At 55.2% G+C, this 57,671-nt stretch carries 49 protein-coding genes and 1 tRNA gene (1 of these 50 running past the window's edge); 19 read left to right on the forward strand and 31 right to left on the reverse strand.

What is annotated here, in order from left to right; translation table 11 throughout:
* Window positions 1–66: 66 nt before the first annotated feature.
* Entirely contained in the window at window positions 67–1,329 is a 1,263-nt protein-coding gene (gene rho / locus ACJO5Y_RS05735) for a transcription termination factor Rho (RefSeq protein ID WP_406985466.1), read from the reverse strand.
* Window positions 1,330–1,696: 367 nt separating this feature from the next.
* On the opposite strand from rho, the gene moaB reads away from it, so the two are divergent.
* The 4 genes from moaB to ACJO5Y_RS05755 are packed head-to-tail and all read left to right on the forward strand — an operon-like array spanning window position 1,697 to window position 4,212.
* Window positions 1,697–2,269 carry a molybdenum cofactor biosynthesis protein B gene (moaB, locus tag ACJO5Y_RS05740; protein ID WP_406985467.1) on the forward strand — a complete coding sequence of 191 codons (573 nt, stop codon included), beginning with the start codon at window positions 1,697–1,699 and terminating at the stop codon, window positions 2,267–2,269.
* A gap of 2 nt (window positions 2,270–2,271) precedes the next feature.
* On the forward strand, window positions 2,272–3,486 hold the full coding sequence (locus ACJO5Y_RS05745; RefSeq protein WP_406985468.1) for a molybdopterin molybdotransferase MoeA: 1,215 nt from the start codon (window positions 2,272–2,274) through the stop codon (window positions 3,484–3,486).
* 2 nt (window positions 3,487–3,488) lie between these two features.
* Window positions 3,489–3,752 carry a molybdopterin converting factor subunit 1 gene (gene moaD / locus ACJO5Y_RS05750; RefSeq protein ID WP_406985469.1) on the forward strand — a complete coding sequence of 88 codons (264 nt, stop codon included), beginning with the start codon at window positions 3,489–3,491 and terminating at the stop codon, window positions 3,750–3,752.
* A 1-nt stretch (window position 3,753) separates the two neighbouring features.
* Complete coding sequence (locus ACJO5Y_RS05755; protein WP_406985470.1) at window positions 3,754–4,212, forward strand: molybdenum cofactor biosynthesis protein MoaE; 459 nt, start codon at window positions 3,754–3,756, stop codon at window positions 4,210–4,212.
* A gap of 133 nt (window positions 4,213–4,345) precedes the next feature.
* Here the strand turns inward: ACJO5Y_RS05755 and trxA are convergent, their stop codons facing one another.
* Window positions 4,346–4,672 (reverse strand): thioredoxin TrxA, encoded by a 327-nt coding sequence (trxA, locus tag ACJO5Y_RS05760; protein ID WP_012139190.1) that lies wholly within the window; start codon window positions 4,670–4,672, stop codon window positions 4,346–4,348.
* 313 nt (window positions 4,673–4,985) lie between these two features.
* On the opposite strand from trxA, the gene ppx reads away from it, so the two are divergent.
* Window positions 4,986–6,515, forward strand: coding sequence for an exopolyphosphatase (gene ppx, locus ACJO5Y_RS05765; RefSeq protein ID WP_406985471.1), 1,530 nt, complete (start codon window positions 4,986–4,988; stop codon window positions 6,513–6,515).
* Between the two features lie 12 nt (window positions 6,516–6,527).
* Here ppx and ACJO5Y_RS05770 read toward each other — a convergent pair whose 3' ends face one another.
* A complete protein-coding gene (locus ACJO5Y_RS05770) occupies window positions 6,528–8,480 on the reverse strand; it encodes an ATP-binding cassette domain-containing protein (RefSeq protein ID WP_406985472.1) in 1,953 nt (650 codons plus the stop codon).
* A 48-nt stretch (window positions 8,481–8,528) separates the two neighbouring features.
* Between ACJO5Y_RS05770 and ACJO5Y_RS05775 the strand changes: the two genes are divergently transcribed.
* The 3 genes from ACJO5Y_RS05775 to bamJ all read left to right on the forward strand — a co-directional run bounded on the left by ACJO5Y_RS05775 (window position 8,529) and on the right by bamJ (window position 10,283).
* Window positions 8,529–9,056: a DUF2390 domain-containing protein gene (locus ACJO5Y_RS05775; protein WP_406985473.1), complete on the forward strand. Its 528-nt coding sequence runs from the start codon at window positions 8,529–8,531 to the stop codon at window positions 9,054–9,056.
* A complete protein-coding gene (locus ACJO5Y_RS05780) occupies window positions 9,053–9,448 on the forward strand; it encodes a DUF4124 domain-containing protein (RefSeq protein ID WP_406985474.1) in 396 nt (131 codons plus the stop codon). The genes ACJO5Y_RS05775 and ACJO5Y_RS05780 overlap by 4 nt, the downstream gene beginning before the upstream one ends.
* Before the next feature lie 127 nt (window positions 9,449–9,575).
* Window positions 9,576–10,283 (forward strand): BamJ family beta-barrel-assembly machinery protein, encoded by a 708-nt coding sequence (bamJ, locus tag ACJO5Y_RS05785; protein WP_406985475.1) that lies wholly within the window; start codon window positions 9,576–9,578, stop codon window positions 10,281–10,283.
* Between the two features lie 70 nt (window positions 10,284–10,353).
* Here bamJ and rsd read toward each other — a convergent pair whose 3' ends face one another.
* The gene (gene rsd / locus ACJO5Y_RS05790; protein ID WP_406985476.1) at window positions 10,354–10,836 is read right to left on the reverse strand and encodes a sigma D regulator; all 483 of its coding nucleotides are present in this window, start codon (window positions 10,834–10,836) and stop codon (window positions 10,354–10,356) included.
* Between the two features lie 101 nt (window positions 10,837–10,937).
* The gene (locus tag ACJO5Y_RS05795; RefSeq protein ID WP_406985477.1) at window positions 10,938–11,444 is read right to left on the reverse strand and encodes a disulfide bond formation protein B; all 507 of its coding nucleotides are present in this window, start codon (window positions 11,442–11,444) and stop codon (window positions 10,938–10,940) included.
* 165 nt (window positions 11,445–11,609) lie between these two features.
* Between ACJO5Y_RS05795 and ACJO5Y_RS05800 the strand changes: the two genes are divergently transcribed.
* Window positions 11,610–12,056, forward strand: coding sequence for a flagellar basal body-associated FliL family protein (locus ACJO5Y_RS05800; RefSeq protein ID WP_406985478.1), 447 nt, complete (start codon window positions 11,610–11,612; stop codon window positions 12,054–12,056).
* Window positions 12,057–12,076: 20 nt separating this feature from the next.
* On the opposite strand, the gene rmf is transcribed toward ACJO5Y_RS05800, so the two are convergent.
* The 4 genes from rmf to ACJO5Y_RS05820 all read right to left on the reverse strand — a co-directional run bounded on the left by rmf (window position 12,077) and on the right by ACJO5Y_RS05820 (window position 18,199).
* Window positions 12,077–12,292: a ribosome modulation factor gene (gene rmf, locus ACJO5Y_RS05805; RefSeq protein ID WP_406985479.1), complete on the reverse strand. Its 216-nt coding sequence runs from the start codon at window positions 12,290–12,292 to the stop codon at window positions 12,077–12,079.
* Between the two features lie 152 nt (window positions 12,293–12,444).
* The gene (gene gshA / locus ACJO5Y_RS05810) at window positions 12,445–13,998 is read right to left on the reverse strand and encodes a glutamate--cysteine ligase (protein WP_406985480.1); all 1,554 of its coding nucleotides are present in this window, start codon (window positions 13,996–13,998) and stop codon (window positions 12,445–12,447) included.
* Between the two features lie 74 nt (window positions 13,999–14,072).
* Window positions 14,073–16,415, reverse strand: coding sequence for a Tex family protein (locus ACJO5Y_RS05815; RefSeq protein WP_406985481.1), 2,343 nt, complete (start codon window positions 16,413–16,415; stop codon window positions 14,073–14,075).
* A 47-nt stretch (window positions 16,416–16,462) separates the two neighbouring features.
* Window positions 16,463–18,199, reverse strand: a complete 1,737-nt coding sequence (locus ACJO5Y_RS05820) for a putative bifunctional diguanylate cyclase/phosphodiesterase (RefSeq protein WP_406985482.1) — start codon at window positions 18,197–18,199, stop codon at window positions 16,463–16,465.
* A 99-nt stretch (window positions 18,200–18,298) separates the two neighbouring features.
* Here ACJO5Y_RS05820 and rep point away from each other — a divergent pair, with 99 nt between their 5' ends.
* On the forward strand, window positions 18,299–20,317 hold the full coding sequence (rep, locus tag ACJO5Y_RS05825) for a DNA helicase Rep (protein ID WP_406985483.1): 2,019 nt from the start codon (window positions 18,299–18,301) through the stop codon (window positions 20,315–20,317).
* Between the two features lie 109 nt (window positions 20,318–20,426).
* On the opposite strand, the gene ACJO5Y_RS05830 is transcribed toward rep, so the two are convergent.
* A complete protein-coding gene (locus tag ACJO5Y_RS05830; RefSeq protein ID WP_406985484.1) occupies window positions 20,427–20,840 on the reverse strand; it encodes a c-type cytochrome in 414 nt (137 codons plus the stop codon).
* Between the two features lie 197 nt (window positions 20,841–21,037).
* Between ACJO5Y_RS05830 and ACJO5Y_RS05835 the strand changes: the two genes are divergently transcribed.
* The gene (locus ACJO5Y_RS05835) at window positions 21,038–21,370 is read left to right on the forward strand and encodes a hypothetical protein (protein ID WP_406985485.1); all 333 of its coding nucleotides are present in this window, start codon (window positions 21,038–21,040) and stop codon (window positions 21,368–21,370) included.
* Window positions 21,371–21,385: 15 nt separating this feature from the next.
* Window positions 21,386–22,549, forward strand: a complete 1,164-nt coding sequence (locus tag ACJO5Y_RS05840; RefSeq protein ID WP_406985486.1) for a phospholipase A — start codon at window positions 21,386–21,388, stop codon at window positions 22,547–22,549.
* A gap of 191 nt (window positions 22,550–22,740) precedes the next feature.
* On the opposite strand, the gene ACJO5Y_RS05845 is transcribed toward ACJO5Y_RS05840, so the two are convergent.
* The 3 genes from ACJO5Y_RS05845 to ACJO5Y_RS05855 form a co-directional block, all read right to left on the reverse strand.
* Complete coding sequence (locus ACJO5Y_RS05845) at window positions 22,741–24,093, reverse strand: phosphohexomutase domain-containing protein (protein WP_406985487.1); 1,353 nt, start codon at window positions 24,091–24,093, stop codon at window positions 22,741–22,743.
* Between the two features lie 9 nt (window positions 24,094–24,102).
* Entirely contained in the window at window positions 24,103–24,579 is a 477-nt protein-coding gene (bfr, locus tag ACJO5Y_RS05850; RefSeq protein WP_406985488.1) for a bacterioferritin, read from the reverse strand.
* A gap of 98 nt (window positions 24,580–24,677) precedes the next feature.
* Window positions 24,678–24,884, reverse strand: a complete 207-nt coding sequence (locus ACJO5Y_RS05855; protein WP_406985489.1) for a bacterioferritin-associated ferredoxin — start codon at window positions 24,882–24,884, stop codon at window positions 24,678–24,680.
* Between the two features lie 177 nt (window positions 24,885–25,061).
* Here ACJO5Y_RS05855 and ACJO5Y_RS05860 point away from each other — a divergent pair, with 177 nt between their 5' ends.
* The 6 genes from ACJO5Y_RS05860 to ACJO5Y_RS05885 all read left to right on the forward strand — a co-directional run bounded on the left by ACJO5Y_RS05860 (window position 25,062) and on the right by ACJO5Y_RS05885 (window position 31,657).
* Window positions 25,062–25,604 (forward strand): YaeQ family protein, encoded by a 543-nt coding sequence (locus ACJO5Y_RS05860; protein ID WP_406985490.1) that lies wholly within the window; start codon window positions 25,062–25,064, stop codon window positions 25,602–25,604.
* A 216-nt stretch (window positions 25,605–25,820) separates the two neighbouring features.
* Window positions 25,821–27,005 (forward strand): thiamine pyrophosphate-dependent dehydrogenase E1 component subunit alpha, encoded by a 1,185-nt coding sequence (locus ACJO5Y_RS05865; protein WP_406985491.1) that lies wholly within the window; start codon window positions 25,821–25,823, stop codon window positions 27,003–27,005.
* A 1-nt stretch (window position 27,006) separates the two neighbouring features.
* Window positions 27,007–27,984: an alpha-ketoacid dehydrogenase subunit beta gene (locus ACJO5Y_RS05870; RefSeq protein WP_406985492.1), complete on the forward strand. Its 978-nt coding sequence runs from the start codon at window positions 27,007–27,009 to the stop codon at window positions 27,982–27,984.
* A gap of 26 nt (window positions 27,985–28,010) precedes the next feature.
* The gene (locus ACJO5Y_RS05875; RefSeq protein WP_406985493.1) at window positions 28,011–29,624 is read left to right on the forward strand and encodes a dihydrolipoyllysine-residue acetyltransferase; all 1,614 of its coding nucleotides are present in this window, start codon (window positions 28,011–28,013) and stop codon (window positions 29,622–29,624) included.
* Between the two features lie 9 nt (window positions 29,625–29,633).
* Window positions 29,634–31,559, forward strand: a complete 1,926-nt coding sequence (locus ACJO5Y_RS05880) for a protein kinase domain-containing protein (RefSeq protein ID WP_406985494.1) — start codon at window positions 29,634–29,636, stop codon at window positions 31,557–31,559.
* A 21-nt stretch (window positions 31,560–31,580) separates the two neighbouring features.
* Window positions 31,581–31,657 (forward strand) — tRNA-Arg (locus tag ACJO5Y_RS05885).
* A 935-nt stretch (window positions 31,658–32,592) separates the two neighbouring features.
* Here the strand turns inward: ACJO5Y_RS05885 and ACJO5Y_RS05890 are convergent.
* The 10 genes from ACJO5Y_RS05890 to ACJO5Y_RS05935 form a co-directional block, all read right to left on the reverse strand.
* Entirely contained in the window at window positions 32,593–33,306 is a 714-nt protein-coding gene (locus tag ACJO5Y_RS05890; RefSeq protein ID WP_406985495.1) for a helix-turn-helix transcriptional regulator, read from the reverse strand.
* 364 nt (window positions 33,307–33,670) lie between these two features.
* Window positions 33,671–34,438 (reverse strand): SDR family oxidoreductase, encoded by a 768-nt coding sequence (locus ACJO5Y_RS05895; protein WP_406985496.1) that lies wholly within the window; start codon window positions 34,436–34,438, stop codon window positions 33,671–33,673.
* Window positions 34,439–34,561: 123 nt separating this feature from the next.
* Window positions 34,562–35,386, reverse strand: a complete 825-nt coding sequence (locus tag ACJO5Y_RS05900) for an SDR family NAD(P)-dependent oxidoreductase (protein ID WP_406985497.1) — start codon at window positions 35,384–35,386, stop codon at window positions 34,562–34,564.
* A 58-nt stretch (window positions 35,387–35,444) separates the two neighbouring features.
* Window positions 35,445–36,257: a MoaF C-terminal domain-containing protein gene (locus ACJO5Y_RS05905; RefSeq protein WP_406985498.1), complete on the reverse strand. Its 813-nt coding sequence runs from the start codon at window positions 36,255–36,257 to the stop codon at window positions 35,445–35,447.
* Between the two features lie 335 nt (window positions 36,258–36,592).
* Complete coding sequence (locus tag ACJO5Y_RS05910) at window positions 36,593–38,005, reverse strand: aldehyde dehydrogenase family protein (RefSeq protein WP_406985499.1); 1,413 nt, start codon at window positions 38,003–38,005, stop codon at window positions 36,593–36,595.
* 73 nt (window positions 38,006–38,078) lie between these two features.
* On the reverse strand, window positions 38,079–39,404 hold the full coding sequence (locus ACJO5Y_RS05915; RefSeq protein WP_406985500.1) for an alginate export family protein: 1,326 nt from the start codon (window positions 39,402–39,404) through the stop codon (window positions 38,079–38,081).
* Between the two features lie 277 nt (window positions 39,405–39,681).
* Window positions 39,682–41,163 (reverse strand): tripartite tricarboxylate transporter permease, encoded by a 1,482-nt coding sequence (locus tag ACJO5Y_RS05920; RefSeq protein ID WP_406985501.1) that lies wholly within the window; start codon window positions 41,161–41,163, stop codon window positions 39,682–39,684.
* Window positions 41,164–41,177: 14 nt separating this feature from the next.
* On the reverse strand, window positions 41,178–41,723 hold the full coding sequence (locus ACJO5Y_RS05925) for a hypothetical protein (protein ID WP_406985502.1): 546 nt from the start codon (window positions 41,721–41,723) through the stop codon (window positions 41,178–41,180).
* Window positions 41,724–41,810: 87 nt separating this feature from the next.
* Window positions 41,811–42,758, reverse strand: coding sequence for a tripartite tricarboxylate transporter substrate binding protein (locus ACJO5Y_RS05930; RefSeq protein WP_406985503.1), 948 nt, complete (start codon window positions 42,756–42,758; stop codon window positions 41,811–41,813).
* Window positions 42,759–42,802: 44 nt separating this feature from the next.
* The gene (locus ACJO5Y_RS05935) at window positions 42,803–43,288 is read right to left on the reverse strand and encodes a universal stress protein (protein WP_406985504.1); all 486 of its coding nucleotides are present in this window, start codon (window positions 43,286–43,288) and stop codon (window positions 42,803–42,805) included.
* A 366-nt stretch (window positions 43,289–43,654) separates the two neighbouring features.
* Between ACJO5Y_RS05935 and ACJO5Y_RS05940 the strand changes: the two genes are divergently transcribed.
* Complete coding sequence (locus tag ACJO5Y_RS05940) at window positions 43,655–44,869, forward strand: MFS transporter (protein WP_406985505.1); 1,215 nt, start codon at window positions 43,655–43,657, stop codon at window positions 44,867–44,869.
* A gap of 328 nt (window positions 44,870–45,197) precedes the next feature.
* Here the strand turns inward: ACJO5Y_RS05940 and ACJO5Y_RS05945 are convergent, their stop codons facing one another.
* From ACJO5Y_RS05945 to ACJO5Y_RS05980, 8 genes are all read right to left on the reverse strand, one after another.
* Window positions 45,198–46,388, reverse strand: a complete 1,191-nt coding sequence (locus ACJO5Y_RS05945) for an MFS transporter (RefSeq protein WP_406985506.1) — start codon at window positions 46,386–46,388, stop codon at window positions 45,198–45,200.
* Window positions 46,389–47,267: 879 nt separating this feature from the next.
* Window positions 47,268–48,971, reverse strand: a complete 1,704-nt coding sequence (locus ACJO5Y_RS05950; RefSeq protein ID WP_406985507.1) for an arylsulfatase — start codon at window positions 48,969–48,971, stop codon at window positions 47,268–47,270.
* A complete protein-coding gene (locus ACJO5Y_RS05955; protein ID WP_406985508.1) occupies window positions 48,971–51,436 on the reverse strand; it encodes an efflux RND transporter permease subunit in 2,466 nt (821 codons plus the stop codon). The genes ACJO5Y_RS05950 and ACJO5Y_RS05955 overlap by 1 nt, the downstream gene beginning before the upstream one ends.
* A gap of 5 nt (window positions 51,437–51,441) precedes the next feature.
* Window positions 51,442–52,401, reverse strand: coding sequence for a WD40/YVTN/BNR-like repeat-containing protein (locus ACJO5Y_RS05960; RefSeq protein ID WP_406985509.1), 960 nt, complete (start codon window positions 52,399–52,401; stop codon window positions 51,442–51,444).
* Window positions 52,402–52,623: 222 nt separating this feature from the next.
* Window positions 52,624–53,976: a DUF1329 domain-containing protein gene (locus ACJO5Y_RS05965; protein ID WP_406985510.1), complete on the reverse strand. Its 1,353-nt coding sequence runs from the start codon at window positions 53,974–53,976 to the stop codon at window positions 52,624–52,626.
* A gap of 17 nt (window positions 53,977–53,993) precedes the next feature.
* Window positions 53,994–55,649: a DUF1302 domain-containing protein gene (locus tag ACJO5Y_RS05970; RefSeq protein ID WP_406985511.1), complete on the reverse strand. Its 1,656-nt coding sequence runs from the start codon at window positions 55,647–55,649 to the stop codon at window positions 53,994–53,996.
* Between the two features lie 429 nt (window positions 55,650–56,078).
* The gene (locus ACJO5Y_RS05975; RefSeq protein WP_406985512.1) at window positions 56,079–57,038 is read right to left on the reverse strand and encodes a helix-turn-helix domain-containing protein; all 960 of its coding nucleotides are present in this window, start codon (window positions 57,036–57,038) and stop codon (window positions 56,079–56,081) included.
* Window positions 57,039–57,204: 166 nt separating this feature from the next.
* Window positions 57,205–57,671 carry the 3' portion of a CobW family GTP-binding protein gene (locus ACJO5Y_RS05980; RefSeq protein ID WP_406985513.1) on the reverse strand. Its footprint extends 538 nt past the window's final position, so only the last 467 of its 1,005 coding nucleotides appear in the window; its start codon lies beyond the right edge, outside the window — the gene reads right to left on this strand; the stop codon is at window positions 57,205–57,207.

Consider the following 57,671-nt stretch of genomic DNA (forward strand, 5'->3'; position numbering starts at 1 on the left):
CCCACACCTCACCCCTCGAGCTTCAGGTACCTGCACCAGAAATCGGCAAGTACCTCAAAACCAGGATCAACGACGCTTCATGGACTGGAAGAATTCGTCGTTGGTCTTGGTGTCCTTGAGCTTGTCCAGCAGGAATTCGATGGCGGCGGTGTCATCCTCCATGGAATGCAGCAGCTTACGCAGAATCCAGACGCGCTGGATGTCAGCCTCGCTCATCAGCAGATCCTCGCGGCGGGTGCCGGAGCTGCGAATGTTGATGGCCGGATAAGTGCGCTTCTCGGCGATCTTGCGGTCCAGGTGCACTTCCATGTTACCGGTGCCCTTGAACTCCTCGTAGATCACCTCGTCCATCTTGGAGCCGGTGTTGACCAGGGCGGTGGCAAGGATGGTCAGGCTACCGCCTTCTTCCACGTTACGGGCCGCACCGAAGAAACGCTTGGGCTTCTCGAGGGCGTGGGCGTCCACACCACCGGTCAGAACCTTGCCTGAGGACGGAATCACAGTGTTGTAGGCACGGGCCAGACGGGTGATGGAATCCAGCAGGATCACCACGTCTTTCTTGTGCTCAACCAGGCGCTTGGCCTTTTCGATCACCATTTCCGCCACCTGAACGTGACGGGCCGGCGGCTCGTCGAAGGTGGAGGCGATAACCTCACCGCGTACCGTACGCTGCATTTCGGTCACTTCTTCCGGGCGCTCGTCGATGAGCAATACCATGACATGGCATTCCGGACTGTTGCGGGTGATGGACTGGGCGATGCTTTGCATCAGCAGCGTCTTACCGGCTTTGGGCGGGGAGACGATCAGGCCACGCTGGCCCTTGCCGATGGGCGCCACCAGATCCAGAACCCGGGAAGAGAGATCCTCGGTGCTGCCGTTACCGGCTTCGAGCATAAGACGCTCGTCCGGAAACAGCGGCGTGAGGTTCTCGAACAGGATCTTGTTTCGGGCGTTGTCCGGCTTGTCGAAGTTAATCTCGTTAACTTTCAGCAGGGCAAAGTAACGCTCGCCGTCTTTGGGCGGACGGATCTTGCCGGCAACGGTGTCACCGGTTCGCAGGTTGAAGCGGCGAATCTGGCTCGGCGACACGTAGATATCGTCGGGTCCGGCAAGGTATGAGGCATCGGCGGAACGGAGGAAGCCGAAACCATCCTGCAGAATTTCCAGTACGCCATCACCGTAGATGTCTTCGCCGCTTTTGGCATGCTTCTTCAGGATCGTGAAGATAACATCCTGCTTGCGCGACCGGGCCAGGTTATCAAGGCCCATCTCTTGCGCAATATCGAGCAATTCGGGCACGGACTTCTGCTTGAGTTCAGTAAGATTCATAGGTTGTTAGATTTTCGGAATGGAAGTAAACGAATATTGGAATGACAGGAATGCCCCTGAACGAATTGATCGGATACTAGTTGAACTTGGTGCTGGCCAGATGGAGCAACCGGTATAGATGAAAGCCGGAAAAGTACTGAAGCCAGAGACAGGAAGAACAACCGTTCGCCGGGCAACACGGATAATCGGCCACCTGACCTGTGAATGTCAAGTGATGCTGACCAAATTTACACCAATCGCCGCTCATGTCAAAGGGGAAATACCACCACACACATCCTCCTCCCTCTGATGAGATACTCCCCTTCCATTCCCGTGCAGCTACGGGGATACTGACCACAATCAGTGATTTAACCTGCGGAGTAACACCATGAGCAGCGACAAAAGCGACGAACTCAAACCCCTGAACATTGCCATCCTGACAGTATCCGACACTCGCGGGGCCGATGAGGACACCTCCGGCCAGTTTCTTGAAGACAGCGTTGTTGAGGCCGGTCACCAATTGATCGCACGGCGAATTCTCCCGGACGATGTGTATCTGGTTCGCGCGTTGATGTCCGGCTGGATCGCCGATGCGGACATTCACGCAATCATTATTACCGGCGGGACCGGTTTCCATGAGCGCGATAGCACTCCGGAAGCCGTCGCACCGCTGCTGGATAAAACCATTGATGGCTTTGGCGAGGAATTCCGCCGACTGTCGGCCTCAGAGATTGGCACTTCCACGATCCAGTCCCGCGCATTTGGGGGGCTGGCCAACCACACAGTCATTTTCTGCCTGCCCGGATCAACCGGCGCGTGTCGCACCGGATGGAACGGCATTCTGAGTACGCAGCTGGACAGCCGTCACGGACCGTGCAACTTCTCGGCACTGGCGCTGGGCAAACCGGACCGCCCCCATCACCGGCTGCATGAAAAGATTGGCAACAGGGGACAGCGATAGTCATGGCAGGCCAACAGCTAACGCCGCTCGAGGAAGCCCTCGCCCGGCTACTGACACAGGCAACCCCGCTGACCGGGTCGGAGACCGTGCCGCTGACCGAGTGCCTTGGCAGGGTGCTGGCAGAGGACCATCACGTGCCGGCGGATGTGCCACCAGCGGACAACAGCGCGGTGGATGGGTACGCCCTGAGAACACAGGATTTCGTCCCGGACAGCCCCCTCCCGGTGTCGGCCCGGGTGCCTGCGGGGCAGGCCCCGGCAGCGATTGAAGCCGGCACGGCGGTTCGTATTTTTACCGGCTCGGAGATTCCCGAAGGCGCGAATGCGGTGGTGATGCAGGAGTGGGTGGAGGTGACCGATGCCGGCATAGTGATCCGCACCGATGTCAGCGAGGGCCAGAATATCCGCCGCCGTGGACAGGACCTGAGCCAGGGGGATCTGGCCCTCGCGCGGGGCACCCGCCTGCGCCCCCAGGAAATGGGGCTACTGGCTTCCATGGGAATCGCCCGCGTGCCGGTATTCCCCCGCCTGAAAGTTGCGATCCTGAGCACAGGCGATGAACTTGTTGAACCGGGCACCGCTCTAAACCCCGGACAGATCTACAACACTAACCGGTTTACCCTGCTCGGTTTGCTGGCTGATACCTGTTGCGACGTGGTGTTGTGTGAAACGCTCCGGGACTCGCGGGAAGCCACTCAGACAACGCTGAAGCGCGCGGCCAGCGAGGCAGACCTGGTGATTACCAGCGGCGGCGTCTCGGTGGGCGAAGAGGATCATGTGCGGGCGGTGCTGGAGGAATCCGGCGAGCTGTCCCTGTGGCGCCTGGCCATCAAGCCGGGCAAGCCACTGGCTTTTGGCTCGATTGAGGGCACACCGGTTCTGGGCCTGCCGGGCAATCCGGCGGCGGTGCTGGTCGCGTTCCTGGTGGTGGCAATTCCTTACATCCGCAAGCGCCAGGGCGTCTCGGATTATCGGGTTTCCGGTGAACAGCTGCCAGCAGCCTTCAAGATGGACTCGGCCTCCGTTCGCAAGGAGTTTGTCCGGGCGCGGAAGGAGACCCATGGGCAGCGGGTGGAAGTGGCGGCCTACCCGAATCAGAGTTCCGGAATGCTGAGTTCCGCCTGCTGGGCCGATGGCCTGGCGGTGGTGCCGGAGCACACAACCGTCAGTCCCGGTGATATGATTACGTATTATTCCTTTGCAGAGTTTCTGGGGTAACCATGAGTAACGAGAACACGCTGACTGTTCATTTTTTTGCCCGCCTGCGGGAGGAGTTGGCGACTGACAGCCTGACGCTTCCTGCGCGGCCCGACGCCACCGCCGGGCAGGTGCTGTCTGAACTGGCAGCGAAAGGCGGCCCGTGGGCCCAGCTGGATGGCAAGCAGCCGGTGATGATTGCCGTCAACCAGGCCATGGCCAAGCCGGAAACGCCACTCAAGGCGGGGGATGAGGTGGCCTTTTTCCCGCCGGTGACAGGAGGCTGAAGTGAATCATTCCGTTACGGTTCAACACGAGGATTTCGATGCCGCCGTGGAGTATCAGGCATTGCGGGGCAGTGGCGCCGGTACGGGAGCTATTGCGACGTTTACCGGGCTGGTGCGGGACAGTGGCGACATGCAGGGCGTGACGGGGCTGTTTCTGGAGCATTATCCGGGAATGACGGAGCGGGTGATCGAGGATCTGATTGAGCAGGCGGCCAAGCGCTGGGATGTGCGTGAGGCGCGGGTCGTTCATCGGGTCGGTGAGTTGGCGCTGTCTGATCAGATTGTGTTTGTGGGGGTGTGCAGTGCCCACCGGGGGGATGCGTTTGCGGCCTGTGCATTCATTATGGACGCTTTGAAGACGTCGGCACCGTTCTGGAAGAAGGAGATGACGGAGTCCGGGGAGCACTGGGTTGAGCAGAAGGATGCTGATCTGGCTCGTAGTCAGAGTTGGGAATTGTAGGTTCCCTGGTGGCCTCATATTGGAGTGCGTCGGCCGGTCACTAATGCGGGTGGGTGGCTTGGTTTACTCATGGCCATAAAAAAACCGCCCGTGAACCTTGGCTCAGGGGCGGTTTCGGGCGTCCGGTCGGCAATCAGAGATTGCTGTCCAGGAAGGCCGCCAGTTGGGATTTGGACAGTGCGCCCACTTTGGTGGCGTCCACGTTGCCGTTCTTGAACAGCATCAGGGTGGGAATGCCGCGGATGTTGAACTTGGGCGGGGTCTGTTCGTTTTCGTCGATGTTCAGCTTGCAGATTTTCAGCTTGCCGTCGTACTCATCGGCGATCTCTTCCAGTACCGGCGCGATCATTTTGCAGGGGCCGCACCACTCTGCCCAGTAGTCCACCAGTACAGGTACGTCAGACTGCAGTACGTCCTGCTCAAAAGATGCGTCAGTTACGTTTACGATATTTCCGCTCATTACCATTTCCTGATTCAGGCACCTTTCACTCTCGATACCAAGCGGATACCACTTGGATACCATACGGCCCATGCCGCAGCGATTGGTGCTGTTGAACGTTGCTGAAGGCTGCATTCTGTTCAAAAGCAGCCGTTCACCCTCATCTCAATACGCAATACTTTACGCGATTGATCAGCTGTCTGTGAAGCGGTTCTGCCCGTCTCTCGGTTTCTCGCTATACTGGCGGTGAGTAAAATCCGATGGCGACCATTACTGACAGGTCCGCCGGAATTCGCTTATAGTACCGGCACATGCCTAGAGGAATTCTTCACACGTGACGGCCACCCCCTCTGCCGAATCCAATGCCACATCGCCCGAGCTGCTTGCGGCTATCGACATGGGCTCCAACAGTTTCCATATGGTGGTTGCCCGGCTGGTCCACGGTGAAATCCGCACCCTGGAGAAAATGGGCGAGAAGGTTCAGCTCGGCGCCGGGCTCGATAGTCATAACCGTCTCACCGAGGAAGCTCAGCAACGCGCCCTGGCCTGTCTGGGCCGGTTTGCCCAGCGCCTCCGCGGGATGCCGCCCGAGGCGGTGCAGATTGTTGGCACCAATGCCCTGCGGGTCGCCCGCAATGCCCAGGAATTCATGGCCCGCGCGGAGGAGGTTCTGGGCTATCCGGTGGAGATCATTGCCGGGCGTGAGGAAGCCCGCCTCATTTACCTTGGCGTGTCCCATACCCTGTCCGACGATGTCGGCCGGCGGCTGGTGATTGATATTGGCGGCGGCAGTACCGAGTTCATCATCGGCGAGCGCTTTGAGCCCCAGGAACTGGAAAGCCTGCACATGGGTTGCGTGTCGTTCCGCAACCGTTATTTCGCCGATGGCAAGATCACCCGTCGCCAGATGGACAAGGCCGTCACCCATGCCCAGCAGGAGCTGCTGAATATCCGCCAGCATTTTCGCAATGTCGGCTGGCAGAGTTCTGTCGGCTCGTCCGGCTCCATCAAGGCGATCGCCAGTGTTCTGGCGAGCCTGAAGATTACCGACGGCACCATCACCCTGGACGCGATGAACGAGCTGCGCCAGCGCCTGGTCAGCATGGGCAAGGTCGAGAAGCTGGCGGATCTTGGCGTACGCACGGACCGCCAGAGCATCTTTCCGGCGGGTTTCGCCATTCTGATGGGCGCGTTCCAGTCGCTTCAGATCGAGGAGATGACCTTCACCGAAGGCGCCCTGAGGGAGGGATTGCTCTACGATATTGTCGGCCGCATCCAGCATGAGGATGTGCGTGAGCGGACCATCGCGGCGCTCCAGGAACGCTACCATGTGGATCAGGATCACGGCCGTGCCGTGGAAGAGACCACCATCTCCGCCTGGGACCAGGTAGCGGATACTTGGGCGCTCCGTACCCTGCCGGATGAGGAGGTCCTGCGCTGGGCCTGTCGCCTGCACGAGATCGGGCTGACCATTTCCCACAGCCAATACCACAAGCACGGCGCCTACCTGTTGCGCTACTCCGACCTGCCGGGTTTCAGCCAGCAATTCCAGCGGGATCTGGCCACTCTGGTGAGAGGCCACCGGCGCAAGTTCTCCTCAGCCATTTTCGAAGAGCTCGACCCCGAGGACGTACCGCGACTCAAGTACCTGTGCGTGCTGGTGCGGCTCGGGGTACTGCTTCAGCACCCCAGGAATATGGAACCACCTCCCGCCTTTCGACTCCATGCCGGCGAGAACCGGCTGGCGATCGAATTTCCCGATGGCTGGTTTGATGAGCGCCCGCTGACTCTGGCGGATCTGGAAAATGAGCGGGACTATCTGTCGAAGCAGGGCTTCAAGCTGGAGCTGACTGCTGACACCTAGCCAGACGGGACACTAGGCAACCAGCTCCGCTTCCAGGCTTTCCACGGTTTCGCTGATCTCCAGCCATTCGGCTTCCACGTCTTCCAGGCGCCCATTGAGCCGGGCCTGTTTCCCCAGCAACTCCTTCAGTTGCTGCTTGCCCTCATCCTGGTAGAGCTCCGGCGCGGATAACTCCCCTTCCAGGGTCGAAAGGCTCTGTTGCAGCTGCTCCATCTCCTTCTCAAGCGCGGACTGCTGTTTACGATAAGGGCTCAGTTTCTGCCGTATGGCCGCTTCGGCGCGCTTGCGCGCCTTGCGGTCATCGGCACTCTCACCGACCACATTCGTATCAGCCGCCGATTGCCCCTGGGCTCCGCCTTGCTGCGGCTCCCTCATCGGCGGTTCGGATTCGTCCTTGCGGCGGTCTGCCAGCCAGCGCTCGTAATCCTCCAGATCGCCATCGTATTCCGCCACCCGGCCATCGTTAACCAGCCAGAACTCATCCACTGTGTTGCGCAGCAGGTGGCGGTCGTGAGAAACCACTACAATGGCTCCGGCAAAGTTCTGTAATGCCATGGTCAGGGCCTGGCGCATTTCCAGGTCCAGGTGGTTGGTAGGCTCATCCAGCAACAACAGGTTCGGCTTCTGCCATGCGATGACGGCCAGGGCAACCCGGGCCTTCTCCCCGCCGGAGAATGAGCGGATCGCACTCAGGGCTTCATCGCCGTGGAAGTCAAAACCGCCGAGAAAGTTGCGAATACTCTGCTCGGACGCTTTGGGCGACAATCGCTGCAGATGCAGGAACGGGCTGGCGTCCAGATCCAGGGATTCCAGCTGGTGCTGGGCAAAATAACCCACAGACAGGTTCTCACCGCAGGTGCGCTCACCCGCCACCAGGGTGGTCTGCCCCCGCAACGCATCCATCAGGGTCGATTTGCCGGCGCCGTTGGGCCCAAGCAGACCGATCCGACTCCCGGACAGCAGTGACAGATTGACCCCTTTGAGAATCACGGTGTCTCCGTATCCGGCGGCGCCATGACGAATCGACAGCAACGGGTTGGACACCTTGTCCGCCATTGGAAACTCGAAACTGAATGGTGAGTCTATGTGTGCCGGTGCTATTTTTTCCATGCGCTCGAGCGCCTTGACCCGGCTCTGGGCCTGACGGGCCTTGGTGGCCTTGGCCTTGAAGCGGTCGATGAAACGCTGAATTTCGGCGATCCGTGCTTGCTGGCGCTCAAAGCCAGCCTGCTGCTGGGCCAGACGCTCGCCACGCTGACCTTCAAATGCTGAGTAATTACCCGTATAGAGTTCCAGTTTGCGCCGTTCGAAATGAACCACGTGAGTGGCAACCCGATCCATGAAATCCCGGTCATGGGAGATAAACAGCAAGGTGCCACTGTACCGGCGCAGCCAGTTCTCAAGCCAGAGACAGGCATCCAGATCCAGGTGGTTGGTGGGCTCGTCCAGCAATAACAGGTCGGACGGTCTCATCAGCGCCTGGGCCAGATTCAGACGAATTCGCCAGCCGCCGGAAAACGCCGACACAGGCCGTTCGGTATCGGCGTCGGAGAAGCCCAGCCCTCGCAGCAATATCTCGGCCCGGCGCGGTGCAGACCAGGCTTCATGCACATCAAGCTCGCCGTGGATGCGGGCCTGGGCGTGATCATCACCCCGCCGTTCCGCCTCGGCCAGCTCCCGCTCCATTCGGCGCAGGTCGTGGTCACCATCCAGCACGAAATCACGGGCGCTTCGCCCGGATGCCTCGACCTCCTGGGCCATATGGGCAATGCGACATCCACCGGGGAGTGACACACTGCCCTGCTCGGGGGAGAGCTGCCCCAATAAAAGCTGGAACAGACTGGATTTGCCAGCGCCGTTGGCGCCGACAATGGCAACCCGCTGGCCCGGCTGAATAGTGAGGCTGACGGTGTCTAGCAACCAGACACCGCCCCGTTGTAAACTGAGATCCGTTATCGTTAACATGCTGTCATTTTATCAGGGTACGTTCCACAGAGAAGGCACAGGGCCAAGATGCAGGACAACCGGGAACAGCCGTCACTGGAAATGGAACCGGATAACCCGCTCTGGCGTTTTGCTCTGGCATTCTGGAAATATCCGGGCATTGAGTCGACCTGCCTGGCGTTACAGGGTAAAGGCTGGAGCGTTACACGGATTTTAGGCGCCTGCTGGCTTACCATTTCGGGCCAGAAATACATCGGTAATGAAAGCGATACGGTAACAGAGTGGCGCGCCCATGTAACCGGGGCCCTGCGCTCAGCCCGACAATTTATTCCCCGGAACAACCCGGAGACAGACAACTTGCGAGCCAGCATCGCCAAAAACGAACTGGAAGCCGAGCGGATTGAGCTGGCTTTGAGCTATCAAAGCCTCGCCAACAGCCAACAAGAGAGCGCCGGCATGCATGAATCGGAACAACTGGCCCGTACCAACCTCGAAGCGGCAGCACCGGAGACGGTTATGGACATGGAAACCGGACAACTGTTAAGCGCCCTCACTCGCGGCCTCCTGGCTTTTGCAGCCGAGGATCAGGGGACATGATTATGAAATGGCTTATCCGTCTCGCCTTTCCTGCGCTTGGTGTTCTGTTGGTGCTGATTTTCTTCGGCATCAACGAGCCGGAACCCAAAGCGGTGGAAAGTACACCAAAGGAAACGGACAGCAACGAGATCCCCGCCTTTGAGGGTCTGGTGCCATCACCGGTGCCAGTAGAAGGCCCCGACATTGTTTTCAAGTGGCAGGACCGCAACGGCAGCTGGCACTACGCCGACAAGCCCCCCGAAGACGGCCCGTGGAATGCGCTGGCGATCGAGCGCCAAAGCAACGGCGGCATGTCACGCCCGGCGGAACCGGATCCGGAGACCGACTGGCAATCACCCTACAGCGCTCCTTTCTCCCTGGCGCCTTCCTCGCCCACCAACAACGGCAGCTGAGCCCCTGGCCAGTTTCTTAACACATGTTCAGTGGCATCTGACTACAGAACCCGTTACCTTTCCCCTTTTCAGATAAACACAATATGGGGCTCCCCCGGAGCCCCCGCTCACAACATAGGACTCTGCAATGAAGAAAATACTGCTCGCTCTGGCAGTATCCGGCGTTGTTGCCGGCTGCTCCACGCAAACCGACTCAAAGAAAGATCCCGGCCTGGAATCCACTGATCAGAAGGTCAGTTATGGCATGGGCCTGGTGCTCGGCGAACGCATGAAGAATGACCTGCCGGATCTGCAGATGGAACAGTTCCTCCAGGGCATCGAACACGGTCACAAGGGCGACGAGGAAGTGAGCCGGATGAGCCGGGAGGAAGTCCAGGAGGCGCTGATGGCATACCAGAAGCAGCTCCAGGAGCGTGACAACGCTCAGAGGGATGAACTGGCCGAGAAAAACAGTGAAGCTGGTGAAGCCTTCCTCGCCGAGAATGCAGAACGTGACGGTGTGGAAACCACTGATTCCGGACTGCAATACGAAATTCTGGAAGAAGGCGACGGCGAAAAGCCGGCTGAAAGTGACCAGGTCAAGGTCCATTACACCGGCGAACTGCTGTCTGGCGAAGTGTTTGACAGCTCCCGCGAACGCGGCGAGCCAGTCACCTTTGGTCTCAACCAGGTCATTCCCGGCTGGACCGAAGGCCTTCAGCTCATGAACGAAGGCAGCCGGGTAAAACTGTACATCCCCTCTGACCTGGCCTATGGCCCAGGCGGCAACCACAGCATCGGGCCGAACGAGACCCTGGTGTTTGATGTGGAGCTGATCGAAGTCAATCCGGAGTAATTCGCTACACCGCCTGCAGCCTCGGCGCTAATTGCCGCGGGCTGCGGGCATCCATCCTTCCCCGAGGCCGTCAGGCCGAGGACATCACCTTCTCTGCATGCACGTTGTGCAGGTGCTCGATCAGGTAATCTTCCATCTCGAACCGGCTCTCCAGAATTTCTCCCAGTTCGGACAATTGATCGAACAGCTCCCGGACGTCGCTCTCGTTCAAGGCCTTTCCATCCAGGCGATCATTGAAATTCAGCGCCGTCTCCGTGGTCTGTGTGATGCGCGGATACAGTTTGGCGGCCAGTTCCAGACCACCGTCGTTGAATTCCCGGGCTTCCTGAATCAACTGCTCATAGATTTCAAAATGACCAGCCGACACGTAATCCACGAGGACTTCACAGAGCCGGACAAATTTCTCCCGCAGGGCTTCTGTCTGGGTGAAATCGCTTTCTCCGGACAACTCGCAATAGTGCACCAGCAACTCCTGGCGCTCCTTCAACCAGCGATCAATCAGGTCGCTGACGCCACCCCAACGTTCCCTGGCATTACGGCAATTTTCCAACATGACGCCTTTCTCCAGTTACCAGACATACCCGGTGTTCGTATTCGATTTTTTGTTATGTCGTGACTCAAGGTACCCCATGGCCATAGTTGGCCGCAACCGTTTCAGCCACCAGTCCACTCAGACCTTTTGCCAGTGTGAAACAGCATAACCAGACCGGTAATTACCAGCAGCGAGAAAAACACCGCCGTCCACCCGGGGATGCTCAACCCGAGGAAACGCCAGGTGACTTCCGCGCAATCACCGGTGCCCCGGAGCGCGGTGGTCAATACTTCTGTCAGGGGCAGGACATCCAGCATGTAATCCACGGAAGGACCGCACGCGGGCACCTGATCCGCGGGCAGGCTCTGCAGCCACAACTGCCGCCCGGCCACTGCCAGCCCGGCACCGGAGGTGACAGCCAACAGCAAGCCGTACAGGCGCACACCAAGGCCTTTCGGGTTATGGAGTACTGCCAGCAGACTCACCACACCCGCGCCCATAAACCCGAACCGCTGTAGCCAGCACAAGGGGCAGGGTTCCAGCCCCATGACATGCTCCATGTAAAAAGCCACACCCAGCAGCGCGACGCACACAACAAAGATTACGGAAAACACCAGTCTGGAAGTCAAATGCACACCTCGGAAATGACATTCTGGCCCTGCGTCCCCGACCACGGCTGGTCAGGGTGTCAGCGAATGCTGCAAGTGGTCACCGGGCCTGTTATTCTGCGAAAACCAGGCGGTTATCGCCGTAGCTTCGTCACTAAACCCTAAACCATAGTGAACTTCAAGCCTATGACACTTCAGCTAAAGCGCTTTTTTCTGGTCCTGCTGTGCCTGCTCCCCGCACTGCCAGCCATAACAACCGCACAGGAAGAAGAAGTGGAGGAGACCGGAGAGGCCCAGGAAGCCACCATCACCGATTACATAGAGATGGATCCGTCGTTTGTTACCCATGTCGGCGAACCCGGCAACAAGCTCATCTACCTGAAAACCTCGGTCACCCTTCGTGCGTCAAAGGAAACCACCCGCCCGGCCGTCGAAGCCCACATGCCAAAGCTGAGGCACGAGCTGGTGATGCTGTTCGGGGAACAGACCGATGCTGACCAACTGGCGACCGGCGACGGGCAGACTGCCCTGAGGGAAGAAGCAAAACAGCGGATAAATGCGGTGTTGGAAGAACAGCAAACCGGCGAGGAAATCACTGGCGTCCTGTTTACCGAGTTCGTAGTGCAGAAATAAACGGGCGCTGCTGAGGTGGCTCAGGCAATCCTGGAGAATAGGTCATCACCGATGGATGCCTGCTCACTGGCGAGCTGCGACGCATCCTCCCAGCCAGCCTCCCAGGCTGCTATAACCACATCACCCCGGTAAGGGCAGCGGCTTCGCTCCATACGCATGGATGCCGCCATATACCCCTGGCGATAAGCCTTGTTCAGCGACTCAACATCCCACCCAAGCTTGAAATCCCTGGCCATGCCCATTCTCCCTGATCCTGATTGCTGAGGTAACAAACAGTGACGCGCCTGTTACGAAAGCTAACAGCAGGTGCCGGAGCCTGACAAATATTTGTTCATATTTTGTGCGACAGGTCCGGACCCGGTGTGAACCGGGCCGGTATCAGTGCCGATCAGGAACGCAGGTACTGCGCCAGGAACTCGTCAAAGGGCTGGGTATCGGCGGCTTCCATTCTCTCCTGCGCTTCCAGGGACTCCGCGCTCATGCGCTCAAAGTCCGCGAGCGTGGTCTCGGAGAATGGCTCCTCGCGCAGAGTCTGCTGATGCTGGCGCGACATTTCCTGAACCCACTCCCGGTGGCCAAGGCCGGATTGTGACATGGCTTCCGTCACCCTGGCGGATGGCACCAGGCCCGGTGACGTCAGCTTTTCGCGCTGAGCTTCGAGCGCACGGCGATAGGCGTCGCCACCAGTCCAGCTGTCGAGCCGTTCCGCCAGGGGCTCCAGTTCCGACAGTATCCTGGCAGCCGCTTCGCTCGCCGGGGCTCTACGGCCCTCACGGCACAGCGCCAACTCAACATTGCGACCATGGGCCACCACGTCCTTGTAATTGTCATCAAGCCGTTCACATTCGGCATCGCCAATGCGGGGGCTATCCGCCAGCAGGCAATCCAGCAGGAACAGATCCAGGAAATCGATCTGGCTTTCGGTCACGCCCACCGGAGAGAACGGATCCAGGTCCAGACAGCGCACCTCGATGTACTCCACACCCCGGGCTTCCAATGCCTGTATCGGTTTCTCTTCTCGCTCGGTGGTACGTTTCGGGCGCACCGCACTGTAATACTCATTCTCGATCTGCAGCACGCTGGTGTTGATCTGGATAAACTCGTCACCCCGGCGCGTACCAATCGCTTCGTAATCCGGCCAGGGTGTGTGGATCGCACGGTCCAGGGTCCGGGTATAGGTGCTCAGTTCGTTAAAACAGATATTCAGGGAGGACTGGGCATTATTGTGATAGCCCAGGTCTCCCATCCGCAATGACGTGGCATCCGGACCATGCCAGGTGTTGTCATTGAAACGGGCCAGGTCGTGTTTCACGCCGGCGACAAAGCTGGCATCCAGAGCTGGCGACGCTCCGAACAACAGCATCAGCAGCCAACTGCGGCGACGGAAGTTCCGGATCAGCCAGAAATACTGGTCTGACTTGAAATCCTTCAGGCTCTGCTGGTTCCCCAGGGCCTGCTGCCACAGCGACCAGAATCCGTCCGGCAACGACAGGTTATAGTGGGCGCCGGCAATGCTTTGCATCATCCGCCCATACCGTACCGCCAGGCCCTGGCGGTACACGTGCTTGAGACGACCGATATTGGACGTTCCATATTCCGCGATAGGAATACTGGCATCACCGTCCAGCTCGCTGGGCATGCTCGCCGCCCAGAACACTTCATCGCCCAGGTTCTGCTGCACAAACCGGTGCACATCCCGCAACGAGGACAGCAATCCGCCCGTGCTGTCGCACACCGGCGTAATCAACTCCAGCAGGGCTTCTGAATAGTCCGTGGTAATTCGTGGATGGGTCAGCGCGGACCCCAGGGCCTTGGGGTGGGGTGTCTGGGCAATAAAGCCGTTACGGTCGACCCGCAGGCCTTCCTTCTCCACCCCCTTCAGAAAACCGCCCCAGTCATTGGCTGAGAACTGGTGAAAGATATGATGGCGGGATTCAGCCATGAATGACTCCTGCTATAGCGGGTAACGGCCCTATCAGCCTTACCCGCCTGTGGAATGGGTGTCGGCGCCGCCGGTTAACGGTCGCCTTTCCGTGCCGAGGCCAGCGCCTGAGCCAGTGCGCCGGCCATGGCGCCCTGCTGTGTCTGCTGCCCACCCTGGGAGCGGCTGTTACGACCACCAGACCGGCTTTCACCACGGCCCCGGCTCGCCGAGCCACCCGGTTTGCTGTCAGTTTTCTCGCCAGGCTGGTCGTCCATCCGCATGGACAGAGCGATCCGCTTACGGGGAATATCCACATCCATCACTTTGACCTTGACGATGTCCCCGGCTTTCACCACCTCCCGCGGGTCCTTCACAAAGGTGTTGGACAGCGCGGAGATGTGGACCAGGCCGTCCTGGTGCACCCCGATATCCACGAACGCACCAAAATTGGTAACGTTAGTAACCGAACCTTCCAGCACCATGCCCGGCTTGAGGTCGTTGAGGGTTTCCACCCCTTCCTCGAAGCTGGCAAAACGGAATTCCGGGCGGGGATCACGGCCAGGCTTCTCCAGTTCGGAAATAATATCCTTAATCGTCGGCAGACCAAACTGCTCGGTGACATAGTCCTGGGGATTCAGTGACCGCAGGAACGCTACATCACCAATGATGTTCTCGACCTTGCGGTTGTTTTTCGCCGCAATGGCTTCCACCACTCCGTAGGCTTCCGGGTGTACCGAGGACCGGTCCAGCGGGTTTTCACCGCTGGCAATTCTCAGGAAACCCGCGGCCTGCTCAAAGGTGCGGTCGCCAAGGCGGGAGACTTTGAGCAGCTGCTTGCGGTTTTTGAAAACACCGTTCTGGTTGCGAAAATCGACGATGTTCTGGGCGATGCTCTGGTTCAGGCCGGAGACCCGTGCCAGCAGTGGCACGGACGCTGTATTCAGATCCACCCCCACGCCGTTTACACAGTCTTCCACCACTGCATCCAGACTGCGGGCCAACTGTACCTGAGAAACGTCGTGCTGGTATTGCCCCACGCCGATGGATTTGGGCTCGATCTTGACCATTTCCGCCAGCGGGTCCTGAAGGCGACGCGCAATCGACACTGCACCGCGAATGGTCACGTCCAGATCCGGCAGTTCCTTCGATGCAAATTCCGACGCGGAGTAAATGGACGCGCCGGACTCGCTTACCACGATTCGGGCCAGCTTCAGCTCCGGATATTTCTTGCACAGGTCCGCCACCAGCTTCTCGGTTTCCCGGGAGGCAGTGCCGTTGCCGATGGCAATCAGTTCAATTTTGTACTCACGACACCAGGCCGCCAGTTGCTCAATAGACTGAGCCCACTGATTGCGCGGCGCATGAGGGAAAATGCCACCGTGGCCGACAACCTGCCCGGTGCCGTCAATAACGGCCACCTTGACGCCGGTACGCAGCCCGGGGTCCAGGCCCAGCGTCGGACGCGGCCCTGCCGGCGCCAGCAACAACAGATCCTTGAGGTTGTTGGCGAACACGTTGATGGCCTCGGTCTCGGCGGCTTCCCGCACCTGGGCCATCAGGTCGGTTTCAATCTGGGTGGACAGTTTTACCCGCCATGTCCAGCGCACCACGTCCGACAGCCACTTGTCCGCGGCGCGGCCGTTATCCCGCACGTTCCAGCGCGCGGCAATGCGCTGCTCCGCCGGGTGAGGCTGGCGGCGGTCATCTTCGGCATCTCCCACCACGATGGCGTAGCCCAGAATGCCTTCGTTGCGGCCACGCAGAATCGCCAGCGCGCGGTGCGAAGGCACCTTTTTCAGAGGCTCGACGTGATCAAAGTAGTCGCGGAACTTGGCGCCCTCGTTTTCCTTGCCCTCAATCACGGTGACCTTGAGCTGGCCTTCCTGCCAGATGAAGTCCCGCAGGTTGCCAAGCAATTCGGCATCCTCGGCGAAACGCTCCATCAGGATATAGCGTGCGCCATCCAGGGCGGCCTTGGCATCCGCCACGCCGGCTTCGGCGTTGACGTAGTTGGCCGCGGTGGCTTCCGGATCCAGGGTTGGATCGTCGTAGAGGGCATCCGCCAGGGGTTCAAGGCCGGCTTCTCTGGCAATCTGGGCCTTGGTACGGCGCTTGGGCTTGTAGGGCAGGTACAGATCTTCCAGGCGGTTCTTGGTGTCCGCCTCGTTGATGCTGGCCCGCAGCTCGTCGGTCAGTTTGCCCTGCTCCTCAATGCTGTTGAGGATGGTGGACCGGCGATCTTCCAGCTCCCGCAGGTAACGCAGGCGCTCCTCCAGGTTACGCAGCTGGCTGTCATCCAGCGAGCCGGTGACCTCTTTGCGGTAACGGGCAATAAATGGGACGGTGGCACCCTCATCCAACAGGGCGACGGTGGCATTAACCTGTTGCTCGCGTACGCCGAGCTCGTCGGCGATGCGCCTGGAGATACTGTTCATGCAACCTCTGTGATGCTTTCTGGATCAAAGCGCAAAGGTACAGCGGCTTACTGCTGCAGGCAAGCGGCCTCGCCCCGGTTGTTCAGAAATTGCACAAGATCCCGCCACGGCATGGGACGGGCGTAGTAATAGCCCTGGATTTCATCGCAATGCTGCTGGCGCAGGAATTCCAACTGCCCCTCGGTTTCCACACCCTCGGCCACCACACTGATCTGCAGACTGTGGGCGAGGCTGATGATGGCGCGAATGATGTGTTCCGCATCGGCGGAGTGCCCCAGCTCCTGCACGAAGGACTTGTCGATCTTGACCAGCGAAATCGGCAGGTGCTGAAGATTGCTGAGGGAGGAAAAGCCGGTGCCAAAATCGTCGAGGGCAAAACTGATCCCCAGCTGATTGAGCTCCCGCAGGCAGCGCTGGGCGTATTCCGGATCGTGCATCATGGCGCTCTCGGTCAGCTCCAGCTCCAGCAGACTGGTATCCACATTGGCGTTGAAGATAATGCGGAAGATGGTCTCCGTCATCTTGCGGTCGTGGAACTGACGGAACGACAGGTTAACCGCGAACACCAGCCCCGGGAAGCCAAGCTCCGCCGACTCCTGCAGGCGCTTGCAGGCCTGTTCGATGACCCAGTAACCGATGGGCACGATCAGGCCGCTGCGCTCCGCCACCGGAATGAATTCGTCCGGAGCCACCAGTCCTCGCTCCGGATGGTTCCAGCGCAGGAGGCATTCCACGCCGCGAACCTCCTCGGTGGCCAGGTCGATACGCGGCTGGTAATACAACTCCAACTCCTTGCCTCGCAGCGCGTTGCGCAAATCCGCCTCCAGGCGCAGCTGGTAACCGGCACGGACATGCAACTGCTGGTCGTAGAACCGGTAACTGGTGCCCGGATCACGCTTGGCTTCAAACATCGCGCGGTTGGCCCGGCGCATCAGGTTCTCCGGGCTGTCTCCCGCTTCCGGATAGGTGGCCACCCCCAGACTGGCGCTGATGACCATGCTCTGGCCATCCACCGTGATCGGGTCATTCAGTGCATTGACCACCTTGCGGATGATCTGGGTAATATCGAGAGAGTCTTCCACCTTTTCCACGATGACTGCCAGTTCATCGCCGCCAATGCGCATCAGCGAGTCCACACGGCGGAGACTGTGACGCAGGCGATCCGCCAGCTTCAGCACCAGCTGGTCACTCTTCTGGTAGCCAAAGGATTCGTTGAAACTGCGAAAATCGTCCAGATTGAGATGCAACAGGGCCAGGCGGTGGCCACCCCGCTCCGCTCTCAGCAACGCCTGCTGGAGTCGGTCAAAGAACAGGTCACGGTTGATGAATCCACTGGCCACTTCCCGACCCAGGTGACCATGGGCGGAGGCTGCCAGCTGTTCGCGATACCAGAGACATTTGACCGCCCGGGCCAGGCTCCAGGCATCCAGAGCCTGGCGACAAAGATAGTCTGCTGCCCCATTGGCGATGAGTTCGGACGCACGCTCGGCACTGGGCTCGGCACTGAGCGCCAGGACCGGTTTATCATTACTGGCGACATTGAGGTATTGCAGGAACGAAGCCTCGGAGTCGCCGTGAAACACACAATCCCAGAGAATGACATCGAAGTGGGTGTTGCGGATCAGGTCATCACAGTCAATCAGGTCAGGGCACCAGACCATGTCCGGCACCAGTTCCCGATCACCGGAAAGCGTTGCCTCCAGCCACAGGAAGTCAGCGTATTCCGGCGTCAGTACCAGCAATCGTACCTGGCTGGAACTCATTGTTTCCATTGGCAGTGTCATTAAAGGTGCCTGATTTCCATGATGAACAACATTCGATCTCCCAAGGATAGCCGATAGATCGTCAAGGTACAGAATCTCTCGCTGGTGTAGAATGCGCGGATGAATAAACTCAACCCCAGACAGAATGAAGCAGTGCGCTACGCCGACGGCCCCCTGCTGGTTCTGGCCGGTGCCGGCAGTGGCAAAACCAGCGTTATTACCCGCAAAATCGCCTATCTGATTGAACAGTTGGGCATTCCGGGGCGCCACATTGCCGCTGTTACCTTCACCAACAAGGCGGCGCGCGAGATGAAAGAGCGCGTGGGCCGCATTGTAGACCGAAAACAGACCCGCGGGCTGATCGTGTCCACTTTCCACAATCTCGGACTGAACATGATCCGGGAGGAGCACCCGCACCTGGGCTACCACCCCGGCTTTTCCATCTTTGACGCCGAGGATGCCAAAGCATTGTTACAGGATCTGATGATGCGGGAGGACAGCGCCGACGCCGGCGATGAACTCTCCGATATCCAGATGACCATTTCCTCCTGGAAAAACGCCATGCGCGGGCCGGAGGAAGCCTGGAGCAAGGCGGCGGATGAACGCGAGCAACGCATTGCCCTCATTTACAAAAGATATAACGAATACCTCAAGGCCTACAACGCGGTGGATTTCGACGACCTGATCCTGCTGCCGGTGCAACTGTTCCGTAGCCACCCGGACGTGTTGGCCAAATGGCGCCGCAAGATCCGTTACATGTTGGTGGACGAGTACCAGGACACCAACGTGTGCCAGTACGAACTGGTCAAACTGCTGGTGGCGGAACGGGCGGCGTTTACCGTGGTCGGCGATGACGACCAGTCCATCTACGCCTGGCGTGGCGCGCGCCCGGAGAACCTGGCGCAGCTCAAGGAAGACTTCCCCAGCCTGAAAATCGTCAAGCTGGAGCAGAACTACCGCTCCACCGGGCGGATTCTGCGCAGCGCCAACACGGTGATCGCCAATAACCCCCACGTGTTCGAAAAGGCCCTGTGGAGTGACCACACCATTGGCGAGGAAATCCGCATCGTCCGTTGTCGTAGCGAGGACGCCGAAGCCGACCGCGTGGCCACTGAAATCCTCGACCAGAAGCTGAAAAAGGGCCTGGCCTTCAAGGATTTTTCGGTGCTTTATCGCGGCAACCACCAGGCGCGGTTGCTGGAGATGAAACTGCAGGCTTACCAGATTCCCTATCGCATCTCCGGCGGGCAGTCGTTCTTCTCGAAAAACGAGATCAAGGACGCCATGTCGTACCTGCGGCTGCTGATCAATCCCGATGACGATGCGGCGTTCCTGCGGGTGGTCAACGTGCCGCGACGGGAAATCGGCCCGCGCACTCTGGAGCAACTCAGCCACTACGCCCGCGCCCGCAACGTCAGCCTGTTCAAGTCGCTGGGCGACATGGGGGCGGAAACCCACGTGACCGAAAAGGGCCTGGACCGTCTGCGGCGCTTTGCCCACTGGGTCGACTACATCTGCGAGCGCCTGCACCAGGAAGATCCGATACCGGTGATCAAGCAGCTGTTTACCGACATCGAATACGAGGAATGGCTGCACCAGCACTCCGGCACGCCCAAGCAGGCCGAGCGCCGCATGGAGAACATCTGGTACCTGGTGGCATCGATCCAGCGCATGCTGGACGACGGCAAGGGCACCGCCGACGAACTGGGCATCGAGGATGCCATCAGCAAGCTGATCCTGCGGGACATGATGGAACAGCGGGAAGAAGACGACGACAGCGACAAGGTCCAGCTCCTCACCCTGCACGCGTCCAAGGGTCTGGAATTCCCCCACGTCTTCATTATGGGTCTGGAAGAAGAAATCCTGCCCCACCGCGCCAGCATCGAAGAAGGCAACATCGAGGAAGAGCGGCGGCTGATGTACGTGGGCATCACCCGCGCCCGGGAGACCCTGACCCTCACCTATGCCGCCCAGCGTAAGCAGTACGGCGAAAAGATCGAAACCATCCCCAGCCGGTTTCTCGACGAACTGCCGGAAGAAGACCTGAAATGGGAAGGCCTGGGCGACCTTGATGTCGAAGCCAACCAGAAAAAAGGCAAAGCCACCCTGAGCGCGCTGTTAGGGGATCTGGGCGCTTAGCCACAACATCCTGTCCTGGCGACCTTTAACAAGCCACGCCGGCACCCCCCCCTGAAACGAAGAAAGCCCCGCAGATGCGGGGCTTTCTTTAAATGACCGAGGCAGTGAATTATTCGCTCTCGGAGACCATATATTCTACCGCAGCCTGAATTTCCTCATCGGAACAGTTACTACAGGCACCTTTGGCGGGCATGGCGTTAAAGCCGTTTATGGCGTGATCTACCAGAGTTTCCAGCCCCTTGTCGATGCGGCCACTCCAGGCGGCGGCATCACCTAGTTTCGGTGCACCAGCGGCGCCAGTTCCATGACAGGCCACACAGGCGGCATTGTAAACTTCATTACCAGCGCGAGGTCCCGAGCTGGCGTCTGCTGCAGGCGCTGCCGCGGATCCGCAATCATCGCCCTGTACACAAACTTCACCCACCGGGGCAATGCGTGCACGGATTTCGTCTTCAACACTTGCCATTACGGCACCCGCTGTCAGGCCGAAGCCAAGCAATACAGCAGCCAGGACTCTCTTCATCTTCACAATGCACCTCGCATTTGAGCGTTATAATAATCAGTCGCCGCATTATAGCGACTGCGGCAAGGCAAAAAAACCAAAGAGCAAAATCATCGACTGATTTCAAGCATTTTAATTGCCGTTTCGTAAGCATCTGAGCCTTTGACGTTCATTCCGGGTACCATAGTAAGCACCCATTCATCGGGGAATACAGGATTATGCGACAAGCCGAACAATCACCCCACCCACTTCGCAAACCCTTGCTGATACTGGAATTTGCCTCGCTGGCACTGTTGCTGGTTTCCATGGCGTGGTTTTCGGGGCGTGCCGATGATGGCGCCGCCCTCAGCCCCGGATGGCTGCTGATTCCGGCCATCGCCAGCCTCGCGGTTTTCAGCAGCTTTATCGGCCTGATGTACCTGCGCTGGGTTGCCGCAGCACAAGCCGATCACAAGACCCGTCACAAGATCGTCTTCGCGTTGCTCACCCTCACCCTTATGGGTGTCTGGTTGTATGGCATCGTTAATACCTGGATCAGCCTGAACGTCTAATAAGGAATAGCGGATATGGATACATCCCGCGGCGCTTCGTCCCGATTTACCTTTGCGCTCATCCGGCTGACCGCAGCCTGCCTGCTCCCTGCCCTGGCCCATGGGCAGCCTGGCGAAGAAGTCGCGACCATGGATGATCTGACCCTGGAAGACTGTGCACTGATTGACGACGGCATTCAGCGCCTGGCCTGCTACGATCGCATTAACGCTCCCGGGAAAGCGCAGGAAACGGCCGAACCGGAAGAAACACGACAAGCGCAAGAAGCTACCGATACTCTCGAATATGACGAGCCAGGCGAGGTCGCGGAGGATGAAGCGGTTGTCGAAGACGCTACCGCCGACGCCGGGGATGAGGATAGCGGTGTCATGGCCGCGCTGGTCAAGCGCTACACTGCCACTGAAAAGGCGATCTTTTCCTTCTCTGGCAGCTTTGTGGGTCACCGCCCCACCTATATCCTGCCCTTTACATGGGTGGATACGCCGAACGAGGTTCCCGTCAGCCCACGACTGGGAGAAAGCCACTACGATCATTCCGTCGATAATGAGGAAGCCAAGTATCAGATCAGCTTCAAGGTGCCGTTGCTGACGGGCATGCTGGACGATCGCACCACGCTGTGGTTTGGCTACACCCAGCTCTCCTTCTGGCAAGTGTTTAACACGGATGATTCCGCACCTTTCCGGGAAACCAACTACGAGCCGGAAGTCTTCCTGCGCTACCAGGCGAACTACGATATCGGCCCTGGCACCCTCAGCGGTGTCACTCTGGGCATTAACCATCAGTCCAACGGGCAATCGGAGCCCCGTTCCCGCAGTTGGAACCGCATCATGGCCTCAGTCGGGTACAGTTATGATCGCTGGCTGTTTCTGGTGCAGCCCTGGTACCGACTACCGGAAGATGAGAGTGACGATGACAACCCCGACATTGAGCGCTTTATTGGCCACGCGGACTATCTGGCGGTCTACAAACTGTCGGAGGACCGGACGTTTTCCCTGAAGCTGCGGAATAATCTGCGTTCCCATGACAACAAGACGTCGGTGGAGTTTGGTTACAGCTTTCCCATGGGCGATACCCTTAAGGGGTTCTTCCAGTACTACAACGGGTATGGGGAGAGTCTGGTCGATTACAACGAGAGGATTCAGCGGATTGGTATTGGCATTATGCTGAATGACTGGCTCTGAGGCTCCTTACAAGACCAATCAGAACAGCCAGCTCTGAGCTTTCGGTGCGAGGCCAGTCAGGCGGAGATCTTTGTCAGAAACACGCTGTAAATACATCCCTGTACGCTTGGGCTCCGCCATCCATGGCTCCGCACAGTTTCTGACAAAGATCTCCGCCTGACTGGCCCCATACTTCTGCGATAGGCTTGGCCTTACTTGTTCAAACGTTCCATTTCCGTCAGAAGCTCTTCGGTTTTCGCTTTCATCAAGGCGATGTCACTCCGAGATTCTACGTTCAGGCGCACAACCGGTTCGGTGTTGGACATCCGCAGGTTGAAGCGCCAGTCATCGAACTCAACGCTCACGCCGTCCACGTGGCTGACGCTTTTGGCATCGGCGCCGTAGGCGGCTTCGATGGCGGCGATGACTTTGGGGGGATCGGCGATGGTGCGGTTGATTTCGCCGCTGGCCGGGTAGGCTTCGATTCTGGCGTCGATCAGTGATGACAGTGGCTTACCGGACTGGCACAAACGCTCTGCCACCAGTAACCAGGGAATCATGCCGCTGTCGCAGTAGGCGAAGTCCCGGAAATAGTGGTGGGCGCTCATTTCGCCACCGTATACCGCATCCTCATCCCGCATGCGTTGTTTGATGAAGGCGTGGCCGGTTTTGCTTTCGATGGCTTCGCCGCCGGCGGCCTTGACCAGGTCGAGGGTATTCCAGGTCAGGCGGGGGTCGTGGATGACCTTGCCGCCGCCGGTCTTGCGGAGGAACTGGTCCGCCAGCAGGCCAACGATGTAGTAGCCCTCGATGAATCGTCCGTTTTCGTCGAAGAAGAAGCAGCGGTCGTAGTCACCGTCCCAGGCTATCCCCATGGCCGCACCGTTGGCTTTCACCGCTTCGGCGGTGGCGGCACGGTTTTCCTCCAGGATCGGATTTGGTACGCCGTTAGGGAAGTGGCCATCCGGCTGGTGATGCACCTTGATGAACTCGAATGGCAGGTGCCGTTCCAACTGGTCAATCGCCAGGCCGGCGCCACCGTTGCCGGCGTTTACCACGATTTTCAGCGGTTTCAGCGCAGCGGCATCAACGTAGCCGAGAAGGTGATCGATATAAGCGCACATGACTTCCAGGGGCTCATACCTACCCTGAACCGGCGCGTCGCCAAACGGCTCCGGGACGCGGTCGCGGATGTCGTTGAGGCCGTTGTCGGAACTGATGGGGCGTGATTGCGGGCCGACCATTTTCATGCCGTTATGGTCTTTCGGGTTATGGCTGGCCGTTACCATGATGCCGCCGTCCATTTTGTAATGGCTGGTGGCGAAGTAGACCTGTTCGGTACCGCACAGGCCTATATCAAACACATCCGCACCCGCGGCCATCAGGCCGGAGCTGAGGGCTTCGGTGATTTCATGGCTGGACAGGCGGATGTCATAACCGACAATCACCTTCTTGGCGCCCGTCACTTCCACATAAGCCCTGCCAATGCGCTCGGCCAGTAATGGGTTGAGCTGATCCGGCACGCGGCCACGCAGGTCATAGGCTTTAAAACAGGACAGATCCATTGTCTGGAATTACTCCGCAGCAGACGATTGCAGTTGAACGTAATTCTGAATACCCATCTGACCGACCATTTCCAGTTGTGTTTCCAGCCAGTCGATGTGTTCTTCTTCGCTGTCCAGAATATGGCGGAACAGCTCACGGCTGGTGTAATCCTTGACGGTTTCACAGTGAACAATGGCTTCCTTGAGATCCGCATGCGCCGTCAATTCCAGCTTCAGATCACAGGACAGCATTTCCTCAACGTTCTCGCCAATCAGCAGCTTGTTCAGGTCCTGCAGGTTGGGGAGGCCCTCAAGGAACAGGATGCGCTCGATCAGAAGATCGGCGTGCTTCATTTCATCAATGGATTCTTCGTATTCCTTGGCGGCAAGTTTGGTGATGCCCCAATCCTTGTACATGCGGGAATGCAGAAAGTACTGGTTGATAGCGGTAAGCTCGTTGGCGAGCACTTTATTCAGGAACTGGATGACTTTCTTGTCGCCTTTCATGACGGTTCTCCTTGATGGAATGTTCGATCCGTACAAGGATAGCCCTTCCTAAAGGAAGAAAAAATCACAAATGGGAAATGGTCGCAGTAATAACCGGATCAGGCGGGCTGGGCCAGCATGTTTGCCATCGCAAGATAATCCGGGGTGCGGCTTTCACGCAGGATTTCACGGGCGGTGCAGGCGCAACGGCCACACTGTGTACCCACGCCGAGCTCCTTACCGAGCTGACGCATGGAATTAACGCCGTTATCGGCGGCTTCACGAATTTCGCGGTCTGTTACACCATGACAAAGGCATACATACATAGAAAGATCACTCACGGCCCAATGAAAGCTAGTGATAATTATTGTCATTTGCATGCAGCTTTGCAACCCCTGTGAGCGGTTTTTGTGCAAATGAATGTATCAGCGACCTCTCAGAACCCGGCTATTTGAATTACACTGCCCACATATCAACACCCGAACACGACTACGGAAAGCTCAATGGCCCTCAAGGCAACCATCTTCAAAGCAACACTGAACATCGCCGACATGGACCGGCACTACTATGGCGACCACCATCTCACGGTCGCCCGCCACCCGTCGGAGACCGATGAACGCATGATGATCCGGCTGCTGGCGTTTGTGCTCAACGCCAGTGAGACCCTGGAGTTTACCAAGGGCATCAGCACTGACGACGAGCCAGATCTGTGGCAGAAGAGCCTGAGCGACGACATCGAATTGTGGGTAGAGCTTGGCCTGCCCGACGAGAGTCGCCTGCGCAAGGCCTGCAATCGTGCCGAACAGGTGATCCTTTATACCTACGGTGGCCGCGCCGTGTCCCTGTGGTGGGAAAAGCACCGGGGTAAGCTGAGCCGTTTCAGAAACCTGACCATCATCGACCTGCCGCCGGAAGCCACTGCCGAACTTGCCAGCCTCGCGGAGCGGGGAATGAACCTGCAGTGCACCATCCAGGACGGAGAGGTCAACATCGGCAACGAGGAATCCCTGGTCAGCATAACGCCTGTCCCTCTCTACCCGGCGTAACAAACCATACGACGATTCGGGAGCCCGCGCTCCCCTCACGCAAAGATTAAAATCATCGCACCGGGTCTACCCGAAAGGCGCAGTTTACGTTAAGGTAAACACCATGTAGTCCTGTGAGGATCACACCAGATCCCGTCAGGTTGTCTACAATAAAATCAGCGACACCCCCACAAGGGGTGTTTTTGTTCCTCAGGCCACTACCCCAGGAAGAGGATTATGACAACAACAAAATCCAAAGTTGTTTATTCCCCGGTCTTTACCGACGGTGCGGAATTTCGCATTCCCACCTTCAAGTTACTGAAGCAGGACGGCTCCCTCTATAAGGGCGCCAAGGCGCCTGATCTCGACAAAGAGAAAGCCCTGCGCATTTACCGCGCGATGGTCACCACCCGGATTCTCGATGAGCGCATGCTCGCTGCCCAGCGACAGGGGCGCTTGAGTTTCTACATGCAGTGCACCGGCGAAGAAGCCGCCGTGATCGGCAGTACCGCTGCGCTGGACGACGCCGACATGATCATGGCGCAGTATCGGGAACAGGGTTCCCTGGTCTATCGCGGCTTTACCATCGATGAGTTCATGAACCAGCTGTTCGGCAACGAACTGGACTATGGCAAAGGGCGCCAGATGCCCGTTCACTACGGTTCCAGCAAGCTGAACTACATGACTATTTCATCGCCCCTGGCCACGCAGATTCCCCAGGCCGCAGGTTACGCCTACGGCCAGAAAATGGCGGGCGAGGGCCACTGCACCATTACCTATTTTGGCGAAGGCGCCGCATCGGAAGGGGACTTTCACGCCGCCCTGAACATGGCCGCCGTGCATCGCGTTCCGGTAATTTTCCTGTGCCGCAATAACGGTTATGCCATTTCCACCCCGGCCGCCGAGCAGTTCGCCGCCGATGGCGTTGCGCCCAGGGCCTACGGTTACAAAATGGACGTGATCCGTGTCGATGGTAACGACATTCTCGCCATGCACGAGGCCACCAAAGCAGCCCGCAGCCTGGCTGTGGAGCACAATCGTCCGGTGTTGATCGAAGCCATGAGCTATCGCCTGGCCGCACACTCGTCTTCCGACGACCCCTCCGGCTATCGCAGCAAGGACGAGGAAGCCGTCTGGCGCGAGAAAGACCCGATCCTGCGGATGCGGCTCTGGCTCGAGGGCAAGAAGTGGTGGAGCGAAGACGACGAGAAACAGTTGCAGGAAAACATGCGCCGCGAAGTGCTGGAAACCATGAAACGGGCGCAGAAGCGGCCACCACCTGCGCTTGACACTCTGGTCAGCGATGTCTACGACGAGGTGCCGCCAGCCCTCGCCCAACAGCTCGACAAGCTCAAGGCGCACATCCGCCGGCATCCGGACGCTTATCCAAAGAGTGCCGAACACGCCAAGGGAGGGGCTTGAGATGACCAAGATGAATATGCTCCAGGCCATCAACAATGCCCTCGACACCGCCATGGCCGCCAATGAACGGGTGCTGTGTTTTGGTGAGGACGTAGGCGTCTTCGGCGGTGTTTTCCGCGCCACCAGCCACCTGCAAGAGAAGTACGGCAAGGCCCGCTGTTTCAACACACCGCTGGTGGAACAGGGCATCATCGGCTTCGCCAACGGCCTGGCAGCGCAGGGTTCCGTGCCGGTGGCCGAGATCCAATTTGCCGATTACATCTTTCCGGCCTTTGACCAGATCGTGAACGAGTCGGCCAAGTTCCGGTACCGCTCGGGCAGCCTGTTCGATGTGGGTGGGCTGACCATTCGCGCGCCCTACGGCGGCGGCATTGCCGGCGGGCTTTATCACTCACAATCGCCGGAAGCTTACTTTGCCCATACACCGGGCCTGAAGATTGTGGTGCCGCGCAACCCGCACCAGGCCAAAGGCCTGCTGTTGGGCGCGATCCACGACCCCAACCCTACCCTGTTCTTTGAACCCAAACGGCTCTACCGCGCCTCCGTGGGCGAGGTGCCGGACGAAGACTACCGGCTGCCGCTGGGCGAAGCCGAAGTCCTCAAGGAAGGCACGGACGTGACCGTGCTGGGCTGGGGCGCGCAGATGGAAGTGATTGAACACGCCGTCGAAATGGCGGAAAAAGAAGGCATTTCCTGTGAAGTCATCGACCTGAGAACCATCCTGCCGTGGGATGTGGAAACCGTGGCCAACTCGGTATTGAAGACCGGCCGCCTGGTGGTTACCCATGAAGCCCCGCTGACCGGCGGTTTCGCCGGCGAGATTGCGGCGACCATACAGGAGCGTTGCTTCCTGTACCTGGAGTCCCCGATCGCTCGGGTCACCGGGATGGATACCCCCTTCCCGCTGGTGCTGGAAAAAGAGCATCTGCCCAATCACCTGAAGGTCTACGAGGCCATCAGCTCGAGCGTGGAATTCTAGGTTGATATCAGGACAGGAGAGCAATCATGAGTGATTTTATACTGCCCGATATCGGCGAAGGTATCGTGGAGTGCGAACTGGTCAAATGGCTGGTCAGCGAAGGGGATCTGATCGAAGAGGATCAGCCGGTGGCCGAGGTGATGACGGACAAGGCGCTGGTGGAAATTCCGGCGCCGTATAAAGGCCGGGTGACTCGCCTTTACCATAAGGAAGGCGACATCGCGAAGGTCCACGCTCCGCTGTTTGAGCTGGTGGAAGAAGGTGGCGAAAGCGAACAAAGTGCGGAGCCTCAACAAACACAGCCCGTCGAAGCCGACACCGCTAGCGAGGCGCCTGTAGCGCAGGAACCATCCGGCGCCAGCAACACAGCCACTGACGATGCCACCGAGGACTTCATCCTGCCGGATATCGGCGAAGGGATCGTCGAGTGCGAAGTGGTGGAATGGCGCGTGGCCGAAGGCGACGAGATCGAGGAAGACCAGCCGGTAGTGGATGTCATGACCGACAAGGCGATGGTGGAGATCACCGCGCCCAAGGCCGGTCGCGTCACCAAGCTCTACCACCAGCAACAGGAGATGGCCCGGGTGCACTCCCCGCTGTTCGCGTTTATTCCCCGCGATCGTGACGAGCCCGCCGAGGCAAAAGCCGCGACACAGCCGGCACCGGCTCCGGAGTCATCGCCGGCAACCGCAAAGCCGGTCGCAACCGGAAAACGGCAGCGGATACCCGCCAGCCCCGCCGTGCGCCGCCTGGTGCGGGAACATGACCTGAACCTGGCGGACATTGCCGGTTCCGGCAAGGATGGCAGGGTGCTGAAGGCCGATGTGCTGACCCACCTCGACAAGCCCGCCGCGCCTGCGCAAGGCCAGGCACGTGCCGGTGAATCACAGCCAGCCACTACAGGCAGTGCGCGCAGGCAACCGGATCGTGAGCAGGAAGTGCGGATCGAGCCGATCCGCGGCATCAAAGCCGCGATGGCCCGCAGCATGGTGGCGTCGGCGACCACCATTCCTCATTTCATCTACAGTGAGGAAATTGATGTCACCGACCTGCTGAAACTGCGTGAACAGCTCAAACCGGAGGCCGAAGCCAGTGGCTCACGGCTGACACTGATGCCCTTCTTCATGAAGGCCATGGCACTTGCGGTTCAGGAATTCCCGGTACTCAACAGCCGTCTCAACGATGACGTTACCGAGATTCACTACCTGCCCCAGTGCAATATCGGCATGGCGGTGGACGGCAAGGCCGGGCTGATGGTTCCCAATGTCAAAGGTGTTGAGAGCCTCACCCTGCTGGGCATTGCCGATGAAGTGGCGCGCCTGACCGAGGCAGCACGTTCCGGCCGCGTAAGCCAGGAGGATCTCAAAGGCGGCACCATCACCATCTCCAACATTGGCGCGCTGGGCGGCACCTATGCCTCGCCCATCATCAATGCTCCGGAAGTGGCGATTGTGGCCCTGGGCCGGACCCAGAAACTGCCGCGCTTCGACGCCAATGGCCAGGTAGTGGAACGGGCGATCATGACCGTGAGCTGGGCGGGCGACCATCGCATCATCGACGGCGGCACCATTGCGCGTTTCTGTAATCGCTGGAAAGGCTATCTGGAATCGCCGCAATCGATGCTATTGCATCTGGGCTGACGGGGCATCATGGCGCAGAAGACGCAACTGCAGCAGTTCTACATACCTGAAGAGCAGTCGATCTACCTGCTCAGCCATGACGATGCCAAGAAGCTCAAGGACTGGGTGGCGCTCTGCGCCACCCAGCTCCGCCAACTGGGTTACCAGGACATTGAGATGATCGGCAAGGGCGCCTACGGCTTTGTGTTTGCAGGCCGCCTGCCAAGCCAGAGCGCCAATGATCCCGAGCATGTCTTCAAGTTCACCCGCATCAACCTGCCACAACATCTTCAGGACCGGCTCGAAGACGAAGCGTACATCCTCGAGCAAGTCCGGCACCCGCGGGTGCCCCGACTGATCGCCTATCAGCGGGCACGCAACCAGCCCATCCTGGTGATGGAACGGGCGGCCGGCCTTAACCTGGAAGAAGTGTCCCTACGCGAAGGCCGCCTGAAGCCACGAGTAGTGATGCGCATCGCCGACCAGCTTGCGGACATCCTGCGCAACCTGCGCCGTGAGAACGGCCCCGCCGGACGCCCCATCGTGCACGGCGACATCAAACCGTCAAACCTGGTCTTCGACGCCAACACCGAAAACATCGCCCTGATCGACTGGGGCTCGTCGGTGTTCGCGCAACTCGACGCCAACCAGCAGTTCATCACCAGCAATGTCATGGAACTGATGTCCGACAACCTGCAGCAGACCAACGCGCGACTGGGGGATGTCTACTTCATTGGTGAAGAGCAGCTGAACGGCGGTCTGTCGTCGCCCCGCTTCGACGAACAGGGCGCGGCCGGAACGCTGTATGCACTGGCTTCCGGTCAGTCGTGCCGGTTCGGTCATCAGGCCATTCCCGCCGCCTCCCTGGGGCTGCCAATGGAATTCGCCCGCATGCTCGATGGCATGCTGGCTCCAGACCCGGAGACGCGTCGACAGGCCGGTGACTACTACCTGAAAGAAATGCCGAGAATGGCGCGCACCGTAATGATCGATCTGCCAGAATCGCCAGTGGCACCTCTGGTACCGGTCTGGACACGACCATCAGACCACGAGATCGACACCGTGGTGTACAGTTCCCGCAAATCCTTCCTGCGGCAGGAGGGCGCCCCGGAAACCCTCAACGATGTTAACGACGTGCAACTGGACCGCTACTACAAAAACTTTATGCAGGGCATGGGTGAAACGGAAAAAGCATTTCTGGCGGCCGTCAGCCGACTGGGGCGATACCCCGTCGAGGGCGGCCTCGCGGTGCGCTGGGAGAGCGACGGCGTCTACATCGATACCTCACTGAACCTGCACGACCCCAGCCTGAAGGCTGCTTTCATCAGGGCGGTCAACAACATGGTGTACCTGGCCCAGGCCATCTACCGCCAGGGCATTTTTAAGAGCTGCCTGTTCAATGCCCGCAACACCCTGCACATCGACCGCGACGAACCGGACCAGCCCTTTCAGGTCGAACCCGGCATGCAACTGCGCTACGAGGTCAGCGCGGCACCGGAAGTGGAAGACGAATCCCGCGTGCATTCCTACTTCGAGGACGGCCCCGACCCGGAGGAATTCCTGGTCCTGCCCAAAACCATTATCACCGCGCTGGAAGCCCTGAACGATATTCATCATACCGGCATGATCATCTTCGAAGCCCTGCCCCGTCACCTCAAGATCCACAGCCACTACCGGCTGCTCGACCCGGACAGGGAAGACGAATTCTCCCGGTTGCTCGACGAGATTCTCTCCGCCGTGGATCATATTACCGGCCTCGGCGTCTCCGGCTTCATGAAAATGCCTTACAAGGACACCCGCTTCTTCCCCCACATCGAACGCCTGCCAGAACGCTACTACCCAAGAAACCCCAGGGCCGAAGCCGATTCCGCCAGAAACCCAGACCAGCGTTCCGATGATGCCAAGAGGACTGGACAGAACACCCCATCACACGTAAGATTGCGCACTCGAAATTGACGCCAAGGCGTTTGATTTCTTCCGCCCGTAGCTCAGCTGGATAGAGCGTTGCCCTCCGGAGGCAAAGGTCATAGGTTCGAATCCTATCGGGCGGGCCATCTTTCACAAAGGAGCCCCGCCATGTGCGGGGCTTTTTTGTGAAAGACGGTTTGACCGTTAGCTTTGGTGAGAACCTGCGTTCGACAAATCGCAAAAGCGATTTGGGCGCCGCAGCAAAGCGAAGGCGGGGCGAAGCCCCGAGCAACGCGCCCAAAGCGTTGCGAGTCCATCCTGACCTTTGAGGCAATTCCCCAGTCTGGCTTGACCCGGTGTTTCTTCCACTGAGTACCGAATAACCTTGACGGGCGGGCCATTACTTTCAAAGGCTTGCGTGAAAACGCAGGCCTTTATTATTTGGCTGTATCCAAACGGCTAAATTGTTTTCTCATCTCAAAACGCCACTGACCCTTGCCCGACTTATCTACCAACTGCCCATGGCCAACTGACATTCAACCCCACTATCGTTCAAGCCAGATTATCTCTGTCTGAACACTCTCCATTTCACGAAGCCAGCTACCACTAATCATTCCATATCAACGCAATTGCATTTACTTGGCTTATCCGTACCCTAATCTGACACTTGGAAGCCTAGCCATTTTATAAGTAACGTCGATCGGCTTGTAGTAGCCCCCATTTAAACCGGACACTTGGTAGAAGCAAAGGCCTAGGCCATCAATCGGCATCTTCGCTTCGACGTCGCCTAGCTGACTTAAGCGGGATGGCCACTCCATCGGAGCTTTTGGGAATGCCTGGCGGCTTCGAAGAGCTTGATAAGTACGACGGCAGGTGTTTTTTAAAACTAAGTGGCGGATACGCGCTATTCTTTGAGTCAGTGACGGGGTAAAACCCGTCTGATGCTTGAGATCGGAGGTTTTACGCAATCCGAAGATATTTTCATCCACGACACTTAACCGCTTGTGGGTAACCGCTGGAAAATGCTGGCATCAGCTGGAAGCAAGGTTTCATTGACCCACCCTGCCACTCACCGTTGAATTTAGAGGTGGCAAGCCTGCTTTGAATACAGTAAGCGTGCAACTTCTGCTTTACTGTTGACTTCCATTTTCTGAAAAATGTGCTGAAGATGGGTTTTAATGGTTGGTAAACCGCAGCACAGGTTGTTGGCAATACTCTTGTTCGGTAGCCCTTCCAGGATCTGTTCAACAACCATACGTTCTTTACTGGTCAACTGGTAGTTACTACACACTTTTCCAAAAGCTTTCCTCTGTGGTGAGCTCAAGCAGGCTTCCAGCGAAAACTGCATAAACTCATATAAATGCTGGAGCTGCTTCATGCCTGCAGTCAGAAAGTCTTTTTGATGATCGCCAAGGAAGAGCGAGAAACCCAAGGCAATTCTGTCTTCGGAGTGGAGGTAGACTTCTACGGTCTCCAGGATGCCCCAGCGAGCCATGAATTCGGTGAAGTAAGGATTATTTTGCCGATCGCGGGGTGAAATGATCTGGCTTGTGCACTGGACCGTGGTTTGTTTGTCACCGACTCTTTTGGGATGTAGCGGATCATAGGAATGGTAGTGATTCAGGTACTCCCTCTGCATCCCCGGCCGTACTGAGCTGTGCTTGAAGGAGTACTGGTTTAATCGACTATCGATCATATAGGACGCCGCTTGGGAGATGTCGAGGACGCCTGTAAGGAGTTTGAGGCACTCATCCTGGAAAGAGGAGAGGTTGTGCGCAGAGGTTGATTCGATCACGACTGCCTCCGATAGATTCTTAAGTAATTGTTTTTATTTAAAATACTCACTGAAAAAGTAAGCGCTACAGAGCATAGCGGCGGTAATGCTTAAACTTCGTTCAAGCAGAGGAGCTGCCACACACCTTTATTAACACTAACATATTAACGATAATGATGGGTAGTATGCAACAGCTTCGTGTCATATGGCGATAGCCATTCCAAGATTTTTTTATCTTTAGGTCATTATAATTAAATGATTTTGATGAACTTTTTAGGACCACAAGGATTCGTACAGTTTGTCCGAATCCAATTTAGGATAAGGCTGCCCCAACTGGACAACCAGGCTGACAGAATGGGTGAGTGACAGTGAGAGAAGCAGAAGTTTACATCGCAGTAAATGTTTCCGGTAACGTAACCCCCCCATCAACAGTGATGGCTTGCCCGGTTATGTAACTTGCGGCATCAGAGGCCAGAAAGAGCATTGCTGATGCGATCTCTTCAGGTTGCCCCAGGCGTCCTAGCGGAATGGTTGCCGCAATATTTTGGCTGAACTCTGCATCGCCAAGGTTTTCCATCGCCGAAGTGTGAATCATTCCAGGCTCAACGCCATTAACTCGTATACCTCGCTGTGAAAGCTCAAGGGCTGCATTGCGGATGAACCCATTGATCCCGGCTTTGGATGCCGCGTAGTGAGTCAGTCCTGGATAGGCAACCTTTGGACCCGTAATTGATGATGTAACCAGCACACAACCGCCGGAATTATGAGCAAATAACGGCAGCGCCCCCTGGGTCAGCCAAAACAACGCTGACAGGTTTACCGACAGAGTCGTGTCCAAAACGGTTGCGCTGATCTCTTCCAGCGGTGTCAACGGAAAGTAGGCTGCGTTGTGAATCAGGACATCAAGAGAGTCCAGCTTTTCCAGCATCTCAAATATGGCGGCACGGTCTGCCAAATCCACCTCAAATGCCCGAGCTCTGAGCCCCTCCTGTGATAATTCTTCGACCAGGGCCTGTGCACGCTGAATGTCGCGGTCGGCTATATATACGTTTGCACCGCTGTTGGCGAAGCTTGTAACTATGGCGCGGCCAATACCACCTGCGCCTCCAGTAACCAGCACATTTTGACCACTGAAATCGTAGGCAATGTTCATTTTCATTTCTCCATCAATCAGCTTGAACCGCATATTGGCAAGCATGGGTATTAGAGCAACCAACACTCAGGTCCATTTATTAAACGAAAAGGTCGGATTGAGTGAAACCCAAAATGGATAGACCTACGGACTCAAAGAAAATCTTCTGTCAAAAGCAATTGTGCCTGGATCGACCGATGACAGGCCTCCATCCACTGGAATGACTGCGGCATTCATGTAGGAGGCCGCCGGAGACAGCAACCAGCTGGCAACTGATGCGACCTCTTCAGCCAGGGCTGGACGCTCCAATGGCGCAAGACAGGATGCGAGTTTGTAAGCCTGTTCCTTGTCTAGACCACGTTCGGCGCCCAGCTCACTCATTTCCATATCTGCCATTTCACTGCGGGTCCAGCCAGGGCAAACGACATTGGCACGTACGCCCTGAGGACCATAGTCGATTGCGACGGAACGCAAGAGCATGCTTAACCCCGCCTTGGATGCGTTATAACCGGCAATCCCACCGGATGCCTGTAATGCACTGACAGACGCAATACCAATAACACTTCCCTTGCTCTCCACCAGGTGCGGTAACGCTGCCCGGAGCAACTTGAAGGGGGCCGTGAGGTTTGTTTCGATCATGGCTGCCCAATCCTGATCCGACAGCTCTCCGACGAGTCCCGGCCGGATTACCCCCGCATTAAGGACCAATCCATCAAGTTTGCCGAATTGTTCCAGGGCATAGTCCACTAGATGGCTAACTCCATCAGGATTGGTGATATCAGCAACGACGGCATGAGCGCCCGTTGTTTCCGCGATACGTTTCAAGGTGCTGGAACGGCGACCGCAGATTACAACTGACCAGCCTTGCCGGGTAAGCATACTGGCAATCGCTGCTCCGATACCCGAGCCGCCGCCAGTGACGATCGCAACGGGTTGGTTTTCTCTATATTGTGATTCAGTAGAGTGCACGGGTAGTCTCCTGGCTTGATGCAAACGGCCGCTTCCCAGCGGCCGCATGGAATGCTGTTCAATGTTTACTGAAGTCGTTGGGATAGGTGGTTTCGTTCAGTACCGTCAGACGGGAGTTGAATGGAATGACAACAGATTCGTCCAGCTTGTGATCCCAGCAGAACATTCGGCCCATGGAGCGTTGTGCGTGCAGATCGACCAGCAAAACAGCGTCTACGGCCATGACTTTCTCAGTCCAGAAAAACATGTAAAGGTCTTCGGCAACACTGAACGTCTTGCAACGGTCGGTGTCTGCCAGACCTGCTTCACCGCCACGGATGCAATGCCAGGTAAATGTGCCTGGAGACAGGTAAATGTGTTCGTAGGTTTCGACATCGCTGTAGCGGTAGTAAATACGCTTGCCTACCAGGCCGTCGGAACGCGGGTGGCCATAGGGTCCTTCAGAGTCAGGCGTTTTTGAGTGGACGAATTCGGTTGCGCTACGAGTCTCGTTAGCCTTGGGTACGAACCAGGAAACACCGGCTGTAGCAGAACCAGTTGCCTTGTTGTAAACGAAGGTGATGTTCTGGGCTTCTTTGGCTTCACCGGTGACGAAGTCGACCAGGAAAATATCCTTACGTACTTCAATAGCCTTGTATGTAGCGCTGCCGGTTGCAGCCATTTTTCCGCCGCTGCTCTTCCAGGTCAGCTCGCTAGCACTGGTAAAGAGATATTCGATGGTATTGCCATCCTCTGCTTCAAGCGTCAGAGCTGTTCCGGACAGAGCCGCAGTGGGAGGCAGAGTCTGCTCGCCAAATCCATCCGCCATGTTGGCTACGGAAGGCCATTCATCTTCTGGGATATAGTCCATAGGTGGTTTAATATCAGCCATTTGTCTATCTCTATAATTGATTACTTGAATGTATGTTTCTCGAAAACCGTGACGACATCAATTTTGATCACAGGATTAATTAAATCGCTTGTGGGCATGGACGTAAATCAACCGCATGGTCGATATGGGTGCAGTTACACAACCTTAAGATTAGGTGCCACGACTTTGATTTTTGACTTAATAGTCAATACTTTATTCTTTGAAGCCTGAAAACATAATAAGAATAAAAGGGTAGCGTGCGGGGAAGTTTTCAATGAGCAATGATTGTAAAAAAGGCCCCCGAAGAGGAGCCAAGAGCAACATCTTTTTAGAGCGGAGACAAGGGTAATACGGAGTTACTTTTGAGTGTTGATGACCTGAAGCTGGGTGTACTCAAGTAGGCCCGCAATACCAAACTCAACACCCACTCCGGACATTTTACTGCCACCGAAGGGGATATGAGGCAGTACCTCAGCGTGATTGTTAATCCATACACTGCCACACTCCAGTTGCTGTGCAACCCTGTCAGCTAACTCAAGGTCAGCTCCCCATACGGAGCCGCCTAGTCCGAACTTGCTGTCGTTAGCCATTTGTACAGCCTGGTCTACATCGGTATAGGGTATGACCGGTAGCACGGGGCCAAATTGTTCCTCATCAACCAAGCGAATCCCGTTCAAAACATCGGCGACGATAGTGGGGGGATAGAAATAACCGAGCCCCTCAAGAGCTTTGCCACCACAGATAATGCGGCCACCATTTTTGCAAGCATCTTCGACCAGTTCGGACACCAGTCGGTACTGATTGGCGTTCTGTACAGGTCCAAAAGTCGTCTCAGGTTTGAGGCCGTCATCGACTACTTGCTGTGCCGCAATATCGGCCAGCTTTTTACACATCTCCTCATACTGACTTTCGTGAACATAGAGTCGTTTGAGAGCGGCGCAGGTTTGTCCCATATTGATGAAAGCTGTATTGAAGATGCCCTCTGCAATCGCATCAACGTCGGATCCCGGAAGAACAATTGCGGCATCGTTCCCACCGAGCTCAAGCGTGAGACGTTTGAGCGTATTCGATGCATTGACCATAATGCGTTGGCCAGTGGGAGTGGACCCGGTGAAGATAACCTTATTGATACCAGTATGACCGCTGATGGCATTGCCGATTTCGGCTTCACCCATTACGCTGTTGACCACCCCTTTGGGTAGGACTTCGTTCATGATTTCCACGAGACGCAGGGTGTTCAGGGGCGTCATGCCTGATGGTTTGCAGATGACGGTATTGCCCGTGCGCAGCGCCGGCATGATGTGCCAGATGGCGATCATCAGAGGCCAGTTCCAGGGGGTGATCGATGCAACAACGCCCAGCGGTTTTCGATGTTCCTTGACATACCGGTTGTCGCTATCCTCAAAGACCTGCTCCGGGATTTCCAGGTCAGCGTTATACCTTGTCCAACCTGCCGCCGCCCCTACTTCGAGCTGAGCGAGCGCCATGGGTTTGCCCTGTTCCTTCACGATAATGGTGGCCAACTCCTCCGCATTGGCTTCTATGCGGTCGGCGATTTGATGCATGAAACGGCTACGCTCGGCATCCGGTGTTTGGCTCCATGCCGGGAAAGCCCTCCTTGCAGCAGCCACCGCCTGGTCGAGTTGGTCGGAGCTGGCCATATTACACAGGCATAGGGTTTCTTCGGTCGCTGGATTAATGACCGAGAAGGACGCCCCAGTACCGATAACTTGCGCGCCATCAATAAGCAGAGAGTTTTGAATGTTCATAAGATGTATAGCTCTTAATTCAGAAAAGAGCCCTGGAGGGGCTCTTGTTGTTAACGCCTTTTTGAGGATTTGCTCAGAAAGGTACGATGGCAACGACCTGACCGTACACGTTGGTATCGTCACTGCCGATCTGACTGCTATTGCTCTTATCAGGCGAGTAGAAACCAACCAGCGGACTGATGATCAGGTTCGGTGTTGCAACCCATTCGGCATACAGGTTGATTTCCTGGCTATCGTTGCGCCCGTTACCCGCATTGTCGGTGAAGTCAAAGAACAGCGCGCCCAAGCTTAAATTCTCGGAAGGCTGTGCTTTAATGGCAACATGGTGTACGTCCATACCTGTGTTGAACAGGCCCGCGTAACTGGCTGCAACTTCACCCTGGAACCAGGTACCGTAACCACGGCTGAAGCCATAGAACAGGGGATCAAAACCATTATCGAATGTGGCGTAGCGGTAGTTTATGCTCGGGGACCAGACTATATCCGAGAAGTTCCAGCCTGCTTCCAGATACCAGGCGGCATTCGAATCCGAACTATTATTTCCTTGCTCCTGAGCCACATACTCGCCAGACAGGAACAGGTTCTCGACGCCGGCATTGCCCTGATAGCGCAGGCTGATAGTTTCCTGACCGTCACGAGCACTGCCAAGGGCATCGGAGTGTTCGGCATTTAGCCCCTTGATGTACGTTGCACCGAAAGTACCTCCGGGAAGGACGTATTCAGCGTTTATACCGGCCAATTCCATTTCGTACTGGGCAACATTGTCGGACTCCAGCCAGAACACGTCAGCCCGCGCGCCTTCACTACCACCAATGCGGACAATAGCCGTTTGGTCAAACGCCTTGCGTGGTGCTAGCCAGTATCCGCCGCCACGATTCAGACTACCGTCGAAGGCATTACCGAAGTTCAAAGCGTCGCCGTTGATGAGGAAGCCATCACCGATTACAAAGTTCTGGCGGCCGAAAGAGATATCAAGGCCATCTTGACCCAGCGCCGGCATCAGGTTGCCCGAGCGCCAGCCCAAGTATGCATCTTCCAACTCGGTCTCGGACTCGTCACCCAGGGTAAATCCAGCTGCGTCGCCATCACCCCAGGTTGCCGAGCTAACAAGGTTGATGGCTCCGTATAAGGCGGTGCCATTTTTACCATATGTATGGCTGCCGGACAGCCCATACTTGATATATCCTTCCTGCCAGTCAGAGCCACCACCTTCAGTTTTACTGCCAATAGCATCGTAGTTTTCCTGGCTGGTGAATACACCAACTACTGCCTCTACATCCAGGTTTAGCTCCGACCCATTTCGGCTATAGAGGTCATATGCGGAAACAGAGCCGGAAGCGGCTGCAATGGAAGTGCCGAGCAAAACTGCACTCAAAGATCGTTTAGAATTGTTTTTCATCCAGTAGTTCCTTGGTATGTCCAGGTTTTAGTAACGCCTTTAATGCACGAACAGTGGAACTGATGGGGAAACCACTAACGCACTGAGCATTATTTCATCGGTGATAGAGCTGTAGAGCAATCAACCATAAGGTTGATAGAAACATCTGGAACTAAAACATTCTTTTACTACGGCGAGCTTTTTCTTCTTCTTTGAATAGACTTAAAAAGAGGAGATATTGATCCCCGAAAGCCAAAGGTAGATTAGAGCCGTGCATAAAGCTTTTTAAAAACCATGTTTACTTACTTCCCATATGTCGGCACTGGCTCCAAGCATAAATGCCAATCGACAGCACAATCATAACCAACAGTGTCAAGCTAACCGGCCGCTGAATGAAGGTGGTCAGATCGCCACCAGCAACCCCCAATGCCTGCTGGGCCCTTGTAATGAACAGTGGGCCAAGCACCAGTCCCAGAATGATGGGCACGGCGGGTATCTCATTGCGTTTAAGCACGTAGCCGAAAATGGCAAAGCCGAGTGCAATCAGACAGTCGCTGAACTGGTAATTCTGGCTATAACTGCCGATGAAACCCAGCACCAGAATAAAGGCACCAATAAAGCGCCCACGTATACGTGTCAGGTTCACAATCCATTTGGTGGCAAAGGTCAGATAAGTGAAAACGACCACATTGATTAGCAGTAACGAAACGTAAAGCCCAGATATAAACTCGGGGCGCTCAACAAACAGAGTGGGGCCAGGGACATAGTTGTGGACCATGAACACAGCCAACAACATGGCCATCAGCGCATCAGCAGGTATCCCGAAAGCGAGTAAAGGAATCATGACCGATGCGGTCACGGCATTGTTGGATGTTTCCGAGGCGATCAGCCCTTCTGGCGCACCGTCCCCGAACTTTTCGGGTGTTTTAGAGAATTTCTGCGCCAGTGTGTACGAAAAGAACTGAGAGCCAAATTCACCCACACCAGGCAGCAAGCCCATAACAACGCCCAGTGCGGCTGAGCGAATGACCGTGATCTTGTGTCTGAGCAGGTCTAACACACCGGAGAAAATACCGCTTCCAGTCAATCTGGTTTCTCGCGCATCATTACCACGCTGTGACAGCAGGACGAATGCCTGCGACATGGCAAACAGACCGATAACAGCAGGTACAAGCGGAATACCGGAAAGCAGCCAGCTTTGCCCAAACGTATAGACCTGGGTGCTATATGAAAGATCCAATCCAACGGTACCCAGAAATATGCCCAACCCGAGCATCATGGCCGCTTCAACGACGTGTTTGCGATGGGCCAGTACAACAAAGATCATGCCCAAAGCAGCTAGCATGGCAAACTCGGCCGAGCCGAATTTGCGTGCAATCTGTGACAGTGTCGGTGCCAGCATGATCAGTGAAAAGACGCTGATCAGTCCGCCGACAAATGAAGAAGTGTAAGCAATGGACAGCGCCCTGCGAGCCTCGCCTCGCTTGGCCATAGGGTAGCCGTCATACGTTGTCAGCACAGCTACGGGGGTGCCAGGAGTATTCATCAGAATGGCGGGTATGGCACCTCCGTACCAGGCACCACCATAGACACCCAGCAGCAGTGAAACACCGGGCAGAGGCTCCATGGCAAAGGTCATGGGTAGCAGAATCGCCATTACACCGGCGGGCTCCAGTCCGGGTATGGAACCGATGCTTACACCAATCAGTGCCCCGATAACGATCGCCATGATAACGTTCAGGGTGGCTACTTCGTTTAAACCTAACAGTATTGCGTCCATGGTAGTCAAACCTCTCAGAAATAGCGGTTGGCGAGGTCAGCCAAATGGTCGGGCAGGAATGAATAGAGCCACACATCAGGCAGCCAAACCGATACAGCAACCCGGAAGATCAGAACCAGCGCGATCAGCGTGCCGACAGTTGCAAGTATCCAGACTCTGTAAAACAGACGACACAGCCACAGCAATACGGTCACAAAAATGAACGTTGCAGGCACAAAACCAATAACAGGTAATGATTTGATGTATAGATAAAACAGGGCAGAAGAAATCAGTGCGGTTCGATAGCTGTCAAGCACAGCTACGAGACTTTCAAGAGGGTTCTGCCTGAATAACGAACTGCGCCATTTGTTATCCCTAAAAAGGGTAAACTGGATAACGCGATAAGCTGAGAAGCTTGCCATTATTCCCAAACCCAGCACTGCGCCCATCATGGGTTGCGTATACCATCCACGGCGGGTTTCTACCCACGGGGCCTGTTCTGGAATCAATACCAGCAATACCACAGAGGCGATGAGCAGGACCCAATAGATATCGGTTTTAACAACGGTTTCGTTTGACACATCAATACTCTTGCGGATGAACAATGTTAGCCGTAGAGACGAACAGAACAGGGAGATGGCCCGAAGGGGAGCATCTCCCGTCCAGAATTACTTGTTCATGAATTCAAGCAGTCCTTTAGAACTTTCGAAATCCTTGGCGACCTGCTCCTCTGCTGCACTGCCGCCAATCCAATAAATACCGACACCTGTAGTGTTGCTAAGCTCTGTAATACGGTCGGATTTCAGTGCAGCCTGAGCGATTTCGGCTATTTTCTCTTTTACTTCATCAGGCGTACCCTTTTTCACGAACAGGCCGTTCCAGGGCGTCTGGGTGATTCCGGTCAGCTCGGCCAAAGTCGGAACTTCGGGGGCAATACTCAATCGTTCACGAGTTATGGTGGCCAGAAGCTTGACTTCACCGGACTTCAGGCAGGACAGAATCGTCTGAGTGTTGGTATTGATAATGTCTGCATCGCCAGTTGCCAAAGTTGAGCAATCAACCATGTCAAAGGCTGCGTCAGAAGCAATGCGAATGTCTTCCTGCGCCGCCGCTTTGAATGTGATCGCGGTTGGTATCGCCTGATAACCAAAGTGCCCCAGCGAAATATCGTTGTCTTGGGAATGCTCGGCCAACTCCTTAAGATTGTTATAGGGGGCATCAGCTTTCGTCGCGATAACAAAAGGGAAATCCAGGAAAATACCGACAGGCTCAAAGGTGCTTTGGTCGTACGGTGCATTTCCGGAATGGATATGAGTGGTCAGAATATCTATAACAAATGAACCAACCGTCAGACCATCGGGCCGTGACTGAGCTACATCCAGTGCACCGACAATACCGCCACCGCCTGGTTTGTTGATGACCGAAGCCGGTGTACCGGTTTGCTTGGACATTTCCTCGGCGATCAATCGGGTGACAATGTCCTCAATATCGCCAGGAGGCCATGGGACAACAAATTTGACCGGTCGTTCAGGATATTCAGCGATTGCCGGAGTGCTGGCAATAATGGGAGAGATGGCCAGTGTAGCGATTGATAGGATTTTTGTTAGCTTTTTCATTGTGTTTCCTCGTAAACGGCAAGGTTTTTTTCAGATCTCCTGAATCAGCCCTTCAAGGGGACTATCAGCACGGGAGCGGATGTTTGATGGATTACTTTTTGAGTTGTAGAGCCCAGGAATAGTCGCGATGCAGCAGAGCCACCGCGATCTCCCATTACGATCAGGTCGGCGCCTGATTCCTCCGCAACTTTCAGGATGACTCTGTCAGGCTTTCCAATTCTCACTTCGACTTGAGGTGGCTGGTTAAGCTTCGCATCGTCGGGTATTTCACTCTCCATGAAGCTGGAAATACGCTGCTCGATCTTCAAACGGTATTGATCCATTAATTGGCTGGTATGCTTGAGCTGGACCTGGGTCAGCAAGTAGTCACGCACCATCTCATCGGCCTCCTTGACTGACGACTCTATGGCATGCAGAAAAATGATATGCGCTCCGTGCCTGACGGCTTCCTCCACGGCCATCCGGAATGCAGGCCGGCTGCCTTCAGCAATATCCGATGCATAGACGATGGTCTTTACTTTCGGCAGCATGTTCCCCAGTCCTCTTAATGAATCGCCGTGTTTCCTCATTACAGAACAATTAAAGCATTCGGGGTATCAACCATGCGGTTGATACCCCGAATGGCATCAGGTATCTAGCAGAGGCTAACAGCCGGGCAAACCGAAGGAGTGAAGCCAAAAAGTCCTATGAAAATAAAACTCGAAATAGAACTCGGGGGAGCCTTGCCTTCAGGCAAACGGTGCTGAGGACGACCTGAAGAAATTTGTGCGCAAGGTAAAAGCCGGAGCCGTCAGACCGCCATCTAATTAACATGTTAACATTGTTGCGAATCCCGGTTCAGTCACGATAACTAACCGGGCCTCAACTCTTTACAGCGAGAGATTTGCAGCTACTCAATGCCAAACCCAAATATGCAAGATCAATCCATTTCAGCCGAAGAACGCAGAAACTTCGGTGTTGTATGCCTGGCGCTCACCTGCGTGTTCATCGTGCATTCGATGCTCCTGGTCACAGTCCCTGTTCATGCCGTGGACCTTGGCGCTTCGCCCCTCCTGCTTGGAGTGATCTTTAGCGCCCCCTATCTTCTCCCGCTGATCGTAGCAATCCCGTTTGGCACACTGGTCACCCGGCACGGAGGACGTGTCTCAATGTTGTCCGGCGCATCCCTGATGATCTTTGGCCTTGTCACCATACTTGTTGTGCCCGGTTATCCAGGGCTGATCATCGGGCAATTATCGTTTGGCCTTGCACAACTCCAAATGGTTCTGGCGGCCCAAACAATTATTTCTACTCTGGGAACAGGGCCGAAGCTTGAGAGTTATTTTGGCTGGTACACCACATGGTTATCCGGCGGACAAATTGTTGGGCCACTCATTGCGGGTGGCTTGATTCACGCAGTGGGGACCACTGCCAGCTCCTTTGCCGCTATGCTGGTTATCGCCTGTTGTTCCCTGGTAATGGCGCTGTTGTTGACAGGCCAAGCCAAGCAGGGCAAATCGGTGCAGTGGAGTTCTACCGGGTTCAGGGCCCAGGGAAGCCTATTCTGTAAAAGTCCGGCCGTACAGATTTCCATAGCAGTCACCGCAGCAGCGACCTTCGCCATGATTATTCACGGTAACTATCTACCGGTTCTATTGGAAAATATGCTGGTGACGCCTACAACCATCGGTATCCTTATCAGCTTGAGGGCGGTTGCGGCAATGGTCATTCGACCAGTCATTGCCAAAGTCATCGCACTCATGGGGGGGCGAGGCATTGCGCTGCTGGTATCAATACTCTCCATGGCTCTGGGAATGCTGTTTCTGGGCGGTACTGACAACCTGATACTAATCGGCTTTTTTTCCATTCTCATCGGTTTGGGATCGGGGGTGTGCCAACCGCTTTCAATTGTTGTGTTATCAGAAAGTGTCGACAGCACACAACGGGCAGGAGCCTTGGGAATGAGGCTGATGGCAAACCGGGGAATAAACTTTCTGGCGCCTCTGCTTTTCGGTCTGATGCTTGAGATAGGAGGCTTTGCACTATCCTTCGCCCTCACCGGTGCCGTACTACTATTGGCAACCATGTTGGTGCTCTTCCTGTTGCGGGCGGACAACCTGCCTGCAGCATAATCGGGATAGGGGGAACCAATAAGTTCCGCCACCCCCACACCACCCGGCATGCGGGTCCGCACCGGGCGGTTCGAGAAGTTGAGGTATCACGGGAGTCGCGGCACATGACGGTTTCCACCGCCACATATACCAGTCCAATTGACTGACAGGCAATTTCAACGCTGCCGGGGTCCACGGGTACATTGTCACCGAAAGGGCCACCTCCGTTTACGCTGAGTCGCCTGATTCCTACCAGATACTCCTATGGGTGAATACGCAGCAGATGTTCCATGTTTGCTGGCATTGCTCCCATGACTCGGAGTTGCTTACTAAAACCGGAAACGCAGTCTTAGACATGTTTCGGTTCGCCATAGACCGGAGCGCGGTTGGTTTGGAGCAGCAGAATTAGAGGCAGTGAGAAGAAAGCGAGCACTGCTGAGCCAAGCAGTACAGCTTGAAACCCATCGAGTTGCTCAACCATTCGACCAGCGATCAACGGGCCCAGTGCAAGACCGCCACCGATCACCAGATTAGCCATGCCCATCAGTTGACCGTTTCGATCAATACTGGCAAGGCTGGCGAGAATGAAAGGGAAGGCAAAGGTCCAAGCATATTTGAACCCTAGAGCAGCGATAGTGAAACGAAATTCGTCGGGTGATCCGGTCAGCAACAGAATGCCAACAATCATGATGGCATATCCGGCCAGCAACGGAATTCGGTAACTTTGACGCCCCCCCAGCACAGTTGCGCTGAGCGCTCCAGCAATACCGAGAAGCGAGGCAACAGCCAACACATTGCCGCTTACCTGAGCATCAATATTTATACTGTCAGCTATTGCGCCCATGAAGGTCCAAACACCATTCAGGCTGACACAAAACAATAGAACCGCGAGTAGTCCGATCAACGCCGGCAGCGGCAAGCCGGAAGAAAGAGGAGTTGCAGTCGAGTCTGTTCCAGGCTGTTTTCTTGTTGGAAGATACTTCAGCAGTGGGAGGCAAAACAGCATCAATACCGCTAGTAAAGCGAAGAACGCAGAGAGTCCAAAGTGGGCAAACAGGTTGGGCAGCAGAGCCAACCCCAGAGCGCCCAACGCCAATTGTCCCATGACCCACAGGCCATATATACGGTCTGGCTGGGGCAACGTGGATGCAGCACCCATACACAGAATCATCACTGAACCGCCACCGAGACCGCTGACAATGCGTAACGGAATCAACTCCGAGGCCGAGCTAGCTACGACTGAGCCCAGGTTAGCCAGAATGAAAAGCACGGCCGCTATAGTGCCTGCGATACGCCAGTTAAAGCGTGACAGCCAGTAACAGGCCGGCAGACTGGCCAGACTCATGGCGCCCAGTTCGAATGTAAAAAGAGTGCCAATGAAAGCGGGGCCCATCTGAAGCTCGGCAGCCAGCTGGCCGGCAACAACAGGGGCCATCGTCAGCACGGCCGGAGCAACAGCCGAAATTAGTACCAATGCAAGCGTAGTCTGCTTGTTTGATGCTGTCAGTGCGTCAGTCGAAACACTTTGTTGTTTATTCATGATCATGCACTCCTCAATAGACATGAGCACAGCGCAGCATGCGCTGGCTACTGTCAGACGTGTTTTTAGAGTTCTCGGCATAGGTGAGCATCAGCTGATTCCGGCTATCAAGCCAACGACCGATTCTCTAAGCCCACTTTGGTGTATTTTTGGAGAGTGTTGGCGACATCGGAGCCGTTTACATGCACTGCTCCACCCTGGGTGTGGTACAGACGTAAAGCTCCATAGTTGGAAGACGTGAAGTTTTGAGAAGCAAACGCTTGCAATCGATACGAAGGGTCCTGCGACAACTCTTGGCCATAGTAATTGTCGTTATCTCATGCATCATTCAATGATTCCTCCAGTCATCTGCCTCAGGCAGTGTAAGCGCTGTCGCCGGCAAAATAGGTCGACAGCACACGGGTTTCGCCCATGTCGGAGGTCGGTATTTCAAACAGGTTACGATCAAGGACAATACAGTCGGCCACCTTGCCGACCTCAATCGAGCCGATCTATTTTTCCGGATTCATTAGACCTGAATGGATTTCGTACCGCCTGACTGGTTATGCAGAAGAAGTTGTCTGAGACTGCAGACAGCGTCCCCCCGGGGTTGCGGAAATGAGTGGTCCGAGGCGTTATTTCATTGGGTATGTCGGGAAGTTGAGCGCCCTGGCCGCCAGGCTGAGAGGGCATTGAAAGGACGACTCCCATGCGCACCCAGAGTTATCCTCATAAGTATCTGGCTTTTTTGACCGGCTACGTCCCGGCCTATGTCGGCAGCGAGCGCTGTATCGATTGTCATGAGAAGCAGTATCAGGAATAGTTCGGTAGTCACCCTGACTCAGCGATGGCCGAGACAAGCGATGTTACGCTGCTCGGCGATTTCGATAACAGCCGCTTTTAAATACAGTGGTCAAACACACAGTTATAAAAACTGTATCCGATTTTCTGCATCTCTTCAGGAGTGAGCTCAATCACATTATTTCTCTCAGCGTAATCTTTCCACTCAGCTTTGAGATCAGATACCTTATCCGGATACTCATCAGACAGATCGACCAATTCTGCAGGGTCAGACTTTACATTGAACAGTGCCCATTGCCTGCTTTCAAAGGGGGCGCCTATGTGACGAAGCTTCCAATCCCCCTTTCGTATTGCGGTCCGCCCAAACAACTCCCAGCCAAGCACCCGTTCCTTACCATTTTGCGCGGCGGCCAGCGAGTTGAGCATGGACATACCCTGAATAGGATGGATGTCCCGGCCCTTATAGGGTGTGTCCGGCGCCTTTACGCCGGCCAACTCAAGAAAGGTCGGCATAACATCCATCACACTGTACAATGAGTGATCAATACTACCCTGACTATCGCTGTTCTGATCGGGATATCGAATGATCGCCGGGGCACGAATACCGCCTTCGGAGGTAAATCCTTTGAAGAAAGCAAAAGGTGTGCTACCAACCTGTCCCCATTGAGGGCCATACCAGATATAGGAGCCTTTCCGCCCCATATTTTCGAGGCTGTTATCGAATTTCTCGGCGATCCACTGTTTTGTCTGGGGATGCAATGTCGGATTGTTACCTTCCGCGCCATTATCTGATGCGAATAGTATTACAGTATTGTCAAGCCGGCCCTTTTTATCCAGCCAGTCCATCAGGCGACCGATATTGGCGTCAAGGTTATCGACCATTGCAGCATACACTTCCATACGCCGCGCCTCTATTTCCCTCTCCTCGTCGGTTAATTCGTCCCACTTGGGGAGTCCACCGATAAAGGGACCGACCTCTATGTTGTCTGCGACGATACCCAACTCTTTCATTCGCTTTAACCGAGCCTCGCGTATGGCTTCATAGCCTTCCTCATAACGACCTGTGTACTTGTCAAGATATGCATCAGGCGCCTGCAGCGGCCAATGAGGCGCCGTATAAGCAAGGTAGCCAAAGAAAGGCTTTTCTTTGGCAATGGCGTTGTCGATATACTCGATTGCTTTATCTGTGTAGAAATGCGTCGCAAAGAAGTCTTCTGGGAGACCGTCGACCTGCTTGCCATCGGCACGGTATATGGCCACTGGATCGCTTGCCTGAATTGCAGACATGTCGCTGAAGCTACTGGCCCCGCCCTGAATCAGTGCAAAAGAGTTGTTAAATCCCCGAGCTGCCGGGCTGTGTTCTTCACTTCTCCCCAGGTGCCACTTGCCAGCCATAAAGGTTTCGTAGCCGGCATCCCCCAGCACTTCAGGCAAAGTCGCGACTGACGCATTCAAAAAGCCTTCGTAACCGTGCTCCCCTTTTTGAGTGTCACTCACCACCTCAGCCATATTTCCCAAACCCGCCAGGTGACTGTCGGTGCCGGACAACAACATGGATCGGGTGGGGGAGCAGGTCGGCGCCACGACAAAATTGGTCAATCGAGTGCCTGAATTGGCAATGGCGTCGAGACTAGGCGTTTCTATTTCTCCTCCAAAGCTTCCTATATCTGAATATCCGAGGTCATCCGCCACAATCACCAGAAAATTGGGCTTGTCCGGATTAGCGGAAGCTAGTGTCGACACCAGTCCCAGGATGGCTGCCGATACCGACAGCCGGATACTGCGATGAACAGCCTTTGTCATTATTGCTCACTCCCCAAAGCCGCACTTGCCACCCTATCCTGTATCTGGGCAGATGGAGCATCCTCGTTCACTTTGATAGTTGGAGCGTCAGAGGCATTGCTGCCCAGCCGAATTTTTTCTGGCTTAAGAAGGAAATGACCGAGCGCCGGCAGAAATATCAGTGCACCAACCATATTCCACACGAACATGAAGGCAAGCAAGATACCCATATCAGCCTGGAACTTGATTGGAGAGAACGCCCAAGTGGAAACAGCTATCCCCAGTGTGATGCCGGTTAGTACCACGACCTTACCGGTAAACAGAAGCGCCCGGTAGTATGCCTCGGAAAGAGTCTGTCCCGCCTTCAGCCCGGCCAGCGTGACAGAAAGCACATAGAGAGCATAATCCACCCCGATACCAACGCCCAGAGCCACCACAGGCAATGTCGCGACTTTGACACCAATCCCCAAAGCCACCATGAGCGCCTCGCACAACACCGATGTCAACATCAGGGGTAAAACAGCACAGACCACCGCACGCCACGACCGGAATGTCAGAAATGCCAAAACCATAACGGCCACATAGACCAGAAACAGCATTTGCACGTTGGCGCGCTTAACCACAACATTCGTCGCAGCTTCGATACCCGCATTACCTGCGGCCGGAAGAAACTGAACGTCGTCGGTATTATTACGCTGTGCAAAACCTTCGACCGTTTCGACTACACGGGTAAGGGTATCGGCCTTATGATCTTTCAAGTAAACATAAAGGCTAAGCAGGTTACATTTCTGATTGAAGAACTCTCTTGGGGCTCGAGTTACAATAGCATTGAGAATACTTTCCGAACGCGGCAAATCAAACCAGTTTGTGTTGCCTTCGTTCATTCCCATGAACTGCTTCTTACTTAAAGAAGCAAAGGATTCCGTTCTTTCAACACCGGCCACCTGTCGCAATTCCCACTCCAGTGCATCGACATCAACCAACGTACCGTAGTTTGCACATTGGTATTCCGGAGTCGTGACCATAACCACGAACAGGTCGCTACTGGCACTATAATTCTCGACAATAAACTGATTATCCTGGTTGTAGCGCGAATCCTGCCGCAACTCAGGCGCGCCCGGATCCAGGTCACCAATTCGCAGGTCAACGCTTACAGCCAGTCCGGATACCCCCATTACCAAGCCGACGATAACAGCAACCGATGCCCAGGGTTTTGCGGTGAACTTGTCCAGAAACACCCAAACAGGATGCTTTTCACCGGTTTCTGCTCTTAGCGAGCGTACTGCAGCCCGAGAGCTCACGCCTGTATAAGACAACAACACTGGCAATAACACGAGGTTGGTAAACACCAGAACGGCAACACCGATGCTGGCGGTTATGGCAAGCTCACGAATAACCGGGATATCGATGATCATCAACACAGCGAAGCCCACAGCATCTGCAGCTAGCGCCGTAAATCCCGCCACAAACAACCTGCGAAATGTGAACCGTGCTGCTATCAACTTGTCGTAACCGCGGCCGACATCCTGCATGATGCCGTTCATTTTTTGTGCCGCATGGCTCATCCCGATAGCGAATACCAAAAAGGGCACGAGTATTGAGTAGGGATCCAGAGAAAGATCAAGTAGTTTCAGGATTCCGCAGAGCCAAAGAACAGCAATCACAGAACAAAGTACGACCAACAATGTGCTACGCACACAGCGGGTATAACCGTAAAGTAGAAGAGAGCAAATTGTAATGGCCAGCGCAAAGAACAGCAGAACGCTTTGTAGCCCGTCTATCAGATCCCCGATGATCTTTGCAAAACCGGTGATATATATATTAACGCCTTGACCTTCGTAGCGTTTACGGAGGTCTTCCAGCTTATTATTCAGCTTTTCATAGTCTATTTTCGTGTCGCCGCCATCAAGTAACGGCACCTCTATAACTGATGAGCGATAATCATCAGACACCAGTTGGCCGAGGATACCCGAACGCTCTATATTTATCCTGATTTGCTCAAGACTATCACTCCCACCATCATAACTTTGTGGAATGACGGGCCCGCCATCAAGCCCTACTTCCGTAACTCCGGTCCAACGAACTGACGGTGTCCAAAGCGATTTCATATGAGACCGCTCAACTTCCGGCATCATGAACAACTCGTCGTTAATCTGACGTAACGTCTCCAAATACTCAGGATCTAATATACTTTCTCCCTGAGTTTCCACTGCGACTCGAACGCTGTTGCCCAGGCCAGTAAGTTCGTCGCGATGCTCCAGATAATTAAGAATAAAAGGGTGATTTTGTGGCAGCATCTTGTCAAAGCTGGCACTCAGTTTCAGCCCCGCCGAAAAATACCCGAGTATAAGGGTAACAACGATAAAACTGGCGAGGATAAGAACCCTGTTATTGAAGATTGCCCGCTCTGCCATAGAGCCGGACCTGTTATCGAACGTTGTCCCCTCAAGTGGGTTCAACTCGTCGGAATTATTGATAGTACCCATGTGTCTTATCTCTGCAGAACGTTAGAGATGCCCACCCGACTAACACCGCGGGTAGTAGCAAGAACGAGGTCCTCAGCCGACAGCTGAATCAGGTCAGTCACGGCCGCTCGATGTGTATAACCGGATTTGGTAAATGTCATGCCGTTGTCTTTACTGAAAAAGAACTCTCCGGCGTTACTTGCCAGCAACAGCGTGCCATCTTCAAGTACGACTCCAGTGCTCAGGGAAGCGTTGGTTCCAGTGGACAACCTTTGCCAACGACCACTGACAGCATCGTAGAGCAAGACATTCCCCCGCAGCCCGTACACCAGCAAGCGCTGCTCCTCGTTTAGCAGTGCACCGAAAAAAGACCCGTCATAGGGGACCTGCAAGCGTTTATAATCTTCACCGTCATTGTTCGAAAGCAGTACCCTGCCCTGCTCCCCCACCAGATACCGGCGCTCACCATCCGGCACGATGGCGTACAGATGTCGCCATCCGGATTCGACAGCATTGCCAGTTTTCGACTCCCAGGTCTTGCCACCATCATTACTCTGTAACATCAACCCAAAAGCGCCAGTCGCAATGACGCCTCCCCTGGGATCAAACCAGATATCAAGGAGTGGCTTGTCAGGTCCGTCACGGCCAATCAGATCTGCGTACCTCGCCAACGCTTCCGCGCCAGGTTCCGATTCAGCCTCTCGTTGCACCAGTCTAATGATGTCCCGACCATCAAGGCGTTTCACCCAGGTTTCCCCGCCATCACGGGTCTCGAGAAGTACGCCGCTGTGGCCGACGGCAAACCCGACATCATCACTAACGAAGGCCACATCCGTAAGGGTCACACTGACTGGTACTCGGGACTGGCTCCAGGTATTGCCTTCATCATTCGATAACAGGATGGTGCCGCGTTCACCCACAGCCACTAATCGGTGGCCAGCCTTGCCGACAGCATTCAACAGCAGGTTATGCGCGAGAGGGCTCATCACAGCATCCCGCTCAGTGGGATCTTTTTCTGCAAGCAAACATGGTGAGCCAAGCGTAACGCTTAAGCCGAGCACCCAAGGAAGTATTGTTTTAAGATTCATTGGACTGTCTGCACATAGGTTGTTTTACGTCTACGTCAATCCCGGTTTTAGTCGGATTACATAGTATCCGGTAACCAGTATCGCCTTGGATTGCACGTCCTTGTGCTTGGTCAGGCACTGCTAGCGAAGACCGTCTCCCGCGAGCGCATTCGGGCTATAGAAGAAATCCGATTTGGGCTTGACCGGCCGGTAAACGAAATTTCCATTAAACATCTGAGATGCAACAAAGGTTTCTGCATCCAGATCAAAAACCATATAGGGCTGGGTAACGATCATGGGGACATCAGGTGCCATAAAGGACATATTGTGGGAGGTGCGCCACAACCGGCCTTCGGCGTCATAACCGTCAACCATCGCCACCATCCAGCTGTCTTCATCCAGGTAAAACGTACGCTTGGGTACTGCATGCCGCTCACTCTGTTTCACACTGGCTTCGACCACCCAGACACGATGCAGCTCCCAGCGCACTTTGTCAGACTTAATGTGATGATTGTCATAAACTTCATCATCATCAAAAGTGAAGAAACGGTTGTTATTGTAGGGGATATAGAGTTCCTTCTTACCGACTAGTTTCCAGTCGTAACGATCGAGAGCACCAAAGAATCCCAGTACTTCATCAAAGTACATGGCGCCAGATGCAACAAAGTTCGGGGTATCATAACCAACGTTCGGAGACTTACGTACGCGACGCTGCCCCATCAGATATTGCCAGGATTCCCGGTTCGGCTCCGACTGCGCATAATCGTTGATTATCAGGGACTCACCCGCTTTGAATGGCGGCGAGACCTGCTCCATTCGTGAAATCATAATGGCCTTTTCCCAGTCGGATGCACTGCCCTCCCGATTGTAATAGGGATACGACACATCCTGATTAGTACCCACTGTTAATGCATACTCACCATTCGAAGAGCCGACATAACTCTCAATACTGTACTGAACGGCAGGCGGATGAACGCGCAAAGTGTGGTTCCACATCGCCTCCAGTCCATTCGACGGTATGGGAAATGGAATACCGCCATAGGCGCCCTCAACACCCATTCCATCATCCGAAACTCTGGCTGTAGTCGCATTTCTGAAGGTATTTTCATACACATATTCAGCTGCAGCCATCGTGCGATGCGTTGGATAGACCGAGAGTCTGAAACTTTCCGGGTATTTCTTCAGCAGCGCTACCGTGCCATCACTAAGCTTTTCTTTATATTGCTCATAGTTCTGCGCAGTGATTTCATAAAGCGGAGATTCGTTTGGAAAAAGGTCATAGCGCTCATCGGTAGCGGTCCAGCCAGCCTTAACTTCGGTGACGCCTCCGTCCCAGGCGGGGATGGTGCCGTCAGCATTACCTGCGCGTTCCGCACCCAATGGCGTCAATTCGCTCTTAAGCTTTTCTGCCTCGTCACTACTAACAGCGGCAACGGCTGAACTGCCATGAATCAAAATACCAAGAATAAAAATACTTAATCTACGATGTTTCATTGTTATTTCCTCGTCTCTTAAAATGTGCGCTGGAGCCTAAGCGAGATAAAGTCCCTATCACCCAGATTCTGCTTATAGGACAAAGCACCATCCTCATCGAGAGTGGCACCTTTATCACCGTAATAATGAGTCCAACTCAAACCTGCCCGATAAACACCCTGATATGAGGCATTCAAACCCAAGGTAATATCACCACCATTATCGGGGCCGAAGGAAAATACCGATGAGCGCCCGACAGGAGCCCAACCGACGTTAATTGGGACAGAAAGATCCAACTGCGGTAATACCTGGAAATACTGTGGTTCAAATAAAACCCTCAAACCCCAGGCATCTCTTGTGGCATTGGGATCGAGTTGATCAGCATTCCGGGAAATACTGAGACGGCGGTTGAACGCAATCTCGCTCAACAGCGTTGCACCATCCCAGAATGTAGAAGCAGGTAATACCGAAACGGTTGATACCTGGGCATGAAAACTATCCCCCACAGGATAGGCTGCATTGCCACTATTATCGGCGTCCGCATTCACTACTACTGCGCCGCCTCGCGCCATTAAAGGCGTATCTTGTCGATATGACGTTTCCAAAGCTACGTTGGTATCCCCAACCAACGTACTTACACTGGCTCCGTATGTTTTTATATCCTCAGGGTAAACGAGCCTGTATTCACCAAGCCCTTCGGAGCCCGCCCCGGGTTCCAAATAAATAACCGGTGTTTTACTGTGATGTTTGGCAGCATAGAACCCGAAATCAAACTCGGAACCATCAGGCTTCCATCTGACTTGCATACCGCCCTGCCCTGAATCCTCAGCTTCAATATCCTTGCCACGATGGAAAGCAGTTGTATTATCGGTACCAATCAACAACCTTTCGCCACCATCATCAAGGATATCGCTGGTAGAGAAATAACTACCGGAACCCGGGAGGCGGTATTCACGCCATTCAAACTGATAGTAAGCGCCTACGCCAATCTCCGGAGTCAGTTGAATGGACGTAGATAACTGATTAATTGGCCGTGCAATTTCTTTAAACTGGGACCCCGGCACCGAAAGCGCTTTAACGACATCTATCGACGATTGAGCATTGGCAACACCGTTGCCTCCGAAAAACAGACTTTCACCATAAAGCAGGGTATGACGTCCAAGTCGCGCACTAATGGGAGCTCCGAAGAGTTCAGTGCGGCCAAAAAGAAACGTGTCGAGCAGCTCGGCATCCTGGCCATGCAGCTCTTCAGTTTCCTGTGTAAAACGGTCGTTAGACACACTTTCAGGGTTGAAAGTCGTGGGAGAGTCGTTGTCATTGCGCCCCTGATAAGCATGATCGTACCAAGCTGAACCACTGATCCTGAACCCTATATTCCGGTACTGGAGATCGAGTTCCGAAAGCAGGTTCAAGCGGTTTGAAACCAAACCGACGTCGAAGTTTCGATCACCATCATCGAAGTTGGCTGAGAAGCTATTCCCCGTGACTTGCTCATCAAGTCCTTCAACACGATATAGCGCGCTGTACTTGAGTGTATTGTCCCACCGTGCCTGAAGATCCGGCACACCAGTATCGAATCGCTTCGCATAAACGTTTGAACTGAAGGCGATTGGCAGCATGGCTACAATATATAATGCCAGTGGCACACGCCTGTTAATGTACACGCGTTTCTTTTTAATGAGCTTTTTGTTCATGTTTTCCTCAAGCTGTAACTTAGCGAGTGTTCTTTAACACCTGATTAATCGACAAAGTAATTCTTTATTTCTCCTTCAACGGCCGGAAATCAGGTGAAACCAACTTACAGTTTCATTACGCCTGAACTTTTACAGTCCTGCTTGCTTGATTGTGCTGAGAGAATTGCCTGAAACTGCAGACAATCTACCTTCGGGTACCGTTTACACCATTCATGCTGTTAAATTGGATCTGGAACCGAAGTGAGACATCGATGATGTTCAGACACGCCAGTACCTGGCCATTTACTGAAATAGCGTCTTATCTGGCAGGTGGAAATATAAGAAAAAGCTTTATAAGCCTTGCAGGATTACGAACAGGACAAAAATAGAGAGGAGGATCAACACGTTCAGGACAAGTAGTGGAGCTTCCCTGCTAAACCTGGCAACGGCTCACTGGCGGACTGACATCTCTCGCTCTGAGTACCGATAATCCCTGGGGGTCATGCCAAAACGGGAACGGAATTCCCGGGAAAAGTGAGAAGAGCTATTGAAACCGCAGGCATAGGCAATGTCACTAATTGTCCTGCTTCGCGAATGACTTTCGAGCAGCATTCGCCTGCTTAGTTCAAATCGCTTGTTCCAGATGTACCTCGCCGGCGTCAAACCCAGCTCATTCATCAGAGTATATAACTGACGCTCGCTCACATTGAAAGTTGCGGCGATACTTGCCGGTGCCATTTCGCTGTCGGTCAGATTATCATCAATATACCGGAGAATGCTGTTTAAAAGAAACGCATGTACGTTGACCGATTGGCGAGAAAAAGTCTGAAAAGCGCTGGCATACGCCGATTGGCAAGCCTCGACAAGGGTTGTGCTGAGAAAGTCGCACGACAGGTCGGGAGAGTTGCCACCATGAGCGAAAACAGAGCGCATCAGGTTGGTGATTATTCGACAACTCCCTGATCGTGCGGGTAATACCTTACCCGCCATCATTTCCGCCGACGGCAACCGTTTCTTCATGGCATCCCTGGGGATTACCAGCGCCGTGATCAGCGCCCCTTCCAGACACATGAGCTCATAAGACCGTGCAGTGTCGATAAAAACCAGATCGCCATTGCCAAGCTTGCTTTCATCCTGCCCAAGCCGATATGCGACTTTGCCATAGCTCTTGAAAGCAATTGCAAAAGGAGGATCAGTGTCGTAATCCACTTCGCGAACCAGATGATGGGGAGACACAAGTGACTCAAGAAGCTTAACCTCCCCCACCTCTTGACAGGATATCGATATCCGAAAGTCCTTATCGTCACACAAAGGCTTGAACTTGATTTTCCAGACGATATCCTCGAAATCACCTTCAAACCTAGAAAAACCATCCGTTGGAAAAATCCCACTTCTTTCAAGCTTGATCATGATTTTTCCTCACAATATCTTATAATTGTTTTATATTCAGAATGCAGATCAAAACATTAACATGTTAATATATTTGCAGAGTACAATCAAGTGTGGGTAATTCATACTCCCGACAGGAATACATAAAACTTACGAGCGGATACCGTGAATCACAGGGCTTCAACAATCAACTGAGTTGCCTACAAACCGCTCCGCAGAACGATTTAAAGTCCTCCAGTACGATGTCGGCATCAATACCGCGTGTTATGAACACAACCTTCCCGTTACGATTTTCACCAGGCCAATGATCCATTGCTTCCGGAGGATGAAAACTGCGTTGCACGGCATTCACCAACACGGGTCCCGGAACGCCCTCCACATCCAGGATACCCTTAACTCTAAGCAATGCCGCACCGTGCACTGCCATAACCTGATCGAAGGCTTCAGCAACAACAGCCCAACTAATGGGCTTGTTGAGATCCCATACTGCGGTATCTGCAGCCGCACCGCCTGTTTGTTCGGGGTAAGAATGTTTTGGAGCTGCTTCGACACCTAACGCAGTGAATACCAGTTCTCTGCGTCGATGCTGCAATACCTCCGCACCGACTGTGTCATCCAGGAACCACGCTGGCACAATGGGGTTCAGTGCAGCCA

This window comes from Marinobacter alkalisoli (genome assembly GCF_045449855.1).
Taxonomy (GTDB): Bacteria; Pseudomonadota; Gammaproteobacteria; order Pseudomonadales; family Oleiphilaceae; genus Marinobacter.

Excerpts from the sequence above, each read along its gene's own strand:
- rho (WP_406985466.1), bottom strand. The coding sequence starts at position 1,329 with ATGAATCTTACTGAACTCAAGCAGAAGTCCGTGCCCGAATTGCTCGAT.
- moaB (WP_406985467.1), top strand. The coding sequence starts at position 1,697 with ATGAGCAGCGACAAAAGCGACGAACTCAAACCCCTGAACATTGCCATC.
- ACJO5Y_RS05745 (WP_406985468.1), top strand. The coding sequence starts at position 2,272 with ATGGCAGGCCAACAGCTAACGCCGCTCGAGGAAGCCCTCGCCCGGCTA.
- moaD (WP_406985469.1), top strand. The coding sequence starts at position 3,489 with ATGAGTAACGAGAACACGCTGACTGTTCATTTTTTTGCCCGCCTGCGG.
- trxA (WP_012139190.1), bottom strand. The coding sequence starts at position 4,672 with ATGAGCGGAAATATCGTAAACGTAACTGACGCATCTTTTGAGCAGGAC.
- ACJO5Y_RS05770 (WP_406985472.1), bottom strand. The coding sequence starts at position 8,480 with ATGTTAACGATAACGGATCTCAGTTTACAACGGGGCGGTGTCTGGTTG.
- ACJO5Y_RS05775 (WP_406985473.1), top strand. The coding sequence starts at position 8,529 with ATGCAGGACAACCGGGAACAGCCGTCACTGGAAATGGAACCGGATAAC.
- ACJO5Y_RS05780 (WP_406985474.1), top strand. The coding sequence starts at position 9,053 with ATGATTATGAAATGGCTTATCCGTCTCGCCTTTCCTGCGCTTGGTGTT.
- bamJ (WP_406985475.1), top strand. The coding sequence starts at position 9,576 with ATGAAGAAAATACTGCTCGCTCTGGCAGTATCCGGCGTTGTTGCCGGC.
- rsd (WP_406985476.1), bottom strand. The coding sequence starts at position 10,836 with ATGTTGGAAAATTGCCGTAATGCCAGGGAACGTTGGGGTGGCGTCAGC.
- ACJO5Y_RS05800 (WP_406985478.1), top strand. The coding sequence starts at position 11,610 with ATGACACTTCAGCTAAAGCGCTTTTTTCTGGTCCTGCTGTGCCTGCTC.
- rmf (WP_406985479.1), bottom strand. The coding sequence starts at position 12,292 with ATGGCCAGGGATTTCAAGCTTGGGTGGGATGTTGAGTCGCTGAACAAG.
- gshA (WP_406985480.1), bottom strand. The coding sequence starts at position 13,998 with ATGGCTGAATCCCGCCATCATATCTTTCACCAGTTCTCAGCCAATGAC.
- ACJO5Y_RS05815 (WP_406985481.1), bottom strand. The coding sequence starts at position 16,415 with ATGAACAGTATCTCCAGGCGCATCGCCGACGAGCTCGGCGTACGCGAG.
- ACJO5Y_RS05820 (WP_406985482.1), bottom strand. The coding sequence starts at position 18,199 with ATGACACTGCCAATGGAAACAATGAGTTCCAGCCAGGTACGATTGCTG.
- rep (WP_406985483.1), top strand. The coding sequence starts at position 18,299 with ATGAATAAACTCAACCCCAGACAGAATGAAGCAGTGCGCTACGCCGAC.
- ACJO5Y_RS05830 (WP_406985484.1), bottom strand. The coding sequence starts at position 20,840 with ATGAAGAGAGTCCTGGCTGCTGTATTGCTTGGCTTCGGCCTGACAGCG.
- ACJO5Y_RS05835 (WP_406985485.1), top strand. The coding sequence starts at position 21,038 with ATGCGACAAGCCGAACAATCACCCCACCCACTTCGCAAACCCTTGCTG.
- ACJO5Y_RS05840 (WP_406985486.1), top strand. The coding sequence starts at position 21,386 with ATGGATACATCCCGCGGCGCTTCGTCCCGATTTACCTTTGCGCTCATC.
- ACJO5Y_RS05845 (WP_406985487.1), bottom strand. The coding sequence starts at position 24,093 with ATGGATCTGTCCTGTTTTAAAGCCTATGACCTGCGTGGCCGCGTGCCG.
- bfr (WP_406985488.1), bottom strand. The coding sequence starts at position 24,579 with ATGAAAGGCGACAAGAAAGTCATCCAGTTCCTGAATAAAGTGCTCGCC.
- ACJO5Y_RS05855 (WP_406985489.1), bottom strand. The coding sequence starts at position 24,884 with ATGTATGTATGCCTTTGTCATGGTGTAACAGACCGCGAAATTCGTGAA.
- ACJO5Y_RS05860 (WP_406985490.1), top strand. The coding sequence starts at position 25,062 with ATGGCCCTCAAGGCAACCATCTTCAAAGCAACACTGAACATCGCCGAC.
- ACJO5Y_RS05865 (WP_406985491.1), top strand. The coding sequence starts at position 25,821 with ATGACAACAACAAAATCCAAAGTTGTTTATTCCCCGGTCTTTACCGAC.
- ACJO5Y_RS05870 (WP_406985492.1), top strand. The coding sequence starts at position 27,007 with ATGACCAAGATGAATATGCTCCAGGCCATCAACAATGCCCTCGACACC.
- ACJO5Y_RS05875 (WP_406985493.1), top strand. The coding sequence starts at position 28,011 with ATGAGTGATTTTATACTGCCCGATATCGGCGAAGGTATCGTGGAGTGC.
- ACJO5Y_RS05880 (WP_406985494.1), top strand. The coding sequence starts at position 29,634 with ATGGCGCAGAAGACGCAACTGCAGCAGTTCTACATACCTGAAGAGCAG.
- ACJO5Y_RS05895 (WP_406985496.1), bottom strand. The coding sequence starts at position 34,438 with ATGAACATTGCCTACGATTTCAGTGGTCAAAATGTGCTGGTTACTGGA.
- ACJO5Y_RS05905 (WP_406985498.1), bottom strand. The coding sequence starts at position 36,257 with ATGGCTGATATTAAACCACCTATGGACTATATCCCAGAAGATGAATGG.
- ACJO5Y_RS05910 (WP_406985499.1), bottom strand. The coding sequence starts at position 38,005 with ATGAACATTCAAAACTCTCTGCTTATTGATGGCGCGCAAGTTATCGGT.
- ACJO5Y_RS05915 (WP_406985500.1), bottom strand. The coding sequence starts at position 39,404 with ATGAAAAACAATTCTAAACGATCTTTGAGTGCAGTTTTGCTCGGCACT.
- ACJO5Y_RS05920 (WP_406985501.1), bottom strand. The coding sequence starts at position 41,163 with ATGGACGCAATACTGTTAGGTTTAAACGAAGTAGCCACCCTGAACGTT.
- ACJO5Y_RS05930 (WP_406985503.1), bottom strand. The coding sequence starts at position 42,758 with ATGAAAAAGCTAACAAAAATCCTATCAATCGCTACACTGGCCATCTCT.
- ACJO5Y_RS05935 (WP_406985504.1), bottom strand. The coding sequence starts at position 43,288 with ATGCTGCCGAAAGTAAAGACCATCGTCTATGCATCGGATATTGCTGAA.
- ACJO5Y_RS05940 (WP_406985505.1), top strand. The coding sequence starts at position 43,655 with ATGCCAAACCCAAATATGCAAGATCAATCCATTTCAGCCGAAGAACGC.
- ACJO5Y_RS05945 (WP_406985506.1), bottom strand. The coding sequence starts at position 46,388 with ATGAATAAACAACAAAGTGTTTCGACTGACGCACTGACAGCATCAAAC.
- ACJO5Y_RS05950 (WP_406985507.1), bottom strand. The coding sequence starts at position 48,971 with ATGACAAAGGCTGTTCATCGCAGTATCCGGCTGTCGGTATCGGCAGCC.
- ACJO5Y_RS05955 (WP_406985508.1), bottom strand. The coding sequence starts at position 51,436 with ATGGGTACTATCAATAATTCCGACGAGTTGAACCCACTTGAGGGGACA.
- ACJO5Y_RS05960 (WP_406985509.1), bottom strand. The coding sequence starts at position 52,401 with ATGAGCCCTCTCGCGCATAACCTGCTGTTGAATGCTGTCGGCAAGGCT.
- ACJO5Y_RS05965 (WP_406985510.1), bottom strand. The coding sequence starts at position 53,976 with ATGAAACATCGTAGATTAAGTATTTTTATTCTTGGTATTTTGATTCAT.
- ACJO5Y_RS05970 (WP_406985511.1), bottom strand. The coding sequence starts at position 55,649 with ATGAACAAAAAGCTCATTAAAAAGAAACGCGTGTACATTAACAGGCGT.
- ACJO5Y_RS05975 (WP_406985512.1), bottom strand. The coding sequence starts at position 57,038 with ATGATCAAGCTTGAAAGAAGTGGGATTTTTCCAACGGATGGTTTTTCT.